The organism is Rhodococcus sp. NPDC003318 (assembly GCF_042879035.1).
Lineage (GTDB): Bacteria > Actinomycetota > Actinomycetes > Mycobacteriales > Mycobacteriaceae > Rhodococcus_G.
On record NZ_JBIAOU010000021.1, the window covers coordinates 1 to 55,536 of the forward strand.

Here is a 55,536-nt window from a genome sequence, read left to right on the forward strand (position 1 = left end):
AACCTCGTTCTCTCACACCCCCCAGGGGCGGAGTCGGTGTCCGTGTCGCTCTGACTCGACAAAAGTTACGTGGCCGTGAACGCCAACGCAAATCGGCTGGTCAGAGCCTTGCTGATCGGAATAACCCGTGGTCGGACGCGTCGAGTCGCGACGAGTGGACCGATTGTGTGCTCGGCGTCACCATTGGTCGGTGCCTCGGCTGCGACGGGGCCCTTGTGCGTGGACAGGAGAGTCATGGCCGAGTGGCGTCGCGTCACCCCGATCGCCCGCGGGATCTGGAGCATCACCGAGGCGGGCCACGTCACGATGTGGCTGATCGTCGGTTCCGAACGGGCACTGCTCCTCGACACCGGGATGGGGTTCGTGCCGGTGCGCCCCGTCGTCGAAGTACTCACCGCGCTGCCGGTCCTGGTGGTCAATTCCCACCACCACTTCGACCACGTCGGCGGAAACCACGAGTTCGACGAGGTGCTGATCCATCCCTACGGGGTGGACCGCCTCGCGTCGAGTCCTCCCCCATCCGAACTCCACGGCTACCTGGACCAGTACGACCGGGTGCTGGCCGCGGCGGCGTCCGTCCGCGACGTGGACCACGAACTGCTGCACCTGTTCGATGCGGACAGCGACCCCGCTCCCCTGCCTCCGGGTTTCGACCGGGACGGGTGGCAGATCGGCCCGAGCCGGCCGCGGAGCACCGTCGGGGACGGCGACCGGCTGGATCTGGGGGGACGCGTACTCGAGGTGCTGCACACGCCCGGTCACACTCCCGACGGCATCTGCCTGCACGATTCGTCGACAGGCATCCTCTTCGCCGGTGACACGGTCAGTTCCGGACCGATCTACGCGCACGAGCCGGACTCGGACGTCGCCGACTTCACCGCCAGCGCCGCCCGTCTCGCCGCCATGAAGGACGACGTGTCGCTCGTCGCGATGAGCCACTTCGGCCGAGTGACCGCACCCCCGTACATCCTGCAGTCGGTGGCGGACGCGTTTGCCGACCTGGCGTATGCGCGTCACCGCGTCCGCCGAGTCCGAGACGCCGTCGGCGACACGGTCGACGAGATCACGTTCGACCACTTCTCGATCACGACCCGCCCCTCCTGACACCGACTGCGCACCTGCCGACGTATCGCCCGCGACGGGGCGTCGGCAGGTGCACAGTCGGCGTCTGGAGCGGACCGGAGCGATACACTTCGGCCGGAGCGCCGGGAAGTCTGGTCGGCACACGTTGCCGGTCTGCCCGAATACCAGGAGTCTCTCGTGAATTCACCGCTCCGCTCCGAACTCACCCGCTACCTCCGTACCGAAACGGTCGGCGGGTCGATCCTGCTCGTCGCGGCCGCGGTGGCGTTGCTCTGGGCGAACTCGCGGTGGTCCGGCGCCTACACGGCACTGCGGGACTTCGTGATCGGACCGAGCGCCCTGCACCTGAACCTGACCGTCAGCACCTGGGCGCAGGACGGCCTGCTCGCCGTCTTCTTCTTCGTCGCCGGGCTCGAACTCAAACGCGAACTGGTGGTCGGGGAACTCGCCGACCGCAAGAAGGCACTGCTCCCGATCATCGCTGCGGTCGGCGGCGTCGTCACCCCTGCACTGATCACGCTCGCCGTGGGTTGGGGGCAGCCCGGCATCGAGGAGGCGTGGGCCATTCCCGTCGCCACCGACATCGCCTTCGCGCTCGGGGTCCTGGCACTGACGGGTTCGCGGATCCCGGCCGGCGCGCGGGTGTTCCTGCTCAGCCTCGCCGTCGTCGACGACCTGCTCGCGATCGCGATCATCGCGACCGTGTTCACCACGTCCATCGCGTTCGGGTGGCTGCTCGGGTCCCTCACGTGCGCGGTGGGCTACTGGTACGCGCAGCACCGGCGCATCACCAGCGCCTGGCTGTATGTCCCGCTCGCACTCCTGACCTGGTACTGCATGCACCAGGCCGGCGTCCACGCCACCCTGGCCGGCGTTCTGCTCGGTGTCCTCACGCGCGTCCGCCCCGACCCCGGCGAGGACGCCGCACCCGCCGTCCGTCTCGAACACCGACTCCAACCGTGGTCGGCCGGACTCTGCGTGCCGCTGTTCGCACTGTTCGCGTCCGGTGTACCGATCAACGGGGACGTCCTCGGGTCGCTGCTGACCGACCGGCTGACCCTCGCGATCATCCTCGGGATGTTCGTCGGCAAGATCACGGGCATCTTCGGGGTGTCCTGGGTTTCCGTCCGACTCGGCCTGGCGACCAAACCGAGCGGACTCGGATTCCGCGACATGTTCTCGCTGTCCGTACTGGGCGCGATCGGCTTCACCGTTAGCCTGCTGGTGACCGAGCTCGCGCTCGAGGGCACCGAACAGGACAAGGCGAAAGCCGCGGTTCTGCTCACGTCCTCGGCTGCATCACTGATCGGGTCGGCGCTACTGTTGCGCCGGGGACGTGTCCATCAGGCGCGCGTCGCGAACGACACCCGGCCACGGGACGACAACGGAGGGGCTACGACGTGAGCATCAGCGACCGCAGCGGCAGTACCGGAAACGGGGTGCCGAACACCATCTCGTCGATTCCGCTGACCGATGTCGACGCCCACGCCCCCGGCAACGCCAGCATCGGTGACCTCGTCAAGGACGCCACCGCCCAGGTCTCGACGCTGGTGCGGGCCGAGGTCGAACTCGCCAAGGCCGAGGTGACCGGCGAGGTGAAGAAGGGCCTGCAGGGTTCGCTGTTCTTCATCCTCGCGCTGTCCGTGCTCGCCTTCAGCGCGTTCTTCTTCTTCTTCTTCATCGCCGAACTGCTCGATGTCTGGATCGCTCGCTGGCTCGCGTTCCTGATCGTCTTCATCCTGATGCTGCTGGTCACCGCGTTGCTCGCCCTGCTCGGCTACCTGCGGGTTCGCAAACTCCGAGCACCGGAGAAGACCATCGACTCGCTGAAGCAGGCCGCGACCGTGCTGCCGCAGGCCGCGGAATCGAGCTACACACACCGCGACTACACCCCCGGTGAGTACGCGCGTCGGACCGCGCCCTGATCCCGGGGCAGTGACCTCTCCTCCCGACCCGTCCACCGTCCGAATCGACGGGCCGTGGCGGCATCGTGACGTGCACGCCAACGGCATCCGATTCCACGCTGTCGAAGCCGGACCCACCGAACCCGACGCTCCGCTGGTCGTGCTCCTGCACGGCTTCGCGGACTTCTGGTGGTCGTGGCGACACCAGCTGACCGCCCTCGCCGACGCCGGCTACCGGACGGTGGCGGTCGACCTGCGCGGATACGGCGACACCGACAAGCCGCCACGCGGATACGACGGTTGGACCCTGGCCGGGGATGTCGCGGGGCTCATCCGGGCCCTCGGGCACACCGACGCGTCCCTCGTCGGCCACGCCGACGGCGGACTGGTCTGCTGGGCGACCGCCGTCCTGCATCCGCGCGTGGTCCGCTCGATCGCGCTGATCGCGTCACCGCATCCGATCGCCCTCAGACGGGCAGTGCTGCGCAATCGCGCCCAGCGGTCGGCCTTCCTGCCGACGTTTCTCGGCTACCAGCTGCCGTGGCGTCCGGAACGACAGCTGACCCGCGACGACGGTGTCGCGGTCGAGCGACTGCTCCGGAGCCGCACCGGCAGCTCCGCGCGGGCCACCGGCGAATTCGACGACGCCATCGCGCGGTACCGGTCCGCGATCCAGATATCCGGGGCCGCCCACTGCAGCCTCGAATACCAGCGCTGGGCGTTCCGCAGCCAGTGGCGTCCCGACGGTCGTCGCTTCATGACGGCGATGGACCAGGTGCTGCAGATCCCCGCCCTGCAGATCCACGGCGACGGCGACCCGTACGTACTGCGGTCGACGCTGCAGTCGGACACCCACTGGGCGCCGCGGCTCCGGGTGCACGCAGTTCCCGGCGCAGGTCACTACCCGCACTGGGAGAAACCCGACGAGGTGACCGCGCTACTCGACGAGGCACTGCACGCGCGGTGAGCAGGACCGCCGTCAGAGGATGCACTCGCCGGTGGCCACCGCGGCGCCCACGAGCGACGACTGCTCCAACTGTCGCGACACCTCGGCCGCGGTGAGCGCGAAACCGGTGTCGCTGTTGTCGACGGCCGCACCGAACACGACACCGAGCACCTGGCCCTGGGCGTCGACCAGCGGTCCACCGGAATTGCCCTGCTTGACCGATCCGCGGACTGTGTAGACCTCCCGCGTGACGTCGGTGGACCTGTAGATGTCCGGTCCGCTCAGGTCGAGGACCTCGCGGACGCGGGCGGCGCTGGACATGTAGGGGCCCCCGCCCGGATAGCCGAGGACGAGGGCGTCGGCACCCGAGTCCGCCGGCTCCTCCGCGAAGGACAGCGGGACGGCGTCGAGTCCCGGGACGTCGAGCACCGCGACATCGACGCTCGGGTCGAACAGGACCACCGTGGCGTTCAGCGCGCCGTCGGCGGTGTCCACGACGACCTGGGTGGTGCCGGCGACGACATGGGCGTTGGTCATCACCCGCTCGGGAGCGACCACGAACCCGGACCCTTCGAGGGCACGCTGGCAGCTCGGCGCGACCCCGCGAATCCGCAGGACGCTCTCCTGCAGCCGCGCCGCGAGCGGGCTCTGCGCGATCGCCGGATCCGGCGGGTCCACGACCGCGATCGGGGTGCGTCCGAACGGGCCGATCACGTCCGGCAACCCGGAGGTGTCGAGGAGAGCGGAGAAGTCGCTCGGCAGGCGACGCATCCAGCTCGGCGCCACCTCGTCCACCTGCGTCAGGACCTTCGAGCCGCGCACCGCCGACGCCACCTCGGGCTGCGACGACGCGGTCAGTGGGATCGCCAGCAGCCAGGCCGCGAACAGCACGGCCAAGCACTGCAGGCCGGCACCGACGACGCTGTCCACCGACCGGGTCGCCGGGCTGTGCATGCTGCCGCGGGCCGCGCGGCCGAGGACCATGCCCGCGACCTCGCCGACGATCACCAACCCGACGATCAGCACGATCCCGACGAGTATCCGGGCGCGTCCGTCGTCGACGTGGACGAGCACGTGCGGCGCGATCAGGATCCCGGCGACCGCGCCGAGGATCACGCCGAGGAAGGCCAGGGCGGAGGCCACCGCGCCGTGCCGCCAACCCGACGTCGCGGCGAGCACCGCGATGGCGATGACGGCGATGTCGATCCAGGTCGATCCGGTCACCGCTCGTGCACCTCCTTGACGCCGGCGTCCAACTCGGCGAGGACGACGTCGAGGTCGCGCACGTCGTGGTGGTCCCACTCGATCTCCCAGCCGGACACAGTGATCAGGCCGGCGAGCACACCCGCCGTGAATCCCCACACCAGGAGGCCGTCGACCTGGAACGCCGGGCCGCGGTACCCGAGCCGATGCTCGACGAGGAACCGGTTGTCGGGGTCGAGCAGCGACCGCAGCGGCACCCGGGCCACCCGGGCCGTCTCCCGGTGATCGACGGGACGGACCGGCGTCGGCCGCTCCCAGTACGCGATGACGGGGGTGACGTCGAAACGGGACGGCGGCACGAAGATGCCGGGCAGGACGGACAGGGCCCGGACCCCGGTCGGGTCGAGGCCGGTCTCCTCCTCGGCCTCACGCAGTGCGGTCGCGATCGGTCCGTCGTCGCCGGGGTCGGCGGCGCCGCCCGGGAAGGCGACCTGCCCACTGTGCTGCCGGAGCGTCGCCGCGCGTTGGGTCAGCAGGAGGTCTGCGTTCTCGGGCAGACCGCCCAGGCTGAGCGGATCCGCTTCCTCGGACCCGCCGAACAGCACCAGCACGGACGCATCCCGCACCCGGGCACCGTTCGGGGCCCGGCGGTGCAGAACGGGGTTGACCGCCCGGTGGTCCGCCGGCGGCACCGTCGCGACCCGCCGCAACCATTCCGGAGACGGGTGTTCGGTGCGGGTCATGACGCGACGCCCAGGTGCTCGTGGACCGCGGCGGCGATCTCGTCCGCGCTGTGGAACGGCTGCGGCAGCACCGCGGCCACCGTCCCGTCGGCGCGGATCAGGGCGGTCACCGGCAGCACCTTCGGCGCGCCGACCGCGGTGGCGATACGCCCGGCGCCGTCCTGCACGCCGGGCAGATGCACCCCGTACTCGGTCAGCGCGGTCAACGCATTCCCCTCCTTCGGATCCTGATGGGCGGTCAACACCGTCACCGAGTCGCCCGCGCGGCGCGCGTACTCGTCGAGGGCGGGCAGTTCCTCGGCGCACGGGCCACACCAGTAGGCCCAGAGGTTCACCAGCGCGGGCTTGCCGGCCAGTGCAGCGCCGACGTCGATGCGCCCGCCGTCGGCGAGACAGCCGAGTTCCACCCCGGCGAGAGGTCCGGACGCGACGACGCCGGGCTCCGGAACCGGACACTGCTGCAGCGCGGCCGCCGTCCGTGGAGCGACGAGCGCCGCGTCGGTGTCACCCGCGGACCGTTCGACCGCGGACGGGGTCGCTCCGCCGCTCGAGTAGTCGACGTAGCTGCGGGGCGCGGGATCGTCACCGCCACGCGGCCAGATCGCCACCGCCAACGCGACGACCACGACGAGGGCAGCCAGGCTCCACCGGCCGGTGTTCGACAAACTCACGCTCGGCTCACCGACCCGCAAGATCGAGCAGGTGATCGGTTTCGGGTCCCTTGACCAGTGCCGCGGCCACAGCCGGGTCGGTCGGCCCTTCCCCGTACGAGGGGCAGTCCTTCGCGAGGACACACACCCCGCAGGCGGGTTTACGAGCGTGGCACACCCGGCGCCCGTGGAAGATCACCCGGTGCGAGAGCAGCGTCCACTCCTTGCGGGGGATCAGCTCACCGACGACCCGCTCGACCTTGACCGGGTCCTCCTCGTCGGTCCAGCGCCACCGCCGAACGAGCCGCCCGAAGTGGGTGTCCACCGTGATTCCCGGCACATCGAACGCGTTGCCGAGGACGACGTTGGCGGTCTTGCGCCCGAAGCCGGGCAGACCGACGAGTTCGGTGAGCGTACGCGGCACCTCGCCGTCGAAGCGCTCCACGAGCGCCTGGCCGAGCCCGATGATCGAATTCGCCTTGTTGCGGTAGAAGCCCGTCGTCCGGATGTACTCCTCGAGCTCGGCACGATCCGCGCCTGCGTAGTCGGCGGCCGTCCGGTAGCGAGCGAACAGTGCCGGGGTGACCTGGTTGACCCGCACGTCAGTGCACTGCGCGGACAGGATCGTCGCCACCGACAGCTCGAGCGGCGTGCTGAAGTCGAGTTCGCAGTACACGTGGGGGAAGGCCTCGCCGAGGCGGCGGTTCATGCGCCGGGCGCGGCGCACCAGCCCCAGTCGGGTCTCGTCGGGTTTCGATCCACCGCCGGACGCCGCGCGCCCGCTCGTCCCGGACGTGGCCCGGCGCTGCGGCGGGGTCTTCGAAACAGTGGTCGACACCTGATCAACTCTACGGACGGCCCCGACAACCGATCACGCATCGTTTCGCTTCTGAGACATTGGGCGTGTTTACTGCCCCGTATGCAAGGACTCGCTGTGGTGCTGTTCCCAGTGCTGCTCATGCTGTTCGCGCTGGCGATGGAACGAGTGGAGTTCCGCCTTCGCCGACTGACCGTGCGTGAACAGGAAGTGCAGGAGTTCCTCGATCAGGCGAGCCACGCCGAGGTTGCCACACTCGCCCACGAGGGTCTGCCGCGTGCACTCGCCCGATTCCACCTCCGCCGCAAGCGGGGTGTCACCGACGAGGACGACGAAGACGACGATCTGACCGAACGCCGAGCCAGCTGATCAGGCGTGAATCCCTCCCGGTCCGGCCCCGCCGAAGCGGCTCGACTCGCAGTGCGTGGCGGTGATCACTACGCTTCCGCATCGGGACGATAGACTTCCACCGTTAGCGACAGATTAGGTCGGCGCGTGACCCGTGCCGAACGGCGGTCGCGGCCCCCCGGGGCATCGTCCGTCGAACCAGAGTTATCCGATGAAGGAGCACAGGTGGACGAGGTCCTGGCCAGGGCAGGCATCTTCCAGGGAGTCGAGCCCTCGGCGGTCGCCGCGCTGGTCAAGCAGCTGCAGCCCGTCGATTTCCCGCGTGGACACGTGATCTTCAACGAAGGTGAACCGGGCGACCGGCTCTACATCATCGTGTCCGGCAAGATCAAGCTCGGGCGCCGTTCTCCCGACGGTCGCGAGAATCTGCTGACCATCATGGGACCGTCCGACATGTTCGGCGAGCTGTCGATCTTCGACCCCGGCCCGCGCACGTCGACCGCGACCACGGTCACCGAGGTCCGCGCCGTCAGCATGGATCGCGACGCCCTCAAGTCGTGGATCGACCAGCGTCCGGAGATCGCCGAGCAGCTGCTCCGCGTCCTGGCCCGCCGCCTGCGCCGCACCAACAACAACCTCGCCGACCTGATCTTCACCGACGTGCCCGGCCGCGTCGCGAAGGCGCTGCTACAGCTCGCGCAGCGTTTCGGCACGCAGGAGGGCGGCGCACTGCGCGTCACCCACGACCTCACCCAGGAAGAGATCGCGCAGCTCGTCGGCGCCTCCCGCGAGACCGTGAACAAGGCACTCGCCGACTTCGCGCACCGCGGCTGGATCCGGCTCGAGGGCAAGAGCGTGCTCATCTCCGACTCCGAGCGTCTCGCCCGACGCGCGCGCTGACACCCGGACCCGGAACCGCCCGTCCCGCTCTGCGGGGCGGGCGGTTTCCCGTTCTCGTGCCGGATCTCAGCGCCGCAGGTACTCCAACTGCACCCGGACCGACTGCTCGGCCGCCGGCCAGAGCTTCGGATCGACGTCGGCGTAGACGTGTTCGACCACCGCACGCACCTCCGCGCCCTGACCGAGTACGTCGAGTGCGGTCCGCACCTGACCGAGACGTTCCTCGCGGTGGGCGAGGTAGTACTCGGCCACCGGCTGCAGGTCGGGCAGGTCCTGGCCGTGTCCGGGCAGCACCGTGCGCCCCGAACCGAGGTCGATCAGGGTCCGCAGGGACGACAGGTAGTCGCCGAGGTCACCGTCCGTGGAGTCGAGGACCGTGGTGCCGCGCCCCAGGACGGTGTCACCGGTGAGCACCGACCCCTCCCCCTCGATGACGAACGACGTGGAGTCCTTCGTGTGCCCCGGCGTCCGCACCACCCGGAGGGCGACGCCGACCTCCTCGATCAGTTCACCGTCGGGCAGTCCCGCATCTGTGTGCCGGCGCAGGGTCGGGTCGACGGCCCGGACCGGACTCCCGGTCATCTCGACGAAACGGTCGATACCGGCGGTGTGGTCGTGGTGACGGTGGGTGATCAGGGTCAGCGCCACCGGCCCGATCTCGGCGACCCTCCGCAGATGGTCCTCGTCGTCGTCGCCGGGGTCGACGACGATACATTCCTCGCGACCGGGCGCCCGCAGAATCCAGGTGTTCGTGCCGTCGAGGGTCATCATTCCCGGGTTGTTCTCCAACATCACCGCCGCGAACGGGGTGACCTGACGCAGCTGTGCGTACGCCGGATGTGCGAGGGTCATGCGCACACTGTACGGAGACGGCGGCGTGATCCTCGACACGGCCGCCCCGAACGGAGACCGGCCCGCCCCTCGAAGTCGAGGAGCGGGCCGACCGAAAGTGCTGTTGTGTCAGCGAACCTCGACGATGAGCTCCACCTCGACGGGGGCGCCGAGTGGCAGTTCCGCCACCCCGACCGCGGACCGCGCGTGCACGCCGGCGTCCCCGAAGACCTCACCGAGGAACTCGGACGCACCGTTGATCACCCCCGGCTGCCCGGTGAACCCCTCGGCCGACGCCACGAACCCGACGACCTTGACGACCCGCACCACCGAGTCGAGCCCGACCAGCGCGTCGATCGCGGCGAGCGCGTTCAGCGCACAGATGCGGGCCTGGCTGTTGGCGGTGTCCGCGTCGACGGGTCCACCGACCTTGCCGGACACCGGGAGCGCGCCGTCGACGAACGGCAGCTGTCCCGAGGTGTAGACGAGGTCGCCGGTCCGGACCGCCGGAACGTACGCCGCGACCGGCGCCGCGACGGCGGGCAGCTCCACGCCGAGTTCGACGAGGCGGGATTTCCAGTCGGCCACCGCGATCAGCCCTTGGGACGCTTGAGGTAGGCGACGTGCTGCTCGCCGGTCGGACCGGGCAGGACGGTGACGAGTTCCCAGCCGTCCCCACCCCACTGGTCGAGGATCTGCTTGGTCGCATGGGTCAGCAGCGGGACGGTCGCGTACTCCCACGTAGTCAATTCGCTCATGGCGCTGAGCCTAGTGCCCGCACGCACCCGACTCGGGTCACAGGGCACGGCTCACCCACCGATCGGCCGCCGCGACTATAGGCTCGGGGGGTGGCAGCACCTGCGAACACACCCGCCTTCGAGTGGCCGGCCAAGGCGGACAAGGCCCGCCTGCACTTCGTGTCCGGCAAGGGCGGCACCGGAAAATCCACGGTCGCCGCGGCGCTGGCGCTGGCGCTGGCCGCCGGCGGGCGGCGGGTGCTGCTCGTCGAGGTCGAGGGGCGCCAGGGCATCGCGCAGCTCTTCGACATCCCGCCGCTGCCGCCGACGGAGACCAAGGTCGCGTCGGCGGACGGGGGCGGTGAGGTGGTCGCGCTGGCGCTCGACATCGAGACGGCGTTCCTCGAGTACCTCGACATGTTCTACAACCTCGGCTTCGCCGGCCGCGCGATGAAGCGGATGGGGGCGATCGAGTTCGCGACCACCCTCGCACCGGGCCTGCGTGACGTCCTGGTCACCGGCAAGATCAAGGAGTGCGTGGTCCGCAAGGACCGGGGCGGTGTGCCGGTCTACGACGAGGTGGTGGTCGATTCCCCGCCGACCGGCCGGATCAGCAGCTTCCTGGACGTGACGAAGGCGATGTCCGACCTGGCCAAGGGCGGACCGGTGCACTCGCAGTCGGAGGGCGTGGTGCGGCTGCTGCACTCCGACGAGACGATGGTGCACCTGGTGACGCTGCTCGAGGCGCTGCCGGTGCAGGAGACCGCCGACGCCGTGGAGGAACTGGAGGTGGCGGACCTGCGCCTGGGCACCGTCATCGTCAACCGGTCCGGCACCGCGTACCTGCGGCCGGACACGATGGCGGCGGCAGCCGCCGGCACCGTCGACGCCGACGCGGTCCGGGCCGGGCTCGACGCCGCAGGGATCACGCTGTCCGACAGCGACTTCGCGGGACTGCTCACCGAGACGATCGAGCATGCCGCGACTCTTGCCGCGCAGGACGCCAGCGCCGTGGTACTCGACAAACTCGACGTCGCGCGGCTGCACCTGACCGCGCTGACCGACGGCGTCGACCTCGGCGGCCTCTACGAGCTCGCGGAGCAGCTCGCGGAACAGGGCGTCCGATGACGACGGTGGACGTGGACGCGATCCTCACCGACCCGGAGTCGCGGATCGTGGTGTGCTGCGGGTCCGGGGGCGTCGGCAAGACCACGACGGCCGCGTCGATGGCGTTGCGCGCCGCCGAGGAGGGCCGGCGGGTGGTGGTGTTGACGATCGACCCCGCGCGCCGCCTGGCGCAGGCGCTCGGCGTGCAGGACCTGGACAACACCCCGCAGCCGGTGCAGCTCGCGCCCGGCGCGACGGGGGAACTGCACGCGATGATGCTGAACATGCGCCGCACCTTCGACGACATGGTGCTCGAGCACTCGTCGCCGGAGAAAGCCCAGCAGATCCTGGGGAACCCCTTCTATCAGACCGTGGCCACCTCGTTCTCCGGGACACAGGAGTACATGGCCATGGAAAAGCTGGGGCAGCTGGCCGCCAGCAGCGAGTGGGACCTGGTGGTCGTGGACACACCGCCGTCGCGCAACGCGCTGGACTTCCTCGACGCGCCGCAGCGGCTCGGCACGTTCCTCGACGGCCGGATGATCCGGTTGCTGTCGGCGCCCGGCCGCGGCATCGGACGGCTGGTCACCGGCGCGATGGGGTTGGCCCTGCGGGCGGTCTCGACGATCGTCGGCAGCCAGATGCTGTCCGACGCGTCGGCGTTCGTGCAGTCGTTCGAGTCGATGTTCGGTGGCTTCCGCGAACGCGCTGCGCACACGTACGAGCTGCTGAGGGCCCCGGGCACGCACTTCTTCGTGGTGGCCGCCGCCGAGCCCGACGCGCTGCGGGAGGCGTCGTTCTTCGTCGAACGCCTGACCTCGGAGGGGATGCCGCTGTCGGGTCTGGTCCTCAACCGCACCCATCCGACGCTCAGCGCCCTGCCCGCCGACCACGCGGTCGCCGCCGCGGACCTGCTCCGGGAACGGGGTGAACACCCCGTGGCGGCGGCGGTGCTGCGCATTCACGCCGAACGCGCCCGGACCGCCCAGCGCGAGCTGCGGTTGCTCGGCCGGTTCACCAGCGCACATCCGCGGGTGCCGGTGGTCGGGGTGCCGTCACTGCCGTTCGAGGTGTCGGACCTGGCGGCGTTGCGGGCGGTCGCCGATCAGCTCACCGGGCGCGGCTGACCCGCCGGACCGGTCGGCTCGGTCCCGGGCTGCGCCCGGCGGTACCTGCGTACGACCAACGCACCGATGCCAGCCGCGACCAGACAGGCGGCCGCGCCCATCAGCAGGGCCGCCCGGCCGCCGAACTCCTCGGCGACGGCGCCGGCGATCGGACCGCCGATCGGTGTGGACCCCATGAACGCGACCGACCACAGCGCCATCACCCGGCCGCGCATCCGCGGCTCGGCCTCGAGTTGGAGTGTGCTGTTGCCGGTCGACATGAATCCGACGCTGGCGGCGCCCACCAGGACGAGGGCCGCGAGCGCCAGCCACATGCTCGGAGCGAGCGCCGTGGCGGCGATCACGACACCGAACAGCGCGGACGCCCCGATCAGTGCCGGGATCCCGGTGCGTCCGCGGGCGGCGACGAAGAGGCCGCCGACGACGGCGCCGAGACCCATCGCGGCGGTCATGAACCCGTAGACGCTGGCGTCGCCGCCGAAGGTGTCGCTGGCGAGCACCGGCAGGACCACCTGGAATTCGTACGCCAGGCAGCCGACGAGCGCCATCATCACCAGGGGAACCAGCAGGGTCGGGGTGTGCGCGACGTAGCGCAGTCCTTCCCGCAGCTGTCCCGGTCGACGCGGTGCGGCCGGCGAGGGTCGCAACGCGGCGACGTCCAGGCGCACGAGAGACACCACGACCGCGACGAAGCTGACGGCGTTGACCAGGAAGCAGATGCCGAGACCGCCGGCGGCGATGACGATGCCGGCGACGGCGGGACCGATCGCGCGGGCGGCGTTGACGAGCACCGAGTTGAGGCTGACGGCGTTGCGCAGGTCCTCGGGGCCGACCATCTCGAGCACGAAGGACTGCCGGGCCGGGTTCTCGAAGCTGTTGCCCAGGCCGAGCAGGAACGCGAGCACGTAGACGTGCCACAACTCGACGGTGTCGGTGATCGTCAACAGCGCGAGAACCAGGGCAAGGACGCCCATCATCGACTGCAGGCCGATCATCAGCCTGCGCTTGTCGAGGCGGTCGGCGATGACGCCACCGTAGGGCCCGAACAGCAGCACCGGCAGCATCTGCAGGGCGACCACCGATCCGAGCGCGGTACCCGATCCGGTGAGTTCGAGGACCAGCCAGGACTGGGCGACGCTCTGCATCCAGGTGCCGATCAACGACACCGCCTGGCCACCGAAGTAGCGGCGGAAGTTGTGGTTGTTCAGCGAGGCGAAGGTGTCGCGGCGGAAGTCGGCGAGCGCGGTCACCGGCTGAGCATCGCGATCTCGCGAGCCAGTGCCTCGAGTGCGGGGAGCACGGTGCGCAGCGCATCGGCGTCGCGTTCCGGGAGCCTGTCGAGGGCGTCGGCGAACAGCTGGGTGCGTTCGCTGCGCAGTCGGCGGTGCAGTTCGGCGCCGGCATCGGTGACCTGGACGCGGACCGCGCGCCGGTCGTCCGGGTCGGCCGTGCGGGCGAGCAGGCCGTCGCCCTCGAGCTTGCCGATCACCCTCGACAGCATCGTCGGGTTCATGCCCTCGGTGTCGGCGAGTGCGCCGACCCCGAGGGGGCCCAGACGGGCCACGCTGCCGAGCACGGACAGTTGCGTGCGGGTGAGCCCGTCCCCGGACACCTGCTTGTCGACGAAGCGGGAGATCCGGGCGAGCACGATCTTGAGCCGGGTGATCTCGTCCGGAGTTTCTGCCATCGTCACCTCACAGAATTTATTTGCCTATCGGCAAGCATACTCCTGCGAGTGGCACCCCCCGACGGGGAGTGCCCCGGACGCCGACGACCACCGGCCGGAACCCGCGCAGGATCCCGACCGGTGGCCGAAGTTAGTCCGTTCGAATGACAGCGATTCAGACGACAGACGCCTGACTTCGCTGAGCGGCGAAGAAGTCCGCCCAGGACTCGACCTCCGGATGCTGCTTGAGGAGCGCGCGGCGCTGACGCTCCGTCATGCCGCCCCACACTCCGAATTCGACCCTGTTGTCCAGCGCGTCGGCACCGCACTGCATCAGCACCGGGCAGTGCCGGCAGATGGTCGCGGCCTTGCGCTGCGCAGCGCCGCGAACGAACAGCTGATCAGGGTCGACCGCGCGGCATCTTGCCTGCGTTACCCATGCAATTCGGGCCTCGGCCTCTTCTACGTCCAACCGGTGCCCCGGGGTGGTCACGGTCATCTTCTTCTGCCCCTCCTGCAGTTCGAGCGTCGCCCTCGCTGACGCTCGTGGAAGTGACTGCGCGGCCGTATCATGAGCGTTGCGCAACACATTCCCGATCTAGTGTTACCTCAATCACACTGGATCACAATTTAGGCAATGTATAACGCTCCGCGCAAGATCCGCATCCCACTTTTTGGCACGGACGTGCATCCAGGTCGGATGACCCTCGCCCCGACTCCCGCATCGCGCCAGCCGGACAGCGCTCGGGGGCACGTACCCTGTCACAGTGCCCATCGCAAAGACAGTCGCGAAGCTAGCCGGATGCACGGCGCTCGCCGGAGCCCTCCTCGCCGGCGTGATGTTCCCGTTGGCCGGCGGATTCGGCATCATGTCGAACCGAGCCGCCGACACCGTCGACAACGTCTCCGCCGAACTCGTCGAGGGCGACGTACCGGCAGTGTCGACCATGGTCGACGTCAAGGGCAACCCGATCGCCTGGCTGTACGAACAGCGGCGGTTCGAGGTACCGAGCGACCAGATCTCCAACGACATGAAGTTGTCGATCGTGTCCGTCGAGGACCGCCGGTTCGCCGACCACCAGGGTGTCGACTGGCAGGGCACCGTCCGCGCGTTCCTCACCAACACCACGAGCGGCCAGGTCGAGCAGGGCGCGTCGACGATCGACCAGCAGTACGTGAAGAACTACCAGCTGCTCGTGGTCGCCAAGACCGACGCCGAGCGCCGCGCCGCCATCGAGACGACCCCGGCCCGCAAGATCCGTGAGATCCGGATGGCGTTGACGCTGGACAAGAAGCTCACGAAGGACGAGATCCTCACCCGGTACCTCAACCTCGTCCCGTTCGGAAACTCCTCCTTCGGCATCCAGGACGCGGCCCAGACCTACTTCGGCGTGGACGCCAAGGACCTGAACCTGACCCAGTCCGCGATGCTCGCGGGCATGGTCCAGTCGAGTTCGGCGCTGAACCCGTACACCAACCCGGAGGGTGTGCTCGAGCGCCGCAACACCGTGCTCGACACGATGATCGTCAACATCCCGGAGCGCGCCGACGAGATCCGCGCCGCCAAGGAGGAACCCCTCGGCGTGCTGCCGGAACCGAAGTCGCTCCCCCGCGGGTGCATCGCCGCGGGTGACCGCGGGTTCTTCTGCGATTACGCGTTGCAGTACCTCGCCAACGCCGGCATCAGTCGTGAGCAGGTGGAGAAGGGCGGCATGCTGATCAAGACGACGCTCGACCCGACCGTCCAGGACTCCGCGCACGCAGCACTGACGGCGACGGCGAGACCCGACGTCAACGGCGTCGCCGAGGTGATGAACGTCGTGCAGCCCGGTCAGGACCAGCACCGCATCCTCGCGATGAGCAGCAGCCGCAACTACGGCCTCAACGGCGAGATCAACGAAACCGTCCAGCCGCAGCCGTACTCTCTGGTCGGCAGCGGCGCCGGCTCGATCTTCAAGGTCTTCACCACCGCCGCGGCGATGGAGAAGGGCCTCGGAACCAATGCGATCCTGCAGGTGCCGAGCCGGGTCGACGTCAAGGGCATGGGCAACGGCGGCGCCCAGGGCTGCCCGGCCGCCACGTACTGCGTCCAGAACGCGGGGAACTACCCGGCGGCGCTGTCCGTCACCGACGCGCTCGCGCAGTCGCCGAACACCGCGTTCGTCAAGCTCATCGAGTCGGTGGGTGTGGCCCCGACGGTCGACATGGCGGTGCGCCTCGGCATGCGGTCGTACGCGCAGCCCGGGACGTCCGGCTACGGCGACGGCCAGTCGATGGCCGACATGCAGAAGTCGCAGAACCTCGGGTCGTTCACGCTCGGCCCGACGTGGATCAACCCGCTCGAACTGTCCAACGTCGCCGCGACGCTCGCGTCGCACGGCAAGTGGTGCCCGCCGACCCCGATCGACTCGATCTACGACCGCAACGGCAAGCCGGTGCCGATCACCCAGGAGGCGTGCGAGCAGGTCGTCGAGCCGGGCCTGGCGGACACCCTCGCGAACGCGATGAGCAAGGACGACCAGGCGGGCGGCACGTCCGCGGCCGCGGCAGGCTCGGTCGGCTGGAAGCTGCCGATGTCCGGCAAGACCGGCACCACCGAGTCCCACATGTCGTCGGCGTTCATGGGCTTCACCAACAACCTCGCCGCTGCGGTGTACGTGTACGCGGACTCCCCGACTCCGCGGGAGATCTGTACGTCGCCGCTGCGTCAGTGCGGGGACGGCAACGTCTACGGCGGTAACGAGCCGGCGCAGGCGTGGTACAAGGCGATGGCCCCGATCGTCGCGGACTGGGGACCGACGTCGCTGCCCCCGATCGACCCGAAGTACCAGCGTGGCTCGCAGAACGCGCAGGTTCCGAACGTCGCGGGGATGAGCGAGGCGCAGGCGACGGCCGCGTTGAAGGCGGCCGGGTTCGGCGTCAACGCGGTCACGACCGCGGGTGACGGCGAGAAGGGCACGGTGCTCAGTTCGTCGCCGGCCGGGTCGGCGGTCCCCGGATCGTCGGTGACGCTCTACGTCAGCGACGGGACGCTCCGGCAGGCCCCGGCCGCGACCGCCACCCCGGCGACGCCGAACGCGCCAGGGCAGGTCCAGATCCAGGTACCCGGACTGCCCGCACTTCCGCCGCTCCCGCTACCCCGGTGATCGCCCCGTGAGTCCTTCCGGCCCTCCTGCGGACCGGAAGGACTCACGGCGCAGCCGCTAGAGGCGGTCCTTGACGGCCTTCGAGATCCGGGAACCGTCGGCCTTGCCCGCGGCCAGGGTCGTGGCCGCCTTCATGACCTGACCCATCTGCTTCATGCCCGGCCGCTCACCGATCTGCTCGGCGACCTGCGCGAGCGCGGTGTCGACGACATCGGCGAGTTCGGCGTCGGTGAGCGGTGTCGGCAGGTACTCGTCGATGATCTGCGCTTCCGCCCGCTCGTTCGCGGCCAGTTCGCCGCGGCCGTTCTCGGTGTAGATCTCGGCAGCCTCGCCGCGCTTCTTGGACTCCTTGGCAAGCACCTTGAGGACGTCGTCGTCGGTCAGTTCGCGGGCTTCCTTGCCGGAGACCTCTTCGGTCTGGATCGCGGCGAGGACCATCCGCAGCGTCTGCAGACGCAGGGTGTCCTTGGCCTTCATCGCGGCCGTCATGTCGGCACGGAGGGTGGATTTGAGGGTGGCTGTGGAGTCGGACATGGTTTCGAACGCTACGCGCCCGCACCGGCGACGCGCATGTCGATTGCGTGCGCTGCGTATCCTGAATTGGTGTTTGACAACCCACGCACTGCCCTTCGCGGAACCGCCGTCGGACTCGCGGGTGCCGCGGCCCTCGGCATCGGCTATGCCTCGCTGATCGAGCGGAACGCCTTCACCCTGCGTGAGGTGACGATGCCGGTGCTCGAGCCGGGCTCGTCGACCCTGAGGGTCCTGCACCTGAGCGACCTGCACATGATGCCGGGCCAGAAGCTCAAGCAGAACTGGCTGCGGGAGCTGGACCGGCTCGAACCGGACCTCGTCGTCAACACCGGCGACAACCTGTCGCACCAGCGCGCGGTGCCGGCGGTCGTGCAGTCGCTCAGTGGTCTGCTGTCCCGCCCCGGCCTGTTCGTCTTCGGCAGCAACGACTACTTCGCTCCGAAGCCGAAGAACCCGTTCAAGTACTTCAGGAAGGAGCACAAGCGGACGTTCGGTGAGCCGCTGCCGTGGCAGGACCTACGGGCCGCGTTCACCGAGCGCGGCTGGCTGGACGTGACGCACACCCGGCGCGAACTCGAGGTGGCCGGTGTCCGGATCGCGACGGCGGGCGTGGACGATCCGCACCTGAAGCGGGACCGCTACGACACCATCGCCGGAACCCCGAACCCGATGGCGAACCTGAAGCTCGGGATCACCCATTCGCCGGAGCCGCGGGTCCTGGACCGGTTCGCCGACGACGGCTACGACCTGGTGCTCGCCGGCCACACGCACGGTGGCCAGCTGTGCCTGCCCCTGTACGGCGCGCTGGTGACGAACTGCCAGCTGGACCGGTCTCGGGTGAAGGGCCCGTCCCGCTGGGGCGCCCACATGCAACTGCACGTCTCCGCCGGCATCGGCACCTCGCCGTACGCGCCTGCCCGGTTCTGCTGCCGGCCCGAAGCGACACTGCTGACGCTCGTCCCGACACCCGACAAAGGCCCAAAACAGGGGGTTCAACCAGGCGTTTCGCGTTCTTCGGCTGTCGTACGCTAAGCTTTGCTGGCTGCCCGGGAACGGGGAGCGAGCAAGACACGGGGTGTGGCGCAGCTTGGTAGCGCGCTTCGTTCGGGACGAAGAGGTCGTGGGTTCAAATCCCGCCACCCCGACAGTGTCGAGAGGCTCCATCCGATTGATTCGGATGGAGCCTCTCGTCGTTTGCGGTCAGTCCTGGTGAATCTGGACGAGATTGCCGCAGGTGTCGTCGAAGACGGCCGAGGCACCGGACGGGTCGGTGGTCGGCTCACCGGTGAAGCGGACACCGAGCCCGATCAGCCTGTCGTACTCCGCGCGCACGTCGGGCACCCCGAAGACGATGGTCGGCAGCCCGAGCCCGTACACGCCCTCCCTATACGCGGTCGCGATCGGATTGTCACTGGGCTCGAGGAGCAGACCGACCCCGTCGGGGTCCTGCGGCGACTTCACGATGAAGAGGTTGTGGTCGGGCATCGCAAGCAGTTCCTCGAACCCGAGTGTCTTCGTGTAGAAGTCGAACGCAGCAGCGGGATCGATGACGTGGATACCGCACATCTTGATTCGCATGCACCGAGGCTATCCGCGCTCGGCCGGACCCGCAGGGCTCGTGCTCGGTGCGGCAGTGCACAGTGGACGCCACGCGTCGATCCGAGGAGCCTTCCGATCGGCACCTTCCCGTCCCAGGCCGTCGACGGCGCGGTGCGCCAAGCGCAGGGGCGACGGCGGAACCGAACGATGAACGCGTTCCATTTCGGCGGCCGGCGACTCCCCTTTTCGGCGGAGGACTCAGCCCGGATCTCGATCTCTCGAACTCTCAAGCGCAGGTAGAGGCTTACCCTTACGGCCCGGGCGCACGCCCCACGACCAACTCGGACGTCCGACCAAATATATTCACCAAACTGCAACGAGTTCTTACTTTTGCTGGCATGGTGTCGTGAACTTCATTCCGCAGAGGGCCCCATCCAGCCATCCCGGAGGGGCGCAAGGAGACTCGATGCCCACACCAACAGCGCGACAGATCGCGGTCACGGTCACCTCGGCCGCGGTCGTCGCAGGCATGATCTTCACCGCGGCACCAGCTGGTGCCGCGGTGACCACACTCCCGTTCAACAACACCTGCAAGGCCAGTTCCGTCATCGCCGTCGACAAGACGTCGGCCTCCGGCACGACGGTCGAGCACCGGCGTCGGTCAACGCGGGCGAGACGTTCACCTACCGGGTGCAGCCCAACGGCTCGTCCTTCCCGAACAGCGACTCGGGCGCCACCACGATCGGCCTGTCCCGATTCAAACTGGACTACGAGATTCCGGACAACGCCACGTTCGTCAGTGCGGCGATCGTCCCGGGTACCGCGGTGAACATCAACACCAACACCTCGGGAGGCGCCGTCGGTGTCGCACCGAGCGTGATCCGGGTGAACACCGCGGGCGCCGCCGACGCCGCGGGCACCATCCTCCGCGTGTCCGGCAACAACGAGGTCATCGCGAACGGTGGCACGAACAGCACGAGCACGGTGGGCGGCATTCGGGCCGACAAGCTGAAGAAGGATCTCAACGGCGCCACGACGTCCGACGGCTCGAGCTGGTTCCGCCTTCCCGCCATCGACGTCACCGTGACAGCCAACGCCGCCGGCGTGATCACACCCAAGATCCGTACCGCCGGCAGCGCCGCGACCTACGGCAACGACCAGAACTACTACACCTTCCTCGCGCAGGCCTCGCTCTTCGGCACGCAGAACGCGCCGACCCGGTGCACCCCGCGCGACTCCACCACCGCGGCGCTGAACGCCGGTGGCGGCGCGCTCGCCACCATCACCGTCACCGATCCCGGTCCGACCGTCGAGGACAGCACCACCACGCTGAGCGTCCCGGCGACCGCCAAGACCGGCACCGCCGTCGACCTCACCGCCACCGTCGCCCCGGCCGGCGCCACCGGAACCGTCGAGTTCCGTGACGGCGCAACGGTTCTCGGTACCGCACCGGTCACGGTCGGCACCGCGACGCTGAACCACACCTTCACCACCGACGGCGCGCACAGCATCACCGCCGTCTACTCGGGCGACGCGACGCACAACCCGTCGACCTCCTCGGCCGGCACCGTCGACGTCACCACCGATCCGGTTGTCGTCGACACCACCACGACGCTGAGCGTCCCGGCGACCGCCAAGACCGGCACCGCCGTCGACATCACCGCCACCGTCGCCCCGGCCGGTGCCACCGGCACCGTCCAGTTCACGGACGGCGGCACCGACATCGGTTCGAACACTCGCCGCGGGAGATCCTGGACCGGCTCGACGAGCTCCAGGCCTCGGACGCCCCGACGTCCGGTGGCCGCCTGCTGTCCTACGTCTACGACCCCGGTGTCGCCGAACTCGACGACCTCGCCGCCGCGGCTGCCCGGAAAGCCCAGTCGCTCAACGGCCTCGACCCGACCACCTTCCCGTCCGTCGCGGCTCTCGAACGAGACCTGGTCGCGCTGGCCCGGACGGTGCTCGCCGACGGAGTGGACGGCGTCGTCGGCTCCGTCACCAGCGGCGGCACCGAGAGTTGCATGCTCGCCGTGAAATCCGCTCGCGACACCTGGCGCGCGGCCACCGGACGCGACGACCGCCCGACGCTGGTGATCGGGTCGACCGCGCTCGCCGCGTTCATCAAGGCGGCGCACTATCTGGACCTGCGACTGCGGGTGCTGCCGGTCGACCCGGACACCTGTCGCCTGCGGCCGGAGGACGTCGCGGCCGCACTCGACGACTCGGTGGCACTGGTCGTCGCGTCCGCTCCGTCGTACCCGCACGGCGCGCTCGATCCGATCGAAGGCATCGCGAAGGTGTGTGCGGCGCAGGACGTTCCGGTGCACGTCGACGGCTGCATCGGCGCCTGGGTGCTGCCGTGGTGGCCGGGCGCCGAGGACCGCCCGGCGTGGGATCTGCGTGTGCCGGGCGTGGCGAGCCTGTCGGCGGACCTGCACAAGTACGGCTACGCCCCGAAGGGCGTGTCGGTGCTGCTGTACCGGGACCGGGACCGGCACCGCCGCCAGTGGTTCGCGACGAGCGCCTGGCCGGGATACGCGGTGGTGAACCCCACGATGCTCGGCTCCCGGACGGTGATGCCGATCGCGGCCGGCTGGGCGGTGTCGCAGGCGTTGGGCCGCAGCGGTTTCGCCGAGTTGACGGGCGGATCGCGCGGGCTGCCGAGCAGGTGCACAAGGCGATCGACGGTATCGAGGGCCTGCGCGTCGTCGGGGAGCCCGCCGGCCCCCTGGTCGCCGTCGCCACCGACCCGGAGGTGCCCGAGCCACGGCGGGTGGATCCGCACCGCTGGGCCGATGCCGCGAAGGAACTCGGCTGAGTGCTGCAACCGCAGCCGGGACGCACCCAGTCCGACGACACGGTCCTGCCCCGCACCACCCACGTGACGCTGACCCCGGTCACGGAGTCGGTCATCGGCGACCTCGACGAGGCGATGACCGCCGCCGCGGACCGGGTTCGAGGCGTGCCGGGCGCGCAGGCTCCCGCGGACTTCGTCGCGGCCGCCGGTCAGATCCGGACCGAGGACCTCACCAGCGAGAACTGCGCCGCCGTGCTCGCCCTGGTCGGTCTCGACCCGGCGGGCGGCCTGGACGGCCCGGTGGCCGAACTCCTGGCCCTGATCGAGGCCCTGCCGGAACCCGTCGCGGAACGACTCCTCGTCGAGTTCCTGGCCCGCTTCATGGAGTGACGTCCGCACCGCCGCGATCCGCACCACGAAGGGGCGGCACACCGCGTGGTGTGCCGCCCTTCCGGTCGTGACGAGAACGCGCTGTCAGGCCGCCAGCGCCTGCCACATCCAGTGCAGCTGTTCGAGTTTGGCGGTGATGCCGATGAGGAGGTCCTGAGTGACGGCGTCGGCCTTCTCGGTCGCCTCGACCCGTGCCCGCAGTCGGGCGATCACCGCGGCGAGGTTCTCGACGATGGCGTTGACGACGTCGGTGTCGCTGGTCCAGCCGGCACCGAAGCCCGTGGTTCCGGCGTCGGCGGCCACCGTGGCGGCGCGGCCGTCGGGGCTGACCCCGATCGCGGTGGCCCGCTCCGCGGCGGCGTCGGTGAATTCACGTGCAGTCGTGACCAATTCGTCCAGCGACGGATGCACGGACAGGAAGTTGCGGCCCACGACGTTCCAGTGGGCCTGCTTGGCCACCAAGCTCAGATCGATCAGATCGACGACGGTACCCTGCAGGGCCTCCCCCGCGATCCGCTGCTGTCCCGCGTCGAGTGTGCTGGCAATGGGACCGTTGGTCATTGTCATCTCTCCTCTACGTGTACGTGCGACGTCTGTGGCTTACCCCGTTGCGGGGTAACCCAACCCTCGTATGTTTCAACTGTTCTGGCAGGCGCCGCGTTCCCGGGTGTGGCCGAGAGCACGAGAACCGACGCCCGTTCCGCGCGACCACGAAGGAAGACCCGATCGACCTGGAGGCAGTGATGGACACCGTCCCGGTCCCGCGGATCCTCGTGGCGTGCACGGCCTACCGGTGATCGCCCTCGGGGACCGGCTCGTGGGCCGGCATCCCGTCGGATTCCGCCCGGCACTGCGCGCACACACCCCAGAACACGACCTCGGCTTCGTCGACGACGAAGCCGTGGTCGTTCGAGGAGGGGGTCAGGCACGGCGCGCGACCGACGACGCAGTCGACGTCGACGACGACACCGCATTCCCGGCACACGAGGTGGTGGTGGTTGTCCCCGGTGCGGGTCTCGTAGCGGGCCGGTGATCCCGCGGGCTCGATGCGCCTGAGCAGTCCGGCGTTCACACAGGCCTTGAGCACGTCGTAGACGGCCTGCGTCGACACCGAGCCCAGTTCGGCGCGCACCTGCGCGGCGACCCGGTCGGCGTCGGTGTGGGGGTGCGCGGCGACCGCGTTGAGGACGGCGACCCGCGGAGCGGTCACCCGCAACCCCGCGGCACGCAGCTGCGTGCGAGGGTCCGAGCGGGTTCCTGCGTCGCGCATCGGTCCAGTATCCGCTCCATTTCTGGAACAAGTCAAGAAAACCCTGACCGCGCCGCAACGCCTCACCCGCGTGGGGTGACCCGCACCCGGACGGAGTGGAGTTCACTGTTCACCGTGAAACCCACGAAGCTGTCGGTTGCGCTGGCGAAAGAAGCGCTCGAGGTCCGCAGGCAGTCGGCCCACGGCTGGCTGCGGAGGACCACCGCGGGCCGGACCGTGGCCCGAGTACTCGGCGGCCTCGCCGACATCGAACTCGCCGACCGCGCGATGACGCTCGCGGCGCAGGAATTCACCTCCGTCCTGCCCGTGATCATCGTGGTGGGGACCATCGGCAACCTGCACGGGGCGTCGGAGACACTCTCGAACCAGCTCGGTATCGACCCCGGCGCCCTGACCTCGATCACCCACACCACCGCGAACGCCGTCGAGTCGAGCCCACCCACGTTCGCGACGTTCGGCGTGATCGGTGTCCTGATGATCATCGTCAGTGGCACCTCCTTCGCACGCGCCCTCGGTCGTGTCTACGGCAAGGTCTGGGGCGTGCCGACACTGACGTTCAGCGGGTGGTGGCGGTGGGTCGCGGTCCTCGTCGCCGTGGCCGCCGCCATCGGACTGCTCGGGCGGGTGCGCCGCGTGTCGACCGTCGAATGGATCGGGCCGCCGCTCGCTGTCGTCGGCGAGGCCCTCGTCTGGTTCGGCCTGTGGATGGCCGTCCCGTACCTGCTCACCCAGGGACGCCTCGCCGGCCGCGTGCTGTGGGCGACGGCGGGCCTCACCTCCGCCGGGCTGACGATCCTGGGTATCGGCGGGGTGCTCTACCTCCCCCGCGCGGCGGCGTCGGCGCAGGACAAGTTCGGCGAACTGGGCCTGGTGTTCACCGCCATCACCTGGATGTTCCTGCAGTCGGCGGTCGTCGTCGCGGCGACCACGATCGTCAAGGCACTGGCCCTCGACGAGGGGTTCGTCGGCCGGGTCCTGCGCGGACCCGGACTCGAACCGGTACCCCCCGAGCCCCTTCCGGTACACGACCGCGCGGGCTAGCGTGTCGATCATGACCGACGTTCGCCCGCGTTTCGCGGCAGGCGCCGCGGTGACGGAAGCGCAGCGACTGCTCGACCACGACGCACCCGAGGAGGCCGCGGTGCTGCTCGCGGGGACGACCGCGGCAGCCACCGACGACGAACTCGAGATCTGGCAGGGTCTGACCCTGCTCGCCGAGGGACTCACGCAGACAATGCGACGTGATCCGGCCGCGATCGTGTCACTGCAGCGCGGTGCCGACCTCCTCGATGCACACGACGGCGCGCCGCCGCACGCTCTCGACGTCGCCGGCCTGACCGGATGGGCCCGCCACCTGGTCGCCGCCCTGGGCGACCCGGCGGCACCGACCTTCCCGGATCACCCGTCCGTCCCGCGGCTGCGCCTCCCCTGAACCCGCGAGCGTCCGGATGGGGCGCTCAGCCGACGAGCAGCTCGGCGATCTGGATCGTGTTCAGCGCGGCGCCCTTACGGAGGTTGTCGCCGCAGACGAACAGGGCGAGGCCGCGTCCGCCGGGGACACCCGGATCCTGCCGGATGCGACCGACCAGCGACGGATCGCTGCCGGCAGCGGCCAGCGGGGTCGGGACCTCGACGAGCTCGACGCCGGGGGCGTCGGCGAGCAGTTCCTTCGCCCGCTCGACCGACAACGGGTTGCCGAACTCGGCGTTGATCGACAGCGAGTGCCCGGTGAACACCGGGACGCGCACGCAGGTGCCGCTGACGAGCAGGTCCGGGATACCGAGGATCTTGCGGGACTCGTTGCGCAGCTTCTGGTCCTCGTCGGTTTCGCCGCTGCCGTCCTCGACGAGGGAGCCGGCCAACGGGATGACGTCGAACGCGATCGGCGCGACGTACTTGTTCGGCGCAGGGAAGTCGACGGCGCTCCCGTCGTGGACGAGCTTCTCCGCGTCCTCGGCGACCGCCCGCACCTGCGTGGCGAGTTCCTCGACGCCGGCGAGCCCGCTGCCGGAGACGGCCTGGTAGCTGGAGACGATCAACCGCTGCAGCCCCGCCTCGTCGTGCAGGACCTTGAGCACGGGCATGGCGGCCATCGTGGTGCAGTTCGGGTTGGCGATGATGCCCTTGGGCGGGTTCTTCGCCTCCTGCGGGTTGACCTCACTGACCACGAGCGGGACCTCGGGGTCCTTGCGCCACGCGGACGAGTTGTCGATGACGGTGGCACCGGCGGCGGCGAACCGCGGGGCCTGCGCCCGCGACAGGGTCGCACCGGCCGAGAACAGCGCGATGTCGATGCCCTTCAGGTCCTCGTCGGACACGGCGGCGGTGTCCTCGACGACGATGTCCTGTCCGCGGAACGGCAGGGTGGTGCCCGCCGAACGGGCCGACGCGAAGAACCGCACCTTGTCGGCGGGAAAGTTGCGCTGCTCGAGCAGGGTGCGCATGACGGCACCGACCTGGCCGGTGGCGCCGACGACAGCAACAGTCAAAGCCATGGGTCTTACCGTCCCGTTCCCGCGTGGACGACGGCTTCCTCGTCGCCGCCCAGATCGAATGCCTTGTGGATCGCGCGCACCGCGTTGTCGAGGTCGGCATCGTCGACGAGCACCGAGATCCGGATCTCCGAGGTGGAGATCAGGTCGATGTTGATGCCCGCCTCGGCGAGCGCCTCGCAGAAGGTGGCGGTGACGCCGGGGTGGCTCTTCATGCCCGCGCCGACGAGGGACACCTTGCCGATGCTGTCGTCGGACAGGATCTCGGTGAAGCCGATCTCGCCCTGCAGCGCGGTCAGCTTCTCGACCGCCGCGGGCAGGTCCGTCTTCGGCAGCGTGAAGGTGATGTCCGTCTTGCCGGTCTCCACCTTCGAGATGTTCTGCAGCACCATGTCGATGTTGATCTCGCCCTCGGCGACCGCACGGAACACCTTGGCCGCGTATCCCGGCACGTCGGGCAGCCCGACGACGGTGACCTTGGCCTCGGAGCGGTCGTGCGCGACGCCGGTGAGGATGGCTTCTTCCACGGGGATGTCCTCCATCGATCCGGACACGACGGTGCCGGGCTTGGTGGTGTACGAGGATCGGACGTGCACGGGCACGTTGTAGCGGCGGGCGTACTCGACGCACCGGAGCATCAGCACCTTCGCGCCGCACGCAGCCATCTCGAGCATCTCCTCGAAGGAGACGGAGTCGAGGCGTTGCGCGTCCGAGACGATGCGTGGGTCGGCGGTGTAGATGCCGTCGACGTCGGTGTAGATCTCGCAGACGTCGGCCTTCAGCGCCGCGGCGAGCGCGACGGCGGTGGTGTCGGAGCCGCCACGACCGAGAGTGGTGACGTCCTTGCTGTCCTGGCTGACGCCCTGGAATCCGGCGACCAGCACGATCGACCCGCGGTCGAGCGCGTCCCGGACGCGACCCGGGGTGACGTCGATGATCTTCGCGTTGCCGTGCGCGCCGGTGGTGATGACACCGGCCTGCGAACCGGTGAACGACCGGGCCTCCTCGCCGAGGCCGTGGATGGCCATCGCGACGAGGGCGTTGGAGATGCGCTCACCCGAGGTCAGCAGCATGTCCATCTCGCGCGCGGGCGGCGTGTCGCACACCTGCTGGGCGAGGTCGAGCAGTTCGTCGGTGGTGTCGCCCATCGCGGACACGACGACCACGACGTCGTTCCCCGCGCGTTTGGTCTCGACGATCCGTTCGGCGACGCGTCGGATGCGCTCGGCGGATGCCACCGAGGATCCGCCGTACTTCTGCACGACGAGCGCCACGCCAATCAACCTCCGGGTCTGGGGTCTGGTTACGAAATCCGATTGTCAAGCTTACCGACGGTGACCGAATCGCTCGCACCGGGACTGCGACCGACCGCCACCGCCTGCGACGATGTGTGCATGAACCTCCCCCGACGGTTGCGCATGCAGCAGGGCCAGGAACGCGCCTCGGTCTCGCCGCTGGAGTTGTTCTTCGACCTCGTCTTCGTGTTCGCCCTCACCCGGGTCACCGATTTCATGGCGGACGATCCGACCGGGGAGAACCTCCTCCGCGGTGTCCTCGTCCTGGCCGTGCTGTGGTGGAGCTGGGTCGGCTACTCCTGGCTGTGGAACCTGATCCGGGCGGACGAGGGCGTGTCCCGGGTGGTCGCGTTCGCCTCGATGGGCGCGGTGTTCGTCGTGGCCTTGACGATCCCCGAGGCGTTCGTCGACCTGCCCGACGGACTGTCCGGTCCGGTGGTGTTCGCGCTCGCCTACTTCGTGGTGCGCGCACTGCACCTGGTGATGTTCCTGGTGATCAGCACCGACGATCCGCAACTGCGCCGCCAGGTGCTGCGGTTCGTGCCCAGCATGGCGATCGGGACGACGTGCCTGCTCGTCGCGTCCCAGTTGACCGGAACCGCGCAGACCGCGATGTGGTTCGCGGCCCTGGCCGGCGACTACCTCGGCACGATGATCGGAGGCGCCGAGTGGCGGCTGCGGTCGGTGAGCCACTTCGCCGAACGGCACGGCCTGATCGTCATCATCGCGTTGGGCGAATCGATCACCTCGATCGGCATCGGCGTCGCCGCACTGCCGATCTCGTGGGCGATCATCGTCGCGACCCTGCTGGGCCTGGCGGTCGCCGGCCTGATGTGGTGGGCGTACTTCGACGTCACCTCGCTCGCCGTCGAGCACGCCTTCGAATCCGCCGCGGGCACCCGGCTGATCAAGATCGCCCAGCACTGCTACACCTTCGCCCACCTGCCGATGGTCGTGGGCGTCGTGATGATGTCGCTGGGCCTGAAGAAGGTGCTCTCCTACGTCACGGACGGCAACCACCACCGCCTCACCGACCCGCTGTACGGGTGGCCACTGGTCGCACTGCTCGCCGGCGGCGCCGTCTACCTCCTGGCCCTGGTGTACTTCAAGGCCTACCCCACCGGCAGCATCACCTACCCGCGCGTCCTCGCGGCGGCGGTGCTGCTGGTGCTGATCCCGGCGCTCTGGCACACGCCCGCCCTGGCGACACTGGCCGCGCTGACCGCGGTCCTCGCCGCCATGATCGGTTACGAGACGTGGCGCTACGCCGATCCCCGCTCGCGGATCCGGCACGGTGCGCACGAGCGCTGACACCTCGCGCCTCGTGTCGGGCCCGTCCGACACACTGACCCCGTGAGAGTCGTGTTGGCGCCGGGCCCCGAGCGGGTCGTCGCGGTCCGCACCGACGACGCCGGTACCGCCCTCGCCGAGCCGACCGTGTTCCCGGACGCGGCGGCGGCCGTCCGCGCTCTCGAACCCGAACGCCCGCGCTGGGTGTGGCCGGACACCGCGGCGGTGTACCCGACGGTGCTGCGCGCCGGCCTGCGGGTGGACCGCTGCCACGACCTCGCCCTCACCGACGCGCTCCTGCGCACCCGGGCCGGGCTGCCACCCGCAGTCGGGCCGGCACCGGTGGACGAGCGCCCCGGACTGTTCGACACCACCCCCGCCGCCGACCCGGACGCGGTCCTGGCCGAGTACACCGAGCAGGTGCGCCTGATCGGCTCCGACGCCCGTCTGCGCCTGCTCGTCGCCGCGGAGTCCGCGGGCGCCCTCGCCGCCGCGGAGATGAGTCACACCGGGATGCCGTTCTCGGCGGCCGCGCACCGCCGCATGCTCGAGAACGCCCTGGGTCCCCGGGTTCCCGCCGACACCCTGCCGGTGCGCCTTCGGGAACTCGCCGACGAGGTCAGCGCCGCGTTCGGGCGACGCGTGAACCCGGCGTCGCAGCCGGAGGTGGTGGCCGCGTTCGCCCGCGACGGCGTCGAACTGGCCTCGACGCGGGCATGGCTGCTGCGCGACGTCGACCACCCCGCGGTCGAGCCGCTGCTGCGGTACCGCGACCTCGCCAAACTGCACTCCGCGAACGGGTGGGCGTGGCTCGACGCCTGGGTCGAGGGCGACCGGTTCCGGCCGGTGTACGTCCCCGGCGGCGTGGTGTCGGGTCGGTGGGCGAGTCGCGGTGGCGGCGCCCTGCAGATCCCGAAACCGGTGCGCGCCAGCGTGATCGCCGAGAAGGACCACACCCTGGTGATCGCCGACGCCGGCCAGCTCGAACCCCGGATCCTGGCCGCGATGTCCGGCGATCCGCTGATGGTGGCCGCCGCGGGCGCCGACGACATGTACGCCCCGGTCGCCGCCGAGGTCTTCGGCGGCGACCGCGCGAAGGCGAAGGTCGCGATCCTCGGCGTCCTCTACGGCGCCACCGCAGGCGAAGCCCGCGCACTGCTCACGTTGCTGCGCACACGCTTTCCGGTGGCCGTCCAGTACGTGGAAGACGCCGCCCGCGCCGGCGAGCGGGGCGACGTGGTGCACTCGTGGCTGGGCCGCGCCTGCCCACCACCGGACGCGAACTGGTGGTCGCACGGCGACGCCCACGCGCGGGGACGCTTCACACGCAACTTCGTCGTCCAGGCCACCGCCGCCGAATGGGCACTGTCACTCCTCGCCGACCTTCGCCGTCGCCTCGCCGGCAGCGACACCGGCCGGCTCGCCGGCAGCGACGCAGAGCTGGTGTTCTTCCAGCACGACGAGGTGGTCGTGCACTGCCGCGACCCCGAGCAGGCCACCCGCGACATCCTCGCCGCCACCGACACCGCGACCCGACTGCTGTTCGGCGACACCGCCGTTCGGTTCCCCATGGACCTCGCCGTCCGCGACTGTTACGCCGAATGAGCCTCGCTACGGAACCGCGGCCCGCCGGATCGCGCGCGGCGTGGCGCCCGTGATGTCACGCACCGCGCGACCGAACTGACTGGACCCGACGAAGCCGCACCGGACGGCGACCTGCCCGACGGTCAACTGAGCGTGGTCGGGATCGGTGAGCAGTTCCAGGCTTCGCGCGACCCGACGTCGCCTGATCAGTTCGTACACCGAGTACGGCGCCGACTCGAACAGCTTGTGCAGATACCGGGAACTGACGTTCATCGACGCCGCGACCTTCGCGACTGTCAGCGTCGGATCGGTGTAGTTGTTCTCCACGAACTCCACTGCGCGGGCACGATTCCGGTTACCGATCGCACCGGACTTCGCGGTGCGGCCCTGCGCCTGCCGAATCACTGCGAGGCACAGATCCAGGACCGCGTGCTCGACGAGGGCCAACTCGGCGGAACCCGCCGGACACAGGTCGCTCTCGGCGAACTGCTCGAGCACGCCACCGAGAAGCACCGTGAGCGGCTCGGCGGGCAACGCGCAGCCGACGAGGACACGAACGTCGACCGACCGAGCCGTCAACGCCACATGCGGCAGGTACGCGAACACGTAGTCGCCACGGCCGGGCAGCGCAACCGCGAACGGTGCCGCAAAATCGACGAAGGCGACCTCCCCGGCAGCACCCGACACCGCAGGCCGTGCTGTTCGAACACGCGTCACCGGACCGGACCGCCACCAGGCACAGGTATCCACTGTGATCGTCGGCGAGCCACTCCGGAGTACGCATCACCGAAACCGCGGATGTCCGTAGCCGATTCACCCGCACCCCCGGCAGCGCTCCGGGAAACGCCAGTAGAGCTGTCCACGGATCCCGATGCCCAGCCGTCCGGGCGGCTCGAGATCCAGGACTGCGCCCGACCGGTGCGCGGCACGCATGATCTCGGTCAGCGGCCTCGCCGATCGGGCCGCCTCCGAGCGCGAAGGAAGCACGGACGCCGCGGTGACCAGGGAGCAACTGGTCTGCCACTCGGCGACGACCACGCCGCCGGTCTCGCAGTCGACCATGTCCAGGATGCGCGCCAGTGCCGGTGAGGTCACGCCGCACATCCGCACGGTGCGGGCGAAGACCTCGTCGACGTCGAGGGCGCTGCGCTCGTCCCGGCACAGGACGGTCAGTCCGACGTCGCGGTCGGTGACGACGTCGCGGCCGTGCCAGAACTCCGCCGACGGGGCACCGCCACAACAGTGGAGCAGGCGGTACCGACCGGCGGCGAAGGTGCTGCCGGGGACGTGACCGGCCGGCGAGCGACCCGCGGGCGGACATGGACGTGTCGGTGGCTGAGCCACCACAGCGGACAGCCGTTCGGTGTCAGCGTGCATGCACCGACGTCGAGCCGCTCGACTGTGTGTCAACGCAGAGCATTCGTGCATCCTCACACAGCCACGCGGTGATGCAACCCCGCGTCACGGACGAGTAGTGCTGGGCGACAACGCTTCGCCACCCCGCACTTCCGGCGACCGTGCAGGTAATCGGACACCTGTCACAGTCGGTGGCACATTCCCGCGGCACTGTTCATCGATTCTCCGTGCGCGATTTGTGCGTCTCCGGCGCCCGTGCGTGACCCTGGTGGCCCCGGCTACCGAAATCGCGCACAGGCCCGGTCATCCGCGTGGCTTGAGCCGGGTGTTGGGCAGCACCGGGGCCGGGATCGTCTCCCGCCACGCGGCGGGGAACGGCCCGAAGCGGCTCGCCTCGGGAGCGGGCCGTTCGTCGCGTTCGCGCTGCCAGTCCTCCCGGTACCCCGCGACCTCGTCGTGGGAGCGACCGATGAAGTTCCACCACATGACGATCTGCTCGCCGAAGGGTTCACCACCGAGCACCATGATGCGCACCGGCCCGTCCGCCCCCGCGACCAACTCCACTCGCGACGGACCCGCGGGCAGAAACACCAGCTGACCCACCTTCGCGTCCACTCCGGCCACCGACAGCGACCCGGTGTCGACCATCACGCCGTGCTCGAACGTCGGGTCCAGCGCGATGCTCAGCGACTGCCCGGCCCGCATCGTCACCTCTGCACCGACGAGCGGTGTGAAGGTGCGCACCGGCGAAGTCTGTCCGAACAACTGACCGAGGAACACCGAGACCTGCGCTCCCTCGATGTCGACGAGCGGCGGCTCGTAGTGCTCGAAAGCCGGTGCGGTGAAGCGGTGTTCGTCGGGCAGCGCCACCCACAGCTGGACCCCGTGCAGGATCTCGGTGTCGGGTGTGGAGAACTCCGAGTGCGCGATCCCGGAACCGGCGGTCATCAGGTTGACCTCCCGCGGCCGAACCATCGCGTGCGCACCGGTGGTGTCGCGGTGCTCGATCTCACCGCGGAACAGCCACGACACCGTCTGAAGCCCGGTGTGCGGGTGGCCGGCAACCTTCATGCCTCCGCTGTCCCGAACGTCGTCGGGTCCGTAATGGTCGATGAAGCACCACGCGCCGATCAGGGACCGGCCCCGCTGCGGCAGCGACCGACGCACCGTCATCGCCCGCGGGCCACCGAGTGGCACCTCACGGAAATCCATCAGCTCCGGGATGTGCGCCTCGCTGCTCGCGCACACGATCTCGCCGGGCGTGGGGTCGAGATTGCTCATGAGTGCCGGTCCTGTCGATCACGTGTCCTGAGAAGTGCAGTTCGAGCCTAACCCCGCTGCTCCGCCTCGAGCCGCACGACGCCGGTCGCGACCGAACCCGCCGGTACGGCATAGTTGTTCCATGACTGACGAGCAGAAGACCGACGCCTCCCCCACCGTCCGCGACGCCGGTGATCGCTACGAGATCGTCGTCGGTGGCGAGGTCGCCGGTTTCACCGAGTACCTGGACCGGGGCGCCCAGCGGATCTTCTTCCACACCGAGGTCGACGAGCGGTTCGCGGGGCAGGGCCTGGCGGGGATCCTCGTCCACGAAGCACTGACCGCGACCGTGGCGGCGGGGCTGCGGATCGTTCCGATCTGCCCGTACGTGGCGAAGTACGTGGGCAAGCACCACGACTTCGACGCCCAGCTGGACCCGGTCACCCCCGACGCCCTCGCGGCGGTGCAGGCGCGGTGACCGCGCACCGACGCATCGCGATCGACAAGCAGTCCCCGACGGTCTACGACGCGATGACGGCCGTCGCCGTCGAGGTGGGCCACCAGGCGAAGGCCGCAGGTCTCGACCGGACGCTGATCGAATTGGTGAACATCCGTGTCTCACAGATCAACCGGTGCGCCTTCTGCCTGGACCTGCACACCCGCCGGGCCCTCACCGGCGGCGAATCGATCCGGCGGATCACGGTCCTGCCCGCGTGGCGGGAGGTCACGCTCTACAGCGACGCCGAACGCGCCGCACTCGAGATAGCCGAGTCGGTAACCATGGTCGCGCAGGACCACCTCGACGACAAGACCTACGCGTCGGTCCGCACGTACCTGACCGACGACCAGGTATCGGTCGTGACCTGGGCTGCGATCGCGATCAACGCCTTCAATCGGATCTCGATCGCGAGCCTGCACCCGGTCCGGCCGTCACCGAAGGCGTCCTGAACGGCGGGACCGGCTGCGGGCCTATCCGACGCCGCTGATGTTCGTCGAGCCGGTGACGACGGAGCCGAACAGGGGGGCGTCCGGCGCCCGCTCCGGCAGCGAACTGCCGCCACCGGACACCGTGTCGTCCGGATCCGATTCCGTGGTGATCGCGCCGGTGAGATCGACGGCGACGGCGCCGGTGAGATCGGCACGGATCAGTTTGGTTCCGTCGAGTGTCGCGCCGCTCAGGTCGGCGTTCGTCAGTGTGGCGCCGGTGAGGTTGGCGCTCCCGAGATCGGCACCGGTGAGGTCCGCGCCGGTCAGGTCCACGCCCGGGCCGTAGACCAGGTAGAGGTTCGCGGCGGACAGTTTGGCGCCGACGAGTGTGGTCCCGGCCAGGTTCGCGCCGAGCAGGTTCGCGCCGGACAGGTCAGCGAACGAGAGATCGACACCCGACAGGTTCACGCCGACGAGATTGGCGTCCGCGCAGTCGGTGAAGACGGACTCCGTCGGATCGGACACGATCGTGCAACCGCCGATGGTGGTGTCCGCGGACGCGCCGGGCGCGAGGACCACCGGACCGGCGACCGCCAGCCCCGCCCTTGCAGCCACGCCGACAATTCGGGCCACCATCCGGCCACGTCCCCTCGGACCTGTCGCAATCGCGCACTCGCTTCCAGAGAAATCCCATGTCAGACGACTGAATCCGTCTTGACGGGACACCCTGACAAAACGATCACGATGCGGTGGCGAATTCGTCGAACCAAGCGTCCAACTGCTTGATCCGGCCGCGTTCGCGGGTGGTCGGGCTGGCAATTGGGTCCAGCAGGTAGACTGCCCTACATGCAGCGGGCGCTCCTCCTTAACTGCCGCGACGGGGTCTGATCCAGACCGGCCTCCCGTCGCGGGGTTCAGTGGCGCCGGTCGATCACCCCTAGGACCGACAGGTCCCCCTCAGTTCGGAGATTCGTCAATGTCACCCGCCGACGCATTCACCACCGGATCGCGCACCATCACGCCGCCGTCCAAGCCCGCGCCCGCAGACCAGCCCGCGTGGAACACGCAGAAGAACTCCTCGATGCCGACCTACCGGTACCGGCCCTTCTCGGAAGAGGTCGAGTCGGTGTCGCTGCCCGACCGCACCTGGCCCGACAAGGTGATCGACCGCGCCCCGCAGTGGTGCGCCGTCGACCTGCGTGACGGCAACCAGGCACTCATCGACCCGATGAGCCCGGCCCGCAAGCGCCGCATGTTCGACCTGCTGGTCCGGATGGGCTACAAGGAGATCGAGGTCGGTTTCCCGTCCGCCAGCCAGACCGACTTCGACTTCGTCCGCGAGATCATCGAGGACAACGCGATTCCCGACGACGTCACGATCCAGGTGCTGACGCAGTCGCGTCCCGAGCTGATCACCCGCACGTTCGAGGCCTGCCAGGGCGCGAAGAACGTCATCGTGCACTTCTACAACTCCACGTCGATCCTGCAGCGCCGGGTGGTGTTCCGCGCCGACCAGGCCGCCATCAAGAAGATCGCGACCGACGCCGCGGCACTGGTGCTCGAGGAGGCGAAGAAGTACCCCGACACCAACTGGCGCTGGGAGTACTCCCCCGAGTCCTACACGGGCACCGAACTGTCGTACGCCAAGGAAGTGTGTGACGCCGTCACCGAGGTCCTCGGCGCGACCCCGGAGAACCCGGTCATCCTGAACTTACCCGCGACCGTCGAGATGGCCACCCCGAACGTGTACGCCGACTCCATCGAGTGGATGCACCGCAACCTGGCGCGTCGCGACGCGGTGATCCTGTCGCTGCACCCGCACAACGACCGCGGCACCGGTGTCGCGGCGGCGGAGCTGGGCTACCAGGCCGGCGCCGACCGTATCGAGGGCTGCCTGTTCGGCAACGGCGAGCGCACCGGCAACGTCTGCCTGGTGACGCTGGGCCTGAACATGTTCACCCGCGGCGTGGACCCGCAGATCGACTTCTCGAACATCGACGAGATCCGCCGCACGGTCGAGTACTGCAACCAGCTGCCCGTGCACGAGCGGCACCCGTACGGCGGCGACCTGGTGTACACCGCGTTCTCCGGCAGCCACCAGGACGCCATCAACAAGGGTCTGGACGACATGAAGGTCTCCGCGGACTCGCAGGACGCGGACGTCGACGACATCGTCTGGCAGGTGCCGTACCTGCCGATCGACCCGAAGGACGTCGGCCGCACCTACGAGGCCGTCATCCGCGTGAACTCGCAGTCCGGCAAGGGCGGCGTGGCGTACATCATGAAGGCCGACCACGGTCTGGTGCTGCCGCGCCGCCTGCAGATCGAGTTCTCCCAGTCCGTCCAGAAGATCACCGACGGCGAGGGCGGCGAGGTCTCGCCCAAGGAGATGTGGGACGTCTTCCACGAGGAGTACCTGGCACCGGTCAGGCCGCTCGAGCGTATGCGGCAGAAGGTGACCGCGTCGGAGGAGGACGGCGGCACGGACTCCATCACCGCCGTGGTGAAGGTGGACGGCAAGGAGCAGGAGGTCTCCGGATCCGGCAACGGCCCGCTCGCCGCGTTCGTCGACGCCATCGGGACGATCGGGTTCGACGTCCGCGTCCTGGACTACAGCGAGCACGCGATGTCCGCGGGCGACGACGCGCAGGCCGCCGCCTACGTCGAGTGCGCCGTGACGTCGCCCGACGGCACGAGCAAGGTGGTCTGGGGTGTCGGTATCGCGACGTCCATCACCACCGCTTCGCTGCGCGCGGTCGTCTCCGCGGTGAACCGGGCCCACTGACAACACCCCGACACGCGGCTGAAGGGGCCCTTTGTTCGGTTGATCCGAACAAAGGGCCCCTTCAGCCGTGGACGGGGAGATACCCCGTAGCCGGGTGCCGCGTCAGCCCCGCAGGCGGTCAGCCCAGCAGTTTGGCCTTGGCGGCTGCGAACTCGTCGTCGCTGAGCACACCGGCCTGGTGCAGTTCACTGAGCTGCTTGAGCTTGGCGATCATGTCGTCCTCGGGCGGCGCCGCCGCCTGCTGGGCGGCCGCCTGCTGTGCCGCCGCCTGCTGGGCGTACTGCTGCTGTTCGTACTCCTGCTCCGCCTGTTGCTGATCGGCGTAGGCCTGCTTCTCCTGGTACTTGCGCTGGGACCGGCGGTCCATCGCATTGGTCGTCGCCCGGGCGGTACCCGCCACCACCGCGGTGCGCGCGACGGTGCCGAGCAGCCCGGGACGACCCACTCGTCCTGCCCTGAAAACCATGATCTCTTCCCTTCCCTGGAACGCCTAGAACGCGGCCTGGACCGCCGCGACCACCACCTCGTGAGGAATCTGCACGTGCAGGGCAACTTCGCCGCCGGCCGCCCGTGCACTGGTCGTGAACTTCCGAGCCCACGTCTGCTCGTACACGATGATCGCCGCCGAACTGCCCGGCTCCAGCGTCTCCCGGATCACGTCGAGGTCCTCGTCACTGATCAGCGCCTTGGCCTCGATGGACAGCACCGCCAGCCCCACGTCGTCGAGGTCCTCGTCGACGTCGATCTGCGTGATGTTGCCCGCCTCGTCCTTGGCGATGTACACGAGGTCGAGCAGCGTGACGTAGCCACGCGCCACCACCTCCTGTAGCGCTTCGACGGTCTCGGTGTTGACCGTGGCGCCGGGAAACGCCAATACGACCAATTCGACCGGACCGATGTCCACCGTCTCATCCATGGCGACCAGGCTCGTCGTCGCCGCTGCTCCGCACATCACCCGACACGGATGAGGCGCAACCACCCCACGAACGGGAATCCTCGACTGCACAACGATTCATCTCTGGGAATGGAGCACTACTGTGGACACGTTCTGGGACTTCCTGTGGCTGGTTCTCGTCACGTTCGCCTTCGTGGCCTACCTGATGCTGCTCTTCTCGATCATTGGTGACCTCTTCCGCGACCACAAGACCTCGGGCTGGTTGAAGGCGGTCTGGGTGTTCTTCCTGATCTTCGTGCCATTCCTGACAGCGCTGATCTACCTGATCGCGCGCGGCGACGGCATGACCAAGCGATCCATCGCGGCGGCGGAGCAGTACAAGTCCGATCAGGACCATTACATCAGGTCGGTCGCGGGCAAGTCTCCTGCCGACCAGATCGCCGATGCGAAGGCACTGCTCGACTCCGGCACGATCACCGAGGCCGAGTTCGCATCGCTCAAGGCCAAGGCGCTCGGCTGACGAGAGCCGCTGTCGCCCCGACCGCTCCGGGAATCCGCCAGTGTTCCCGGAGCGGTCTCGTTCTAGCGCCGCGCCCGTGTATGCGACAAACTGCGCACAGCTCAGTCGACCGCGACCGCCCTGCCCTGCGCCCGCATCGCCGCCAGGACGGCGGCGACCGCCGGACGCTCCACGGCGGCGGGCCGCGTCGCCAGTTCGTAGATCCGCGCGGCGCGCACTCCGGTGAGCCGTTTGCTCACCACGCTGTGATGGGTGGGTACGTACCGCGGCATGAGCGCGACGCCGATGCCGGCATGCACGAGATTCTCGATGACCCGGAAGTCGTTGATCCGCTGGACAACTCGCGGCTGCATGCCGGTCGCCGCCGCAACGGACTGCAGGACGTCGTCGACGGGGAAGCCGCCGCGGACGCTGATCCAGTTCTCGTCGGCCAGGTCGACGAGTTCGACGTGCGGCCGGTCGGCGAGAGGATGGCCAGGGGGGAGCACGAGGTCGATCGGCTCGCGCAGGAACGGCTCGTAGCGGACCCGCGGGGACACCAGGGCCGGGGCACGTTCGTCCCGGTGGGTGACGACCACGTCGAAGTCGGCGAGCAGCCGCGGCACCTCCGACGCGGGCTCGTCGACGTCGTTGGCCTCGACCTCGACACCGAGCTCGGCGATCGTGGCCAGCACCCCCGGTAGCAGCAGCGCCGCACCCGACGAGAACATGGCCAGCCGTACCCGGCCACGCGGCGAGCCGGCGTAGGACGCCATCTCGGCGGTGGCACGGTCGAGCGCGGCGAGCACGTCGTCCGCACGCAACACCAGTGCGTGACCGGCGTCGGTGAGCCTGAGCCGGCGGCCGTCGGGTTCGAGGATCTGCACTCCCGCCTCGCGGGCGAGGATCTTCAACTGTTGGGACACCGCGGACGGGGTCAGTGACAACGCGTCCGCGGCGGCGGCGACCGTGCCGCGGTCGGCCAGTTCTCGCAGGACCCGCAACCGCTCCACATCCATGTAGAAACTCTACATCAATGATCCACTAATATTCGATTGTCCTGATTGTTTTCGGGAGTCACGATTGCTCCCGTGACCACACGTGACCGCCTGACCGGAATCGCCGTCGCGCTGCTGTGGGGCATGAACTTCCTGGCCATCCGGACCGGGCTCGACCACTTCCCCCCGTACTTCTTCGCGGCGCTGCGTTTCCTCGTCATCGCGATCCCCGTGGTGATCTTCGTCCCCCGACCGCAGGTACCCGTGCGCTGGCTGCTTCTGTACGGCGTCGGCTTCGGGGTGCTGCAGTTCACGTTCCTGTACTGGGCGATGAACACCGGCATGCCGACCGGCCTGGCGTCGCTGGTGCAGCAGTCGTCGGCGCCGATGACGGTCGTGCTCGGCGCGGTGCTGCTGCGGGAGCGGGTCGGCACCAGACAGATCACCGGAATCGTCGTCGCGGTCGTCGGCATGGTCGCAATCGGCTGGGACCGGTTCGCGCACGCGAGCCTGCTCCCGCTGCTGCTCACGCTCTGTGGCGCGTTCGGGTGGGCGCTGGGCAACATCGGCAGCCGCCAGGCCAGGTCCGACTCGCCGATGCGGTTGATGCTGTGGATGACGGTGATCCCCCCACTGCCGATGCTCGCGCTCTCCGCGGCGGTCGAGGGCCCGACCGCGGGGTGGTCGGCGCTCGGATCGTCGTTCGCCCCTGAAGGATGGCCGGCACTGGCCGGACTCGCGTACATCGTGCTGCTCGGCACCATCGTCGGGTCGGGACTGTGGACCATGCTGATGAGCCGCTACCCGGCATCGACGGTGGCCCCGTTCTCGCTGTTGGTGCCCGTGGTCGGGATCGGATCGTCGTGGCTCGTGCTCGGGGAACGCCCGACCGCGTTGGCGCTGGCCGGTGGGGTCCTGGTGGTCGGCGGCTGCCTGTTCGGGATCACCCGGCGCCGGACCCCCGCAGGAATCGGAGAGCCATCGGCCGGGCCGGCCCCCGAGGCGGCGACTGTGGCACTGGCCACCCCCGAACCCGCGCGCACCTGACCCGGCGTGCGGGTGTGGAAAACTGCGCGAGTGGCTACCAGCACTCGATTCTCCGCCCGGGGCCGGCTCGCGCTGCGCATTGCCGCGCTGGCCTCCTGGGCCTCGCAGAAAGCCGGCCGCGGCAAGGGCTCGATGATCGGCGGGCTGATCGCACTCAAGGTCGACCCGACCCTGATGACCCAACTCGGCCGCGGCAAGCGGACCGTCCTGGTCACCGGCACGAACGGCAAGTCCACCACGACCCGGATGACGGCGGCCGCGCTCGCGACCATCGGCACCGTCGCGACCCAGGCGGACGGCGCGAACATGGACGCGGGCATCGTCGCCGCACTGAGCGTCGGCATCGATGCCGACCTCGCGGCGATCGAGGTGGACGAGCTGCACACCCCGCACGTCTCCGACGCCCTCGAGCCCGCCGCGATCGTGCTGCTCAACCTCAGCCGCGACCAGCTGGACCGGGTCGGCGAGATCAACATGATCGAGCGCAGGCTCCGCGCCGGCCTCGCCGCCCACCCGAACGCGGTGGTGATCGCGAACTGCGACGACGTGCTCGTCACGTCCGCCGCGTACGACAACCCGAACGTGGTCTGGGTCGCGGCCGGATCCGGGTGGGCGAACGACGCCACCAGCTGCCCCCGCAGCGGCGAACCGATCGTCTGGGACACCGACGGCAACTGGCGCAGCACCGGAACCGATTTCGCGCGCCCCGCGCCGGACTGGTGGCTCGACGACGAGAACCTCCACGGCCCCGACGGCCTGGTCGTCCCGATGACGCTGACGCTGCCGGGCCGGGCCAACCGGGGCAACGCGGCGCAGGCGGTCGCCGCCGCGGTCGCGCTCGGCGCGGACCCGAAGGCGGCGGTCGCGGCGGCAGCCGCCGTGCACGAGGTCGCCGGCCGGTACGCCGCCGTCCAGGTCGGCCCGCACTCGCTGCGGATGCTGCTCGCCAAGAACCCCGCCGGGTGGCAGGAGGCACTGTCGATGATCGATCCCACCGTGGACGGTCTCGTCATCGCAGTGAACGGGCAGGTGCCCGACGGCGAGGACCTGTCCTGGCTGTGGGACGTGCGCTTCGAGCACTTCGAAGGCGTCAAGGTCGTCGCCTCCGGCGAACGCGCGACCGACCTCGCGGTCCGGCTGACGTATGCCGGCGTCGAGCACTCCCTGGAACCGGATCCGTTGCTCGCCATCGCGTCCTGCCCCGCAGGTCGCGTCGAGGTGCTTGCCAACTACACCGCGTTCCGGGACCTGAACACCGCCGTCGCCAAGGGGGCCGAGCATGTCTGAGTCGACCGTGCGGATCGGGCTGGTGCTCCCCGACGTCATGGGCACCTACGGTGACGGCGGCAACGCGCTGATCCTGCGGCAGCGGCTGCGGATGCGCGGTATGGACGCCGAGATCGTGGAGATCACCCTGTCCGACCCGGTTCCGAACTCCCTCGACGTGTACACCCTCGGCGGTGCGGAGGATTCGGCGCAGCGCCTGGCCACCCGGCACCTGCAGCGGTATCCGGGCCTGCAGCAGGCCGCCGAGCGCGGCGCCCCGGTGCTGGCCATCTGCGCCGCGATCCAGGTGCTCGGCCACTGGTACGAGACGTCGGCGGGTGAACGGGTGGACGGTGTGTCCCTGCTCGACGTCACCACGTCCCCGCAGGTCACGCGGTCGATCGGGGAGGTGATCACCCGACCCCTCGTCGAGGGTCTGAGTCAGCCGCTGACCGGATTCGAGAACCACCGCGGCGGAACCGCACTCGGCCCGGACGCGCGCCCGCTCGCGACGGTCACCCACGGCGTCGGCAACGGTGTCGGGGACGGGTACGAGGGTGTCGTGCAGGGCTCGGTGATCAGCACCTACATGCACGGACCCGCACTTGCCCGCAACCCCGAACTGGCGGACCTGCTGCTGGCGCGGGCACTGGGCGTCGACTCCCTCGAACCGCTGGACCTGCCGGAGGTGGACCGACTGCGCCGGGAGCGGCTCGCGGCCGGTCGCTGAGGGGAGGTACGGACCGCAGATCGTCCGGACCGCGTGAAACGGCCCCGAACAGGGGTTCGGCCGAGAACGTAGCGATAAATCGCGTTCCCGGCCGGATCTCTGCTTTTCGAGTTCCTTCGAACCGTTACCGATTCGCTCTTCCTCGATCCGCATCACTTACGGTACGCCCCGTCGAAACCACTGGCAATATCCCTGACCAGGGAAATCCTGCGGAATTTCGGCGGCGTCCTCAGCAGTCGTCCGGTGCCGGGTCGCCCCGCAGGCGCGCGTCGACCCAGTCGAAGGCGCCCGGGTTTCCGGTGAGTTCACCGATGATGTGTTCGCCCGGGACCTGTCGGTACACGGTGCTCACGCCCAGAGCACACTGCTCGGCGAACAGGTTCTGCGTGCCGAGCGCCGGGATCCAGAACTCCTGCCCTCCGTTGTAGATGTGGAGCGGCGCACTCGACGGGCGGTCCGCCATCTTCATCTCCGCGAAAATATCCTGTGCGACAGGGGAACTCAACACCTTTGCGACGTTGGCGAGCGCTTCGACGGGGATGCCGGGGACACCGGCGAGCGCGAGCGTCATCACGCATCCGTCGCGGAGCCCGGACGTGCCGAGCCGCTCACCGAGGTCGTTCATCAGGGTCAGGATCTCGGTTCGTTCCCGCGCCACGCCGAGCACCGCCGCCATGAACAGCCCCCCGGCCAGGTTGCCGTTCATGGTGCGTCCGAGCATGTCGTAGTCGGCGGGCACTCCGCCGATCGCGGCACCGACGATGTCGTCGGCAAGTTCCGGCGCGTACCCGTCGACCAGCTTGACGGCGCCACTGGTCGCGATCGCCCCACCCGAGTAACCCATCATCGCGAGCGCACTCGCGCCGAACTCTGCCGGATACAGGGTGCGCATCCCGCGGATCGTGTCGAGGATCGCGTGCCCGGCCACGAACGGCTCGCCGTACGCCATCTGCGGGCCCTCGTGGTCGGGGATGAGGACGGCGTAGCCACGTTCCTCGGCCTTCGTCGTGACGGGCCGGATCAGCTCGAACGGATTCGTCGACGGGGTGATCCCGTGCGCGAGGGTGTGCGAGGGCGTGCAGGCCCGTCCCAGCCCGTTGATCGGGACGTTGTTGACCAGCACCGGACGCGGGCCGGGACCGGTCCACGGCGTCGCGGGCACCACCAGCGTCGCGGTCGCGAAGGACGGCGCGCCCTGCGAGTCGGTCGTCTTCACCTTGAACTGCCGCACCTCACGGACCGGGCCGCGCAGGAACTGCAGGGCCGCCGGCGTCACGTCGCGGGACTCGATGACCTGACCGTTCGCCATCCCGGGCAGCCCCGGCGGGAACTCGTCGAAGAACGGCTCCCCCAGCGGGGACGGCAGCACCGCCTGCCACAGCGCATCGAGGTCCGGGTAGGGCGGATTCGGCGCGGGCACGATGGCGTCGACCAGCGGCGGGAGCACCGACCCCAGCGGGGACCGCGCCACCGACGCCGTGCCCAACGACCCGGTGACGAGTGTCGTGCCGTTCAGCAGCATCCCGTCGGATCCGGTGCCGTCCGTCAGGGACCCGGTACCGACCGAGCCCTCGCCACCGGCGCTGCCGCTGGACTGAGCCGTGGCCGCCCCGGCGCCGGCGCCGGCGCCGACGGTCACCGCGAGCGCGGTGACACACGTTCGAACCCAGATACCCCCGTGCTGGATACGCATGGCGTGCAGGCTAACACCGACCGAAGGACCATCCCGGACGAAACGGGATCATCGGATCACGCGTCGACACTGAGGGTTTCGAACACACGACGACGCCGATTCGGCCGCGTCGCCCGAATCCGAGCGGCTTTGGCGTCTGGATCGACCGGTGTGGCGTTCGGGTGGGCGTGAATCCGGCTGGTGTCGTTGTTGACACGGCACATGACGACCAATCTGATCGCCGACGACCGGGCGACACGCTCGACACGCACCGCCTGGCCGGCGCTGGCCACGATGTTCCTGGGCAGCTTCACCCTGGTGACCGCCGAGTTCCTGCCACCCGGTGTGCTGACGCTCGTCGCCTCCCAACTCGGCGTCACGGAGGGAGTGGTCGGGCTCTCGGTCAGCGCCACGGCACTCACCGCACTGGCGGCCGCGCTCGGTATGGGATCGCTCTTCCCGCGACTGGACCGGCGCACCCTGCTCGTCGCGCTGACCGTCGGCGCGGTGGCGTCGAACGTGTTGGTGGCCGTCGCCCCGAACGTGGCGGTGTTGATGCTGGCACGCCTGCTGCTCGGCCTGGCGATCGGCGGCTACTGGTCGATGGCGCTGGTGATCGCCACTCGACTGGTGCCCGCCGACCGGGTCGGGCGGGCGATGATGATCGTCAATGCGGGCACGACGGTCGCCACCGTCGCCGGCGTCCCGCTCGGCGTGCTGCTCAGCACGTTCGCCGGCTGGCGCGTCGTGTTCGCCGTCCTCGCGGGCGTCACCCTCGTCGCCGCCCTGGCGGTTCGGGTGGCTCTGCCACCGATCGCGCCGGCCCCCGGAGTCGGGTGGGCGGCGATGGGACACGCGCTGCGGGCACCCGGCGTGGCGGTGGGACTGATCGGTCTCGTGGCGGTCATCGGCGGGCACATCACCGGCTACACCTATGTCCGGCCGGCACTGGCCGAACTGCTCGGCGCCGGCCCCGGAGCCGTCGCGATCCTGCTCGCCCTCTTCGGGGTGGGCGGCCTCGTCGGCAACTTCGTCCTCGGCAGCCTCGCCGACCGCTTCCTGCGACCGTTGCTGGTGGCCGTTCCCGGCGCCATCGCGCTGTCCGTCCTCGCGATCGTGCTGTCCTCCGGGCTGCCGGCCCTCGGCTACGTCGGGGTGATCGTCTGGGGCGCGGCGTTCGGCGGCCTGCTCAACGTCGCGCAGGTGTGGGTCACACGGGTGCTGCCCGACCGCGTCGAGGCGGGCAGCGGCCTGATCGTCGCCGGCTTCCAGACCGCGATCGTTCTCGGATCCGCGGTGGGCGGGCGCGGGGTGGACGATCTCGGGGTGGCGGCGACCTACGTGATCGCCGCGGCGGTCACCGTGGCCGGCGGTGTGATGGTCCGGGTCACCCTCGGCCGCGCCGACGCTGCCACTGGGACGGCGTGACGCCGGTGTGCCTGCGGAACGCCCGACCGAACGCGGTGTCGGAGCCGTAGCCGAGCCGGTTCGCGACCGCGGCGACCGAGACTCCGTCCCGGGACAGCATCCGTTGCGCCAGTTCGATTCTGACGGCGGACAGGTACCGACCCGGCGGCTGCCCGGTCGCCGACCGGAACCGGGCCGCGAATCCGGATCGGGACGCGAGTGCGACCCGGGCCAGGGCCTCCACCGTCCATTCCCGCCCCGGCTCGGCGTGAATGGCCGCGACGGCACGAGCCAGGCCCGGATCGTCCACCCGCAACAGCCACCTGCTCGGCGCGCATCCGCGGGCGTACCACGACGACACCGCGATCGAGGCGACGAGGGTCGCGACGCGGTCACGCAGCACGCCGTGCGGATGACCGCCCTCCTCGGCCAGATTCCGCAGGAGCGCCTCCGCCATCGGCTCGTGTTCGGCGAACTCGGTCAGCAGCACCCGCCGAGGGAGGGCGCCCAGTGCCCCCGAGGTGCCCGCGGGCGCCATCCGCACCCGCAGCACGACGGCCTCCGACAGTGCCCGCATCGTGAAGCCGTGACCGTGCGGCACGAACAGGAAGTCGCCCGGAGCCAGGTCGCACGGGTCGCCCAGGTCCTCGACCCGGAGCAGGCCGCCCGTCACCAGCACGGCACTCGCCTCGCCGGCAGCGACGGATCTGTTCTCGCAGGCCGCGATGTCGAGGACCTCGCCCCGTGCGCACCGCCACTGCAACCCCGCCAGCACGTCGTCGAGACCCAACGCCGGGGTACCGACCACGTCGGAATCGGCTGTCATGCGGCTCCTTTCGTGACACGGCACACAACCGCACCCGGATCCGCGGTATTCCCGACCGCTCTCGAAGCGGTGTCCACCAACGGGTACGGCCGCGGCCCCGGATCGGGGACGCGGCCGTACGCTCGTCTTGCCTGGCGGCTCAGGAGACCGTCACCGGCTCCTTCGGTTCGGTGGGCAGCGCGCTCCTGATCACCTCGGGCTTGATCTCCTCCACCGCAGGCGGTTCCGCGATGGGCTGCGGCTCCTGCGCGTAGTGGAAGTGCGGGCGACGGTGGCCGAGGAACGAGCCGAACCACGACATCACCGCGACGTAGCGGTTGCGGAAGCCCACCAGGTACACCATGTGCACGGCGAGCCACAGCACCCACGCGAAGGCACCCGTCAGCTCGATGTTCTTGACCTTGGTGACGGCACGGAACCGGTTGATGATCGCCATGCTGCCCTTGTCGCGGAACTTGAACGGCGTGCCGCGCTTGGTCTTTCCGAGGATGGTCCGGGCGACGTGGCGTCCGCCCTGCATCGCGACCGGCGACTGGCCGGGCAGGTTGTTCAGCGACGTCATGTCGCCGACGGCGAAGATGTCGGCGCGGCCACCGACGGTGAGGTCGGGGTTGACGAGCAGGCGCCCGGCGCGGTCCGTCTCGCAGCCGGTGCGCTCGGCCAGCACTCGCGCGAAGTCGTTGGCCTGCACACCCGCCGACCAGATGACGGTCTCGGCGGTGCGTCGCTCGCCTTCCTGCGCACCGTGCGCCTTGAGCGTGGCGCCGTGCTCGTCGATGTCGGTGACGAGGGTGTTCAGGACGACCTCGACACCCGCCTTCTCCAGCGACTGCTTCGTGTACTCGCTGAGCTTGCCGCCGTAGGCAGGCATCGCGACGCCGGCGCCCTCGACGAGGGTGACGGTGACGTCGTCGGCGGTGATCCCGCGGATCGACCGCTCGAAGTACCGGCCGGCGAGTTCCTTGATCTGACCGGCGAGCTCGACGCCGGTGGCGCCCGCTCCGATCACGATGAAGCTGAGCAGGTTCTTGGCGCGCTCGCGGTCCGTGGTCGTGTGCGCCTCCTCGAAGCACCGCACGATCTGATCGCGCAGCCGCTTCGCGTCGTTGACGGTCTTGAGCGCGTAGGTGACCTTCGCGAACTCGTCCCGACCGAAGTACGACTGGCGGGCACCGGTCGCGGCGACCAGGTTCTCGTAGCCGAGGGTGTGGCGCTCGCCGGCGGCCTCGTAGACCAGTTCCTTGGCCTCGGCGTCGACGTCGACGACGCGGCCGAGCCGGACGTCCGCCTTCGGGTAGTCCTGGAGGATCGCGCGCACCGACGGGGCGATCTCGCCGGCCGAGAGGACGCCGGTCGCCACCTGGTACAGCAGCGGCTGGAAGAGGTGCTCGGTGGTCTCGGAGATCAGCACGAAGGGCCTGCCGGCCTTGGCCAGCTTCTTCGCAGTCGCCAGGGCACCGAACCCGGATCCCACGATGACGGTCTCGGTCCGGTCTGTTGTCGCCTCGATGGCCACTGCGTCGCCCACGGTTACCTCCTGCTGAATCAACGCTGAATCAGTACTGAGAGCAACGCTAAGTATCGGCGCGCCCATTCCGCCACCGATCCGTGATATACGCCAGACAGTTATCTCGATCGCTCATAAGTAGGATTGCCGGGTGGACTTCCGGCAGCTTCGCTACTTCCTGGCGGTGAGCGAGGAACTGAGCTTCAGCCGCGCCGCCGAGAAGTGCTTCATCTCCCAGTCGGCGATCAGTCACCAGATCGGCAAGCTCGAACACGAACTGGGCACCGCCCTGTTCGACCGGACCACCCGCGTCGTCAAGCCGACGCCGGCCGGGTTTCGCCTGGTCCCCATCGCGCAGCAGGTCCTGGCGCTGGAGACCCAGGCGCTGGCCGTGGCCCGGGAACCACGCAACCGGATCCGGATCTCGGCGAACATGACGTTCGCGCCGCAGAGCCTCGACGCCATCGCGCAGGTCCGCAGCCGCTACCCCGACCTGGACATCGAGTTCGTCATCAAAAGCTTCGCGGACCGGATCGACGCGGTCGCCTCCGGCGACGCCGACATCGCACTCATTCGCGGCCACCTCGACCGTCCGGGTCTCGAAACGGTGGAGCTCGGCGTCGAGGACCTGCTGATCGTGACCTCGAGCCAGCATCCGCTGTCCGCGTTCTCCACTGTCGCGCTCGGCGACCTGGCCCACTACCCACTGCTGCTGCCGCCGCGCAGCAACCAGGTCCTGCTCCACACCGTCGTCGAGGACGCGTTCGTCGAGGTCGGCCGGCGAGTGCAGCTGGGACCGCCGATTCCCCGCGACCACACCGCCACCCTCGACGTCATCACCAACCCACGAGCCTGGACGGTGCTGTTCGCGAGCACCGTCACCGGCAACACCACCCGGCCCGGTCTCCGGGTGATGCGGGAGGCGGCGGGCCGGCTGCGGGTACCGGTGTGCGGTGTGGTGCGCAGCGGGTCGACGGACTCGGCGGCGCTGTCCTTCATGGTGAACGCGCTCCGGCAGACAATGGACCCGAGGACGGAGACCGCCACGCCGCCGGACCCGGAGGAAGACGGGTTCTGACAGCTCCGCTGCCGATGAGTTCGCGCGTTCCGGACGGTCCACACCACCGAGCGACAATCGACAGGAGGAGAGTCCGATGAGCCTTCCGAGGATCGCGACGCGCGAGGAGTGGCTGGCCGCCCGCATCGAGCTGCTCGCCGAGGAGAAGGCCCTGACCCGGCAGCGGGACGCGCTCAACACCAAGCGCCGGAACCTGCCGATGGTCGAGGTCGAGAAGCCGTACGTCTTCCACGGACCCGACGGCGACGTCGGGCTGGGTGACCTGTTCGACGGAGCGCGGCAGCTGATCGTCTACCACTTCATGTTCGATCCGGCATGGGACGAGGGCTGCTCGAGCTGCACCGCGGGCACCGACGAGCTGTCGCCGGGGTTCCTCGCGCACCTGCGGGCCCGCGACACCGCCTACGCGCTGGTGTCCCGGGCGCCGCTGGAGAAACTGCTCGACTGGAAGGCGCGCCGCGGCTGGGACGTCCCCTGGTACTCGTCGTACGGCTCCGACTTCAACTACGACTTCGGCGTCACCATCGACGAATCCGTCACCCCGGGCCGGTACAACTTCCGCGATCGCGCCCAGTACGCGGCCCGGGGTGAGAACTTCTTCGACTACGACCAGCCCTTCGAGATGCCCGGCCGCAGCTGCTTCCTGCGGGTCGACGACCGCGTCTTCCACACGTACTCGCAGTACGCGCGGGGACTGGAGTCGACGGGCGGCTCGTACTACTTCCTCGATCTGACCGCGCTGGGCAGGCAGGAGGACTGGGAGGAACCGACGGGACGCAGCGCCACCGCCCATTCCGCCCGGCCGGACTTCGCGACCTGACCGCCGGACCGACTCACATGGTCCGGCGGCCGGACAGCGCGCGTCCGAGCGTGAGCTCGTCGGCGAACTCGAGGTCGCCGCCCATCGGCAACCCGGACGCAAGCCGCGAGACGGTCAGTCCCGGGAAGTCCCGAAGCATGCGGACCAGATAGGTGGCCGTCGCCTCGCCCTCGGTGTTGGGGTCGGTCGCGATGATCACCTCGGTGACGTCGACACCGTCCTCCTGGTTGCCGATCCTCGTCAGCAGGTCCCGGATCCGGAGTTGGTCCGGCCCGATGCCGTTGATCGGGTCCAGCGCACCACCGAGCACGTGGTAGCGGCCGCGGAACTCGCGGGTCCGTTCGATCGCCTGCACGTCCTTCGGCTCCTCGACGACGCAGATGACGGTGCGGTCGCGGCGGTCGTCGGAACAGATCCGGCACCTCTCCTTGTCCGACACCGTCCCGCAGACCACACAGAACTGCACGCCGTCACGGATCCGCTGCAGGGCGTTCTGCAGCCGCTCGATCTCGGTGGGTTCGACGCCGAGCAGGTGGAACGCAATCCGCTGGGCGCTCTTCGGGCCGACACCGGGCAGCTTGCCCAGCTCGTCGATCAGATCCTGTACCGGACCCTCGTACACGGGCGCGCCCCCGCTAGAACGGGAGTCCGGGCAGCCCGCCCGCGAGCGGCCCGAGCTTGCCGGCCGCGATCTCCTGCGCCTTGCCCGAGGCGTCCGCGATCGCGCCGATCACCAGGTCCTGAAGGGTTTCGACATCGTCCGGATCGACCACCTTCGGGTCGATCGACAGCGCCACCACCTCGCCGGTGCCCTTGACCGTCGCGGTGACGAGCCCGCCACCGGCCTGACCGGTCACCTCGGCCTGGGCGATCTCGGCCTGCGCTGCCATCAGTTGCTGCTGCATCTGCTGGGCCTGCGCCAGGAGCTGCTGCATGTCGGGTTGTCCACCGGGCTGCACGTCATGTCCTCTCTGCGTGTTTGCACGCCAGCGTAGACGCCCCCGGTTACGGTGGGCGGCGTGCGAGCGACGTCGCGGGCGCCCGGCATCCGCATGCCCGGAACCCGGCCACGGGCAGAGCAGGTCCGTCACGCCGCTCTCGCCCTCGCGGCCCTGGCTTGCGTGCTGGTCGGGTGCACGATCCCCACCGACGGCGCGGCAACGGCGCGCGGGCAGATCGGCGGCGCACCGGAACCCGTGCCGGAGGTCACCGCTCAGGTGCCGCGACCCGCGTCGTCCACCCCGCTGGCGGGCCGGACGGTGTTCCTCGACCCCGGCCACAGCGGATCGCAGGACGCCGCGATGACCGCCCAGGTCCCGACCGGCCGCGGCGACACGAAGGACTGCCAGACCACCGGAACCGCCACCGACGACGGCTATCCGGAGCACACGTTCACCTGGCAGGTGGTCGGCCTGATGCGGACCGGCCTCGAACAGCTCGGTGCTCGTGTCGTGCTCAGCCGGACCGACGACACCTCCGTCGGCAACTGCGTCGACGAGCGTGCCGCGCTGGCCAACGCCTCCGGCGCCGACGCCGTCGTGTCGATTCACGCCGACGGGGCCGGGCAGGACCAGCGCGGATTCCACGTCTGCTACTCGGCCCCGCCCCTCAACGACGTCCAGGCCGGGGCCTCGGTGACGTTCGCGACGACGATGCGCGACACACTGGTCGCCGCGGGACTGACGCCGGCCAACTACACCGGCACGGCGGGCCTGCAGCCCCGCGCCGACCTCGCGGGGCTGAACCTGTCCGAACGGCCGTCGATCCTGGTGGAACTGGGCAACATGCGCAGCCCCGACGAGGCCCGGGAGATGACCGACGAGGCCGGCCGCGCACGCTATGCGCGGGCCGTGGTGCAGGGCGTCGTCGGCTATCTCGCCGGGTGACGCGGGTCCTAGTTCAGTTCGCGAGCCAGGTTGGCCAGCACCCCGGCCTGAATCTTCTTCAGGCCCAACGGCGCGAACGTCTTCTCGAAGAAGCCGCCGATGCCACCCGCGCCCTTCCAGGTGGTCGTCGTGGTGACGGTGGAGCCGGCGCCGTTCGGGGTCACGGTCCAGGTGGTGACCATGCTCGAGTTGGCGTCGGTCTCGGTGACCGTGTTGCCGGCGACGGTGATCGCGGCCTTGACGTTGCGGGTTCGCTTCTCGGTGGCCTTGAGCGACCACGCCACGATGGTGCCCGCCCCCTGACCACCCTCGAGCACCGCGTAGTCGGAGTACTGCTCGGTCAGGATTCGCGGGCGCACCGTCTGGTAGTCCGCGACTGCGGCAAGAGCCGCCTCCGGAGCCGCCGCCACCTCGACCGAACTGCTGGCACTGACCTGACCCACCGCGAATCTCCTCTGCTCGGGACCGGACGGACGCCGGCCCTGTGAACACCATCGTGCCTGCTCGCGGGCGCCTGCAGCCAGTCCCGTCCACGTCGCTGTGCGCCGTATCACACGGCGCCCACAAGGCTACGTTCACGTGACATTTTTCGGGTCGTCTCCCACCTTCCGTCGCCCCGAAACCCGGCAGGAGATAGCGTCGAAGGGTGGCAGTCACTTCGAGGGCGTTCCGCAAACGACAGGATCGGCGATCGACCACACCGCGTGAGATCGGGCCCGCGGCCCACCGCGCGGGTGTCGACCGCTTGTTGGCGAGCTATCACGCCATTCCACCTTCCGCCACGGTGCGATTGGCGAAGAAGACGTCGAACCTCTTCCGGGCCAGGGCCGCGACGAACGCCCCCGGCCTGGACGTCTCGGGCCTGACCGGGGTGATCTCCGTGGACCCGGAGGCCCGGACCGCGGACGTCGCGGGAATGTGCACGTACGAGGACCTGGTGGACGCCACCCTGCCGTACGGCCTGGCGCCGCTGGTCGTCCCGCAGCTCAAGACCATCACCCTCGGTGGCGCCGTGACCGGACTCGGGATCGAGTCCACGTCGTTCCGGAACGGCCTGCCGCACGAGTCGACGCTCGAGATCGACGTGCTCACCGGCAGCGGCGAGATCGTCACCGCGACACCCGACGGCGACCACGCCGACCTGTACTACGGCTTCCCCAACTCGTACGGCACGCTGGGCTACTCCACCCGACTGAGGATCCGGCTCGAACCCGTCAAACCGTTTGTCGCCCTGCGTCATCTCCGGTTCGACCGCATCGAGGACCTGCAGTCGACCATGGACGAGATCGCCCGGACCCACACCCACGACGGCATCGCCGTGGACTACCTCGACGGCGTGGTGTTCACCGCCACCGAGTCGTACCTGACGCTCGGCACCCAGACCGACGAACCGGGCCCGGTCTCCGACTACACCGGTCAGGACATCTACTACCGCTCGATTCAGCACGAATCGGTCAACCACCCCAAAACCGACCGGCTGACCATCCACGACTATCTGTGGCGCTGGGACACGGACTGGTTCTGGTGTTCACGAGCGTTCGGCGCGCAGGATCCGCGCATCCGACGATGGTGGCCGAAACGGTACCGGCGCAGCAGCTTCTACTGGAAGCTGATCGGCCTCGACCAGAAGTACGACATCGGCGACCGGCTCGAGAAGCGCAAGGGCCTGCCACCCCGGGAGCGAGTGGTCCAGGACGTCGAGGTCCCGATCGAACGCACCGCGGACTTCGTGCACTGGTTCCTGCGGGAGATCCCGATCGAGCCGATCTGGCTGTGCCCGTTGCGTTTGCGCGAACCGGCACCGGTAGGCGCGGCCCCGAACCGGCCGTGGCCGCTGTATCCGCTCGAACCCAAGCGGACCTATGTCAACGTCGGATTCTGGTCGTCGGTGCCGATCGTGCCCGGCGGATCGGACGGTGCGGCGAACCGACTGATCGAACGCACGGTGACCGAGTTCGACGGCCACAAGTCGCTGTACTCGGACGCCTACTACGCACAAGACGAATTCACCGCCCTCTACGGCGGCGAACGATACGACGAACTCAAGCAGAAATACGATCCCACATCACGTCTCCTCGACCTGTATTCGAAGGCGGTGCAACGTAAATGACCACGTTCAAGGACTCCTCGGCCTCCACCGCGAGCAGTCGCGACGACAGGCTGTCGATCGCCGACATCCTCGGGATCGTTGTCGGCAAGAACCTTCCGGTTCGGTTCACCGCGTACGACGGCAGCTCGCTCGGTTCTCCGGACGCCGAGTTCCACATCGACCTGAAGTCGCCGCGCGGTACCACCTACCTGGTGACGGCACCCGGCGACCTCGGACTCGCCCGCGCCTACATCTCCGGCGACCTCACGATCACCGGAGCACACCCCGGCAACCCGTACCCGGTCCTCAAGGTGCTCGGCGAGCAGCTGCACTTCAGTCGGCCGTCCGCCCGCGAATTCACCCAGATCACCCGATCACTCGGCTGGGAGGTGCTCAAACCGATCGCACCGCCGCCGCAGGAGTCGCTGCCGCGGTGGCGCCGCATCGCGGAAGGCCTGCGGCACTCCAAGACCCGCGACGCCGACGCCATCCACCACCACTACGACGTCTCGAACGCCTTCTACGAGAAGGTGCTCGGCCCGTCGATGACCTACACCTGCGCCGCCTACGAGTCCGCGGACCAGTCGCTCGAGGACGCCCAGGAGAACAAGTACCGCCTCGTCTTCGACAAGCTGAATCTGAAGGAGGGCGACCGGCTGCTCGACATCGGCTGCGGCTGGGGCGGAATGGTCCGCTACGCGGCCCGCCGGGGCGTCAAGGCGATCGGCGCGACCCTGTCCGCCGAGCAGGCCGAGTGGGCGCAGAAGGCGATCGCCGAGGAAGGCCTGTCCGAACTTGCCGAGGTCCGGCACTCCGACTACCGGGACATCGCGGAGACCGGGTTCGACGCGGTGTCCTCGATCGGCCTGACCGAGCACATCGGCGTCCACAACTACCCGGCGTACTTCAAGTTCATCAAGTCGAAGCTGCGCGTCGGTGGCCTGATGCTCAACCACTGCATCACCCGCCCCGACAACAAGCACACCGCGCGGGCAGGCGGATTCATCGACCGCTACGTCTTCCCCGACGGGGAACTGACCGGCTCCGGACGCATCATCACCGAGATCCAGGACATCGGACTCGAGGTGCGGCACGAGGAGAACCTGCGCGAGTCGTACGCACTGACCCTGGCCGGCTGGTGCAGGAACCTCGAGGCGAACTGGGACGAGTGCGTCGCCGAGGTCGGCGAGGGCACGGCCAAGGTGTGGGGCCTGTACATGGCAGGCTCGCAGCTCGGCTTCGAACGCAACGTCATCCAGCTGCACCAGGTCCTCGCCGTCCGCCTCGGCGCCGACGGCGACGCCCAGCTCCCCCTGCGCCCCTGGTGGAAGGGCTAGACAGCTCCGCCTCGTACGGGATGAAGGTGCCCTTCGTTCGCATCACGCGAACGAAGGGCACCTTCATCGTTCACAGCACGAAATGGCCGATCGGCTGTCCGATGTGCCGAATGTCCACTTGCCCTTGAACTCGAGCCGGTCCGCACCCGCTCGGCACGCAACCGACGGTGCCCGACGTCCGGCCGGAGCCGAGCGTCGGACACCGTCGGGGTCGTGCGCTATGCCTCGAGCGAGGCAGGCGGGGTGAAGCGCGCGCCGTACTTGGCGGCGAGCTCCTCGGCGCGGGCGACGAAGGCCGCCTGGCCGCCCGGGTATCCGACGACGAACTGGTGCACGCCACCGGTCCAGGCCGGGAAGCCGATACCGAAGATCGAGCCGATGTTGGCGTCGGCGGTGGACTCGAGAACGCCTTCGTCGAAGCACTTCTGGGTTTCGATCGCCTCGGCGAACAGCATCCGGTCGATGAGGTCCTGCAGCGGGACGTCGAGGGTGGCGGTGGTCTTGAAGTGATCACGCACGCCCGGCCAGATGCCGAGACGCTTGCCGTCCTCGTCGTACTCGTAGAAGCCTGCCTTCTCCAGGCGACCCGGACGCCCCTCGGCGACCATGTAGTCGATGACGCCCTGTGCCGGGTGACGCTCGGTGCCGAGCTTGGTGTCGCCGCGCTCGGCCGCCTCCGCGGTCTCCTTCGCGATCTTCTGCATGAGCTTCATGTTCAGCTCGTCGGTCAGCTGCAGCGGCGGCGCCGGGTA

57 protein-coding genes, 1 tRNA gene and 2 pseudogenes (1 of these 60 only partly in view) are annotated in these 55,536 nt (G+C 69.4%); 30 read left to right on the plus strand and 30 right to left on the minus strand.

Annotated features, from left to right (window positions below; translation table 11 throughout):
• Window positions 1-234 precede the first annotated feature (234 nt).
• The 4 genes from ACFYVR_RS22840 to ACFYVR_RS22855 all read left to right on the plus strand — a co-directional run bounded on the left by ACFYVR_RS22840 (window position 235) and on the right by ACFYVR_RS22855 (window position 3,954).
• On the plus strand, window positions 235-1,104 hold the full coding sequence (locus ACFYVR_RS22840; protein WP_387477447.1) for an MBL fold metallo-hydrolase: 870 nt from the start codon (window positions 235-237) through the stop codon (window positions 1,102-1,104).
• 156 nt (window positions 1,105-1,260) lie between these two features.
• On the plus strand, window positions 1,261-2,487 hold the full coding sequence (gene nhaA / locus ACFYVR_RS22845) for a Na+/H+ antiporter NhaA (RefSeq protein WP_387477449.1): 1,227 nt from the start codon (window positions 1,261-1,263) through the stop codon (window positions 2,485-2,487).
• 2 nt (window positions 2,488-2,489) lie between these two features.
• Entirely contained in the window at window positions 2,490-3,008 is a 519-nt protein-coding gene (locus ACFYVR_RS22850) for a phage holin family protein (RefSeq protein ID WP_387477607.1), read from the plus strand.
• A gap of 10 nt (window positions 3,009-3,018) precedes the next feature.
• Window positions 3,019-3,954: an alpha/beta fold hydrolase gene (locus ACFYVR_RS22855; protein ID WP_387477451.1), complete on the plus strand. Its 936-nt coding sequence runs from the start codon at window positions 3,019-3,021 to the stop codon at window positions 3,952-3,954.
• 12 nt (window positions 3,955-3,966) lie between these two features.
• On the opposite strand, the gene ACFYVR_RS22860 is transcribed toward ACFYVR_RS22855, so the two are convergent.
• From ACFYVR_RS22860 to nth, 4 genes are read right to left on the minus strand one after another with little or no spacing between them, the layout of a single operon-like run.
• Window positions 3,967-5,157 carry a MarP family serine protease gene (locus ACFYVR_RS22860; protein WP_387477453.1) on the minus strand — a complete coding sequence of 397 codons (1,191 nt, stop codon included), beginning with the start codon at window positions 5,155-5,157 and terminating at the stop codon, window positions 3,967-3,969.
• Window positions 5,154-5,879 (minus strand): NUDIX hydrolase, encoded by a 726-nt coding sequence (locus ACFYVR_RS22865; RefSeq protein ID WP_387477456.1) that lies wholly within the window; start codon window positions 5,877-5,879, stop codon window positions 5,154-5,156. Before ACFYVR_RS22865 ends, ACFYVR_RS22860 begins: the two co-directional genes overlap by 4 nt.
• Window positions 5,876-6,550, minus strand: coding sequence for a TlpA family protein disulfide reductase (locus tag ACFYVR_RS22870; protein ID WP_387477459.1), 675 nt, complete (start codon window positions 6,548-6,550; stop codon window positions 5,876-5,878). Before ACFYVR_RS22870 ends, ACFYVR_RS22865 begins: the two co-directional genes overlap by 4 nt.
• Before the next feature lie 7 nt (window positions 6,551-6,557).
• Window positions 6,558-7,238, minus strand: a complete 681-nt coding sequence (nth, locus tag ACFYVR_RS22875) for an endonuclease III (protein WP_387477609.1) — start codon at window positions 7,236-7,238, stop codon at window positions 6,558-6,560.
• Between the two features lie 210 nt (window positions 7,239-7,448).
• Here nth and ACFYVR_RS22880 point away from each other — a divergent pair, with 210 nt between their 5' ends.
• Together ACFYVR_RS22880 and ACFYVR_RS22885 are read left to right on the plus strand one after the other, a co-directional pair.
• Window positions 7,449-7,715 (plus strand): hypothetical protein, encoded by a 267-nt coding sequence (locus ACFYVR_RS22880; protein WP_387477461.1) that lies wholly within the window; start codon window positions 7,449-7,451, stop codon window positions 7,713-7,715.
• Window positions 7,716-7,919: 204 nt separating this feature from the next.
• Complete coding sequence (locus ACFYVR_RS22885) at window positions 7,920-8,594, plus strand: Crp/Fnr family transcriptional regulator (protein ID WP_387477463.1); 675 nt, start codon at window positions 7,920-7,922, stop codon at window positions 8,592-8,594.
• A 66-nt stretch (window positions 8,595-8,660) separates the two neighbouring features.
• Here the strand turns inward: ACFYVR_RS22885 and ACFYVR_RS22890 are convergent, their stop codons facing one another.
• The 3 genes from ACFYVR_RS22890 to ACFYVR_RS22900 form a co-directional block, all read right to left on the minus strand.
• Window positions 8,661-9,446 (minus strand): MBL fold metallo-hydrolase, encoded by a 786-nt coding sequence (locus ACFYVR_RS22890; protein WP_387477466.1) that lies wholly within the window; start codon window positions 9,444-9,446, stop codon window positions 8,661-8,663.
• Window positions 9,447-9,554: 108 nt separating this feature from the next.
• Window positions 9,555-10,013: a RidA family protein gene (locus ACFYVR_RS22895; protein WP_387477468.1), complete on the minus strand. Its 459-nt coding sequence runs from the start codon at window positions 10,011-10,013 to the stop codon at window positions 9,555-9,557.
• Window positions 10,014-10,018: 5 nt separating this feature from the next.
• Entirely contained in the window at window positions 10,019-10,183 is a 165-nt protein-coding gene (locus ACFYVR_RS22900) for a DUF4177 domain-containing protein (protein ID WP_085999530.1), read from the minus strand.
• A 90-nt stretch (window positions 10,184-10,273) separates the two neighbouring features.
• Here ACFYVR_RS22900 and ACFYVR_RS22905 point away from each other — a divergent pair, with 90 nt between their 5' ends.
• Entirely contained in the window at window positions 10,274-11,290 is a 1,017-nt protein-coding gene (locus tag ACFYVR_RS22905) for an ArsA-related P-loop ATPase (RefSeq protein WP_387477470.1), read from the plus strand.
• Window positions 11,287-12,396, plus strand: coding sequence for an ArsA family ATPase (locus ACFYVR_RS22910; RefSeq protein WP_387477472.1), 1,110 nt, complete (start codon window positions 11,287-11,289; stop codon window positions 12,394-12,396). Before ACFYVR_RS22905 ends, ACFYVR_RS22910 begins: the two co-directional genes overlap by 4 nt.
• Here the strand turns inward: ACFYVR_RS22910 and ACFYVR_RS22915 are convergent.
• The 3 genes from ACFYVR_RS22915 to ACFYVR_RS22925 form a co-directional block, all read right to left on the minus strand.
• On the minus strand, window positions 12,375-13,646 hold the full coding sequence (locus tag ACFYVR_RS22915) for an MFS transporter (protein ID WP_387477474.1): 1,272 nt from the start codon (window positions 13,644-13,646) through the stop codon (window positions 12,375-12,377). The two genes, ACFYVR_RS22910 and ACFYVR_RS22915, sit on opposite strands and share 22 nt — an antisense overlap.
• Window positions 13,643-14,083, minus strand: a complete 441-nt coding sequence (locus ACFYVR_RS22920; protein ID WP_387477476.1) for a MarR family winged helix-turn-helix transcriptional regulator — start codon at window positions 14,081-14,083, stop codon at window positions 13,643-13,645. Before ACFYVR_RS22920 ends, ACFYVR_RS22915 begins: the two co-directional genes overlap by 4 nt.
• Before the next feature lie 154 nt (window positions 14,084-14,237).
• Window positions 14,238-14,561 (minus strand): WhiB family transcriptional regulator, encoded by a 324-nt coding sequence (locus ACFYVR_RS22925; RefSeq protein ID WP_387477479.1) that lies wholly within the window; start codon window positions 14,559-14,561, stop codon window positions 14,238-14,240.
• 268 nt (window positions 14,562-14,829) lie between these two features.
• Here ACFYVR_RS22925 and ACFYVR_RS22930 point away from each other — a divergent pair, with 268 nt between their 5' ends.
• Window positions 14,830-17,208 (plus strand): penicillin-binding protein, encoded by a 2,379-nt coding sequence (locus ACFYVR_RS22930; RefSeq protein WP_387477481.1) that lies wholly within the window; start codon window positions 14,830-14,832, stop codon window positions 17,206-17,208.
• A 57-nt stretch (window positions 17,209-17,265) separates the two neighbouring features.
• Here the strand turns inward: ACFYVR_RS22930 and ACFYVR_RS22935 are convergent, their stop codons facing one another.
• A complete protein-coding gene (locus ACFYVR_RS22935; RefSeq protein ID WP_387477483.1) occupies window positions 17,266-17,742 on the minus strand; it encodes a GatB/YqeY domain-containing protein in 477 nt (158 codons plus the stop codon).
• 36 nt (window positions 17,743-17,778) lie between these two features.
• On the opposite strand from ACFYVR_RS22935, the gene ACFYVR_RS22940 reads away from it, so the two are divergent.
• Window positions 17,779-18,774 (plus strand): metallophosphoesterase, encoded by a 996-nt coding sequence (locus ACFYVR_RS22940; RefSeq protein ID WP_387477485.1) that lies wholly within the window; start codon window positions 17,779-17,781, stop codon window positions 18,772-18,774.
• Between the two features lie 39 nt (window positions 18,775-18,813).
• A tRNA-Pro gene (locus tag ACFYVR_RS22945) sits at window positions 18,814-18,887 on the plus strand.
• 55 nt (window positions 18,888-18,942) lie between these two features.
• Here ACFYVR_RS22945 and ACFYVR_RS22950 read toward each other — a convergent pair.
• The gene (locus tag ACFYVR_RS22950) at window positions 18,943-19,320 is read right to left on the minus strand and encodes a VOC family protein (protein ID WP_387477487.1); all 378 of its coding nucleotides are present in this window, start codon (window positions 19,318-19,320) and stop codon (window positions 18,943-18,945) included.
• Between the two features lie 1,065 nt (window positions 19,321-20,385).
• Here ACFYVR_RS22950 and ACFYVR_RS22955 point away from each other — a divergent pair.
• Both ACFYVR_RS22955 and ACFYVR_RS22960 read left to right on the plus strand, forming a co-directional pair.
• A pseudogene (locus ACFYVR_RS22955) lies at window positions 20,386-20,850 on the plus strand (Ig-like domain-containing protein); the annotation flags it as partial.
• A gap of 179 nt (window positions 20,851-21,029) precedes the next feature.
• Window positions 21,030-22,468 (plus strand): annotated as a pseudogene (locus tag ACFYVR_RS22960) (pyridoxal phosphate-dependent decarboxylase family protein).
• A gap of 84 nt (window positions 22,469-22,552) precedes the next feature.
• Here ACFYVR_RS22960 and ACFYVR_RS22965 read toward each other — a convergent pair.
• Both ACFYVR_RS22965 and ACFYVR_RS22970 read right to left on the minus strand, forming a co-directional pair.
• The gene (locus ACFYVR_RS22965; protein WP_387477490.1) at window positions 22,553-23,029 is read right to left on the minus strand and encodes a Dps family protein; all 477 of its coding nucleotides are present in this window, start codon (window positions 23,027-23,029) and stop codon (window positions 22,553-22,555) included.
• A gap of 226 nt (window positions 23,030-23,255) precedes the next feature.
• Window positions 23,256-23,738 carry a Fur family transcriptional regulator gene (locus ACFYVR_RS22970; protein WP_387477492.1) on the minus strand — a complete coding sequence of 161 codons (483 nt, stop codon included), beginning with the start codon at window positions 23,736-23,738 and terminating at the stop codon, window positions 23,256-23,258.
• A gap of 114 nt (window positions 23,739-23,852) precedes the next feature.
• On the opposite strand from ACFYVR_RS22970, the gene ACFYVR_RS22975 reads away from it, so the two are divergent.
• Together ACFYVR_RS22975 and ACFYVR_RS22980 are read left to right on the plus strand one after the other, a co-directional pair.
• A complete protein-coding gene (locus ACFYVR_RS22975; protein ID WP_387477494.1) occupies window positions 23,853-24,779 on the plus strand; it encodes a hypothetical protein in 927 nt (308 codons plus the stop codon).
• Window positions 24,780-24,789: 10 nt separating this feature from the next.
• Window positions 24,790-25,170 carry a DUF309 domain-containing protein gene (locus ACFYVR_RS22980; protein ID WP_387477496.1) on the plus strand — a complete coding sequence of 127 codons (381 nt, stop codon included), beginning with the start codon at window positions 24,790-24,792 and terminating at the stop codon, window positions 25,168-25,170.
• Between the two features lie 25 nt (window positions 25,171-25,195).
• On the opposite strand, the gene ACFYVR_RS22985 is transcribed toward ACFYVR_RS22980, so the two are convergent.
• Both ACFYVR_RS22985 and ACFYVR_RS22990 read right to left on the minus strand, forming a co-directional pair.
• On the minus strand, window positions 25,196-26,233 hold the full coding sequence (locus ACFYVR_RS22985) for an aspartate-semialdehyde dehydrogenase (protein ID WP_387477498.1): 1,038 nt from the start codon (window positions 26,231-26,233) through the stop codon (window positions 25,196-25,198).
• Window positions 26,234-26,238: 5 nt separating this feature from the next.
• On the minus strand, window positions 26,239-27,504 hold the full coding sequence (locus ACFYVR_RS22990) for an aspartate kinase (RefSeq protein WP_387477500.1): 1,266 nt from the start codon (window positions 27,502-27,504) through the stop codon (window positions 26,239-26,241).
• Window positions 27,505-27,624: 120 nt separating this feature from the next.
• Between ACFYVR_RS22990 and ACFYVR_RS22995 the strand changes: the two genes are divergently transcribed.
• Both ACFYVR_RS22995 and ACFYVR_RS23000 read left to right on the plus strand, forming a co-directional pair.
• Window positions 27,625-28,836 carry a low temperature requirement protein A gene (locus ACFYVR_RS22995; protein ID WP_387477503.1) on the plus strand — a complete coding sequence of 404 codons (1,212 nt, stop codon included), beginning with the start codon at window positions 27,625-27,627 and terminating at the stop codon, window positions 28,834-28,836.
• Window positions 28,837-28,878: 42 nt separating this feature from the next.
• Window positions 28,879-30,420: a bifunctional 3'-5' exonuclease/DNA polymerase gene (locus ACFYVR_RS23000; RefSeq protein WP_387477506.1), complete on the plus strand. Its 1,542-nt coding sequence runs from the start codon at window positions 28,879-28,881 to the stop codon at window positions 30,418-30,420.
• Between the two features lie 6 nt (window positions 30,421-30,426).
• On the opposite strand, the gene ACFYVR_RS23005 is transcribed toward ACFYVR_RS23000, so the two are convergent.
• From ACFYVR_RS23005 to ACFYVR_RS23015, 3 genes are all read right to left on the minus strand, one after another.
• Window positions 30,427-31,086 carry a helix-turn-helix transcriptional regulator gene (locus tag ACFYVR_RS23005; protein WP_387477508.1) on the minus strand — a complete coding sequence of 220 codons (660 nt, stop codon included), beginning with the start codon at window positions 31,084-31,086 and terminating at the stop codon, window positions 30,427-30,429.
• 126 nt (window positions 31,087-31,212) lie between these two features.
• Window positions 31,213-31,776, minus strand: coding sequence for a hypothetical protein (locus ACFYVR_RS23010; RefSeq protein WP_387477510.1), 564 nt, complete (start codon window positions 31,774-31,776; stop codon window positions 31,213-31,215).
• A 282-nt stretch (window positions 31,777-32,058) separates the two neighbouring features.
• Window positions 32,059-33,036 carry a pirin family protein gene (locus ACFYVR_RS23015; RefSeq protein WP_387477512.1) on the minus strand — a complete coding sequence of 326 codons (978 nt, stop codon included), beginning with the start codon at window positions 33,034-33,036 and terminating at the stop codon, window positions 32,059-32,061.
• 121 nt (window positions 33,037-33,157) lie between these two features.
• Between ACFYVR_RS23015 and ACFYVR_RS23020 the strand changes: the two genes are divergently transcribed.
• Together ACFYVR_RS23020 and ACFYVR_RS23025 are read left to right on the plus strand one after the other, a co-directional pair.
• On the plus strand, window positions 33,158-33,493 hold the full coding sequence (locus ACFYVR_RS23020; protein WP_387477514.1) for a GNAT family N-acetyltransferase: 336 nt from the start codon (window positions 33,158-33,160) through the stop codon (window positions 33,491-33,493).
• Window positions 33,494-33,546: 53 nt separating this feature from the next.
• Window positions 33,547-33,963 carry a carboxymuconolactone decarboxylase family protein gene (locus ACFYVR_RS23025; RefSeq protein WP_387477611.1) on the plus strand — a complete coding sequence of 139 codons (417 nt, stop codon included), beginning with the start codon at window positions 33,547-33,549 and terminating at the stop codon, window positions 33,961-33,963.
• A gap of 21 nt (window positions 33,964-33,984) precedes the next feature.
• Here ACFYVR_RS23025 and ACFYVR_RS23030 read toward each other — a convergent pair whose 3' ends face one another.
• A complete protein-coding gene (locus ACFYVR_RS23030; protein WP_387477516.1) occupies window positions 33,985-34,557 on the minus strand; it encodes a pentapeptide repeat-containing protein in 573 nt (190 codons plus the stop codon).
• Window positions 34,558-34,918: 361 nt separating this feature from the next.
• On the opposite strand from ACFYVR_RS23030, the gene leuA reads away from it, so the two are divergent.
• Window positions 34,919-36,727, plus strand: a complete 1,809-nt coding sequence (gene leuA / locus ACFYVR_RS23035) for a 2-isopropylmalate synthase (protein WP_387477518.1) — start codon at window positions 34,919-34,921, stop codon at window positions 36,725-36,727.
• 118 nt (window positions 36,728-36,845) lie between these two features.
• Here leuA and ACFYVR_RS23040 read toward each other — a convergent pair whose 3' ends face one another.
• Both ACFYVR_RS23040 and ACFYVR_RS23045 read right to left on the minus strand, forming a co-directional pair.
• Window positions 36,846-37,193 carry an SHOCT domain-containing protein gene (locus ACFYVR_RS23040; RefSeq protein WP_387477520.1) on the minus strand — a complete coding sequence of 116 codons (348 nt, stop codon included), beginning with the start codon at window positions 37,191-37,193 and terminating at the stop codon, window positions 36,846-36,848.
• Between the two features lie 24 nt (window positions 37,194-37,217).
• Entirely contained in the window at window positions 37,218-37,643 is a 426-nt protein-coding gene (locus tag ACFYVR_RS23045; protein ID WP_387477523.1) for a DUF6325 family protein, read from the minus strand.
• 121 nt (window positions 37,644-37,764) lie between these two features.
• On the opposite strand from ACFYVR_RS23045, the gene ACFYVR_RS23050 reads away from it, so the two are divergent.
• On the plus strand, window positions 37,765-38,142 hold the full coding sequence (locus tag ACFYVR_RS23050) for an SHOCT domain-containing protein (RefSeq protein ID WP_387477525.1): 378 nt from the start codon (window positions 37,765-37,767) through the stop codon (window positions 38,140-38,142).
• Between the two features lie 101 nt (window positions 38,143-38,243).
• Here ACFYVR_RS23050 and ACFYVR_RS23055 read toward each other — a convergent pair whose 3' ends face one another.
• The gene (locus ACFYVR_RS23055; protein ID WP_387477527.1) at window positions 38,244-39,140 is read right to left on the minus strand and encodes a LysR substrate-binding domain-containing protein; all 897 of its coding nucleotides are present in this window, start codon (window positions 39,138-39,140) and stop codon (window positions 38,244-38,246) included.
• Window positions 39,141-39,212: 72 nt separating this feature from the next.
• Between ACFYVR_RS23055 and ACFYVR_RS23060 the strand changes: the two genes are divergently transcribed.
• Genes ACFYVR_RS23060 through ACFYVR_RS23070 form a run of 3 tightly spaced genes read left to right on the plus strand, consistent with a single transcriptional unit; the run spans window position 39,213 to window position 42,162 of the window.
• Window positions 39,213-40,166, plus strand: coding sequence for an EamA family transporter (locus ACFYVR_RS23060; RefSeq protein ID WP_387477529.1), 954 nt, complete (start codon window positions 39,213-39,215; stop codon window positions 40,164-40,166).
• A 30-nt stretch (window positions 40,167-40,196) separates the two neighbouring features.
• On the plus strand, window positions 40,197-41,453 hold the full coding sequence (locus ACFYVR_RS23065) for a MurT ligase domain-containing protein (RefSeq protein ID WP_387477531.1): 1,257 nt from the start codon (window positions 40,197-40,199) through the stop codon (window positions 41,451-41,453).
• A complete protein-coding gene (locus tag ACFYVR_RS23070; RefSeq protein ID WP_387477533.1) occupies window positions 41,446-42,162 on the plus strand; it encodes a type 1 glutamine amidotransferase in 717 nt (238 codons plus the stop codon). Before ACFYVR_RS23065 ends, ACFYVR_RS23070 begins: the two co-directional genes overlap by 8 nt.
• Before the next feature lie 229 nt (window positions 42,163-42,391).
• On the opposite strand, the gene ACFYVR_RS23075 is transcribed toward ACFYVR_RS23070, so the two are convergent.
• The gene (locus tag ACFYVR_RS23075; protein ID WP_387477535.1) at window positions 42,392-43,855 is read right to left on the minus strand and encodes a lipase family protein; all 1,464 of its coding nucleotides are present in this window, start codon (window positions 43,853-43,855) and stop codon (window positions 42,392-42,394) included.
• Between the two features lie 201 nt (window positions 43,856-44,056).
• Between ACFYVR_RS23075 and ACFYVR_RS23080 the strand changes: the two genes are divergently transcribed.
• Window positions 44,057-45,262, plus strand: coding sequence for an MFS transporter (locus ACFYVR_RS23080; protein ID WP_387477537.1), 1,206 nt, complete (start codon window positions 44,057-44,059; stop codon window positions 45,260-45,262).
• Here ACFYVR_RS23080 and ACFYVR_RS23085 read toward each other — a convergent pair.
• A complete protein-coding gene (locus ACFYVR_RS23085; RefSeq protein ID WP_387477540.1) occupies window positions 45,222-46,067 on the minus strand; it encodes a helix-turn-helix domain-containing protein in 846 nt (281 codons plus the stop codon). The genes ACFYVR_RS23080 and ACFYVR_RS23085 overlap by 41 nt on opposite strands.
• A 139-nt stretch (window positions 46,068-46,206) precedes the next feature.
• A complete protein-coding gene (locus ACFYVR_RS23090) occupies window positions 46,207-47,613 on the minus strand; it encodes an NAD(P)/FAD-dependent oxidoreductase (protein WP_387477613.1) in 1,407 nt (468 codons plus the stop codon).
• Window positions 47,614-47,725: 112 nt separating this feature from the next.
• On the opposite strand from ACFYVR_RS23090, the gene ACFYVR_RS23095 reads away from it, so the two are divergent.
• The gene (locus ACFYVR_RS23095; protein WP_387477542.1) at window positions 47,726-48,652 is read left to right on the plus strand and encodes a LysR substrate-binding domain-containing protein; all 927 of its coding nucleotides are present in this window, start codon (window positions 47,726-47,728) and stop codon (window positions 48,650-48,652) included.
• A gap of 76 nt (window positions 48,653-48,728) precedes the next feature.
• Window positions 48,729-49,472, plus strand: a complete 744-nt coding sequence (locus ACFYVR_RS23100; RefSeq protein WP_387477544.1) for a DUF899 domain-containing protein — start codon at window positions 48,729-48,731, stop codon at window positions 49,470-49,472.
• Window positions 49,473-49,485: 13 nt separating this feature from the next.
• Here ACFYVR_RS23100 and recR read toward each other — a convergent pair whose 3' ends face one another.
• Together recR and ACFYVR_RS23110 are read right to left on the minus strand one after the other, a co-directional pair.
• Window positions 49,486-50,094: a recombination mediator RecR gene (gene recR / locus ACFYVR_RS23105; protein ID WP_387477546.1), complete on the minus strand. Its 609-nt coding sequence runs from the start codon at window positions 50,092-50,094 to the stop codon at window positions 49,486-49,488.
• A 13-nt stretch (window positions 50,095-50,107) separates the two neighbouring features.
• Window positions 50,108-50,407 carry a YbaB/EbfC family nucleoid-associated protein gene (locus tag ACFYVR_RS23110; protein ID WP_387477548.1) on the minus strand — a complete coding sequence of 100 codons (300 nt, stop codon included), beginning with the start codon at window positions 50,405-50,407 and terminating at the stop codon, window positions 50,108-50,110.
• An 84-nt stretch (window positions 50,408-50,491) separates the two neighbouring features.
• Here ACFYVR_RS23110 and ACFYVR_RS23115 point away from each other — a divergent pair, with 84 nt between their 5' ends.
• Window positions 50,492-51,358 (plus strand): Rv3717 family N-acetylmuramoyl-L-alanine amidase, encoded by an 867-nt coding sequence (locus ACFYVR_RS23115; protein ID WP_387477550.1) that lies wholly within the window; start codon window positions 50,492-50,494, stop codon window positions 51,356-51,358.
• 8 nt (window positions 51,359-51,366) lie between these two features.
• Here the strand turns inward: ACFYVR_RS23115 and ACFYVR_RS23120 are convergent, their stop codons facing one another.
• Entirely contained in the window at window positions 51,367-51,801 is a 435-nt protein-coding gene (locus tag ACFYVR_RS23120) for an SRPBCC family protein (protein ID WP_387477553.1), read from the minus strand.
• A gap of 266 nt (window positions 51,802-52,067) precedes the next feature.
• On the opposite strand from ACFYVR_RS23120, the gene ACFYVR_RS23125 reads away from it, so the two are divergent.
• Both ACFYVR_RS23125 and ACFYVR_RS23130 read left to right on the plus strand, forming a co-directional pair.
• Entirely contained in the window at window positions 52,068-53,468 is a 1,401-nt protein-coding gene (locus ACFYVR_RS23125) for an FAD-binding oxidoreductase (protein ID WP_387477615.1), read from the plus strand.
• A complete protein-coding gene (locus ACFYVR_RS23130) occupies window positions 53,465-54,784 on the plus strand; it encodes a class I SAM-dependent methyltransferase (RefSeq protein ID WP_387477556.1) in 1,320 nt (439 codons plus the stop codon). The genes ACFYVR_RS23125 and ACFYVR_RS23130 overlap by 4 nt, the downstream gene beginning before the upstream one ends.
• A 218-nt stretch (window positions 54,785-55,002) precedes the next feature.
• On the opposite strand, the gene ACFYVR_RS23135 is transcribed toward ACFYVR_RS23130, so the two are convergent.
• On the minus strand, window positions 55,003-55,536 hold the 3' end of the coding sequence (locus ACFYVR_RS23135; protein WP_387477617.1) for a 3-hydroxyacyl-CoA dehydrogenase NAD-binding domain-containing protein. Its footprint extends 1,602 nt past the window's final position; the window shows 534 of its 2,136 coding nt (coding positions 1,603-2,136); its start codon lies off the right edge, out of view — the gene reads right to left on this strand; the stop codon is at window positions 55,003-55,005.

Bases quoted from the DNA above. Each gene is read 5' to 3' on its own strand.
- ACFYVR_RS23085 (WP_387477540.1), bottom strand. From the start codon at position 46,067: ATGACAGCCGATTCCGACGTGGTCGGTACCCCGGCGTTGGGTCTCGAC.
- ACFYVR_RS23075 (WP_387477535.1), bottom strand. From the start codon at position 43,855: ATGCGTATCCAGCACGGGGGTATCTGGGTTCGAACGTGTGTCACCGCG.
- ACFYVR_RS23070 (WP_387477533.1), top strand. From the start codon at position 41,446: ATGTCTGAGTCGACCGTGCGGATCGGGCTGGTGCTCCCCGACGTCATG.
- ACFYVR_RS22965 (WP_387477490.1), bottom strand. From the start codon at position 23,029: ATGACCAACGGTCCCATTGCCAGCACACTCGACGCGGGACAGCAGCGG.
- ACFYVR_RS22920 (WP_387477476.1), bottom strand. From the start codon at position 14,083: ATGGCAGAAACTCCGGACGAGATCACCCGGCTCAAGATCGTGCTCGCC.
- ACFYVR_RS22900 (WP_085999530.1), bottom strand. From the start codon at position 10,183: ATGAGCGAATTGACTACGTGGGAGTACGCGACCGTCCCGCTGCTGACC.
- ACFYVR_RS22840 (WP_387477447.1), top strand. From the start codon at position 235: ATGGCCGAGTGGCGTCGCGTCACCCCGATCGCCCGCGGGATCTGGAGC.
- ACFYVR_RS22890 (WP_387477466.1), bottom strand. From the start codon at position 9,446: ATGACCCTCGCACATCCGGCGTACGCACAGCTGCGTCAGGTCACCCCG.
- leuA (WP_387477518.1), top strand. From the start codon at position 34,919: ATGTCACCCGCCGACGCATTCACCACCGGATCGCGCACCATCACGCCG.
- ACFYVR_RS23130 (WP_387477556.1), top strand. From the start codon at position 53,465: ATGACCACGTTCAAGGACTCCTCGGCCTCCACCGCGAGCAGTCGCGAC.
- ACFYVR_RS23040 (WP_387477520.1), bottom strand. From the start codon at position 37,193: ATGGTTTTCAGGGCAGGACGAGTGGGTCGTCCCGGGCTGCTCGGCACC.
- ACFYVR_RS22910 (WP_387477472.1), top strand. From the start codon at position 11,287: ATGACGACGGTGGACGTGGACGCGATCCTCACCGACCCGGAGTCGCGG.
- ACFYVR_RS23010 (WP_387477510.1), bottom strand. From the start codon at position 31,776: ATGCACGCTGACACCGAACGGCTGTCCGCTGTGGTGGCTCAGCCACCG.
- ACFYVR_RS23110 (WP_387477548.1), bottom strand. From the start codon at position 50,407: ATGCAGCAGCTCCTGGCGCAGGCCCAGCAGATGCAGCAGCAACTGATG.
- ACFYVR_RS22970 (WP_387477492.1), bottom strand. From the start codon at position 23,738: ATGCGCGACGCAGGAACCCGCTCGGACCCTCGCACGCAGCTGCGTGCC.
- ACFYVR_RS22950 (WP_387477487.1), bottom strand. From the start codon at position 19,320: ATGCGAATCAAGATGTGCGGTATCCACGTCATCGATCCCGCTGCTGCG.
- ACFYVR_RS23020 (WP_387477514.1), top strand. From the start codon at position 33,158: ATGACTGACGAGCAGAAGACCGACGCCTCCCCCACCGTCCGCGACGCC.
- ACFYVR_RS23080 (WP_387477537.1), top strand. From the start codon at position 44,057: ATGACGACCAATCTGATCGCCGACGACCGGGCGACACGCTCGACACGC.
- ACFYVR_RS23015 (WP_387477512.1), bottom strand. From the start codon at position 33,036: ATGAGCAATCTCGACCCCACGCCCGGCGAGATCGTGTGCGCGAGCAGC.
- ACFYVR_RS22995 (WP_387477503.1), top strand. From the start codon at position 27,625: ATGAACCTCCCCCGACGGTTGCGCATGCAGCAGGGCCAGGAACGCGCC.
- ACFYVR_RS22985 (WP_387477498.1), bottom strand. From the start codon at position 26,233: ATGGCTTTGACTGTTGCTGTCGTCGGCGCCACCGGCCAGGTCGGTGCC.
- ACFYVR_RS23025 (WP_387477611.1), top strand. From the start codon at position 33,547: ATGACGGCCGTCGCCGTCGAGGTGGGCCACCAGGCGAAGGCCGCAGGT.
- ACFYVR_RS22880 (WP_387477461.1), top strand. From the start codon at position 7,449: ATGCAAGGACTCGCTGTGGTGCTGTTCCCAGTGCTGCTCATGCTGTTC.
- ACFYVR_RS22940 (WP_387477485.1), top strand. From the start codon at position 17,779: ATGTCGATTGCGTGCGCTGCGTATCCTGAATTGGTGTTTGACAACCCA.
- ACFYVR_RS22980 (WP_387477496.1), top strand. From the start codon at position 24,790: ATGACCGACGTTCGCCCGCGTTTCGCGGCAGGCGCCGCGGTGACGGAA.
- ACFYVR_RS23055 (WP_387477527.1), bottom strand. From the start codon at position 39,140: ATGGATGTGGAGCGGTTGCGGGTCCTGCGAGAACTGGCCGACCGCGGC.
- ACFYVR_RS22925 (WP_387477479.1), bottom strand. From the start codon at position 14,561: ATGACCGTGACCACCCCGGGGCACCGGTTGGACGTAGAAGAGGCCGAG.
- ACFYVR_RS23045 (WP_387477523.1), bottom strand. From the start codon at position 37,643: ATGGATGAGACGGTGGACATCGGTCCGGTCGAATTGGTCGTATTGGCG.
- nth (WP_387477609.1), bottom strand. From the start codon at position 7,238: ATGAACCGCCGCCTCGGCGAGGCCTTCCCCCACGTGTACTGCGAACTC.
- ACFYVR_RS22865 (WP_387477456.1), bottom strand. From the start codon at position 5,879: ATGACCCGCACCGAACACCCGTCTCCGGAATGGTTGCGGCGGGTCGCG.
- ACFYVR_RS23100 (WP_387477544.1), top strand. From the start codon at position 48,729: ATGAGCCTTCCGAGGATCGCGACGCGCGAGGAGTGGCTGGCCGCCCGC.
- ACFYVR_RS22935 (WP_387477483.1), bottom strand. From the start codon at position 17,742: ATGTCCGACTCCACAGCCACCCTCAAATCCACCCTCCGTGCCGACATG.